Source organism: uncultured Psychroserpens sp., from assembly GCF_947494225.1.
Lineage (GTDB): Bacteria > Bacteroidota > Bacteroidia > Flavobacteriales > Flavobacteriaceae > Psychroserpens.
This window is the reverse complement of record NZ_CANLUG010000001.1, coordinates 173,015-230,685: the sequence shown is the minus strand read 5'-3', so window position 1 is coordinate 230,685 and position 57,671 is coordinate 173,015. Positions and strand designations below refer to the sequence as shown.

Here is a 57,671-nt window from a genome sequence, read left to right as displayed (position 1 = left end):
TAATTATGGGTTAAAACAAGATTAGAAGCGTTCTTTTACGAACACTTCTAAGTAAGATTTAATCTCGTTTCTTGCTTTCAAAAAAGCGGCGTGTTTTTCGGTTTCGCTCCCAGTAACTTTTGATGGATCAAAAAAATTATGATGTAACCTTTCCGCATTTTTACTCGGTATAAAAGGGCAATTTTCGTTGGCATGATCACAAACTGTAATGATATAATCAAAATCAACATGAGCATATTCATCTACATGATTAGAAGTATGACTGGTGATATCAATGCCATCTTCTCCCATAATAGCGACGGCTCCCGGATTTAAACCATGAGTTTCTATGCCAGCACTATAAATTGTTGCCTTTTCTTGAGTAAGTATATTGAGATATCCATGGGCCATTTGACTTCGGCATGAATTACCGGTACAGAGAACGAGTATGTTTTTCATTATGTTTATATTAGTTGACTTCGTCTTTCTAAAAGGACGTTATCAAACCATTTATTATTTAGTTTTCCTATTTTTTCACGGGTTCCAACAACTTGGAATCCGCAGACGTTGTGTAAATGTATACTAATTTTATTTTCTTTAAAAATGTTAGCTTGCAAGGTCCAAAAGCCGAGCCATTCACTCTCTTTTATAAGTTGCAAAAGCAGCTGCTTTCCTATGTGTTTACCTTGCATATGTGGTGCAACATAAATACTTACTTCGGCAACACCTTTATAAACCGCTCTTTGAGACACTTTTGACAGTACGGCAAATCCAACAATATTTTGATTAAAGGTTGCAACAAGTCTTGGGTGAAGATTATGTTTTTTATGCCATTCTGACCATTTGGGTAGTTTGGTTTCAAATGTAGCGATACCAGTTTTTATACCCTCATTGTAGATGTTCAAAACGGCTTTGAAATCTTCCTTTCTAAATGCTCTTAACTCAATAACCATAGCATTGTTTAGCAGCAGTTGCCATCTGGAGAACAACAAGGCTCGTCAGTTGAAGCAACTAATTCTTTTGATTGTTCTGAAATACCACATGCTTCTTTAGCTTTACAATCTGTTTTTTCAACCGATAATTTGAAAATAAGTTTTTGATTTTCGATTTGAAAATCACTAACAAACAATTGTGCTGTGTGAAATGTTGCATTACTGTATTCAAATTTAACTTCAGCGTCAACATCATATGGCTTCATTTTTCCTACTTTATTTAGAATGGCAAGCGCTTTATATACAGACATGAATTCGGTTTTTCCAATTTCACTAGGGCTTTCCCATAGCTGGATAATTGTTTCGTTCCAGTTATCGATTTGCGAGCCACAATCTACAGAGTTGATGGCCATATGTTTAACTTCAGTAATGTGATAATTAGCACCAACAAACGCATTTGGTAAGTATTCAAAAAGTAAAGATTTGTCTTGGTTTTGTTCTAGTATTGAAAATAATTCTTGTGTTTTCATCTGAGTTCTATTTATGTTTTTTAGTGAGGAGATATAATCTCTTTTATTATAAAGGTTTAGCAACAACTAGATGCTGCTTTGTTAAAAAATGAGTTTAATAGTATTTGGAATTCTTCAAAACGTTCAAGGTTGAGACAGTAGCATTTTTTCTTGCCTTCAAACCTTCCTTTTAACAGCCCAGAATCACCAATAACAGAAAGGTGCTGCGAAATCGTGGCTTGAGATAGACCAATTTCATCAACCAAATCGTTGCAAATACAGCCTTCTTGCTCGCTAATATATTTTAAAATTGCAACACGAGCAGGATGCGCAAATACTTTTGCAATATTGGCAATGTCATTAATATGGTCTGAATAAATAAAGCGTTTTGTAACTCCCATAACTTTCAATTTGGGTACAAAGATAGTAAATTATCGTAATATTGCAATATTACGATAATAAAAATATAACAAAACCGGAATATTTGATATTCCGGCTCTTATTTTATAAGGATTTAAACCAATCCTGAAATTGATCACCCAACAAAAAGACGGGCTTTTTTTCTCCGCTTAGGGCACCAATTAAACTCATAATCCACATTATTAATGGAAGTATCCAAGCTACAAAGTTGACTATAGGAATAATTGCAAGTATTAATGCCAAGAGCGCAATACCTAAAACCTGCCTGATATAAAATGAACCAAACTCCGTTTTATTGCCATTGTTCATAACTAATGCGATAATCCAACCTATAAGAGTTATGTGAGCAATTATTCCAACATTTTTTCCATCACTTAGAATTTGTTCGGCATCGTTTGCAAATTCTTTTGCAGAAGCCTTAGCTTCTTTAGCAAATTCACTTGCTTTTTCTTTAGCCTCACCGGCAAATTCTTTTGCATCTTCTGCAAATTCACTTGCTTTTTCACTTACTTTATCAGCGGCTTTTTTTGCACTGTCCTTGGCGTCACCTAACATCTCGTTGAGGTCGTCACTTAAGTTCTTATTATCGTCAGACATAATAAATAGCGTTTATGGTTATCTTATAAAGTTAATAAAAATGTGATAGATGATGTTATTTTTTACCAAACAACTTCTGAAAGAAGCCCTTAGTTTTTTCTTTTGCTTCGGTATATGTTTCCTTGGCGTCTTCGGCCAAATCTTCTAGTTTGTCTTCAGCAACATCTGCAAATTCCCCGAGTTTTTCGCCAGCATCTTCTATAAATTCTCCAGCCTTTTCTTTTGCTTCACCAGCAAATTCTTTGGCATCCTCGGCAAGATCTTTTGCTTTTTCTTTAGCGGTATCTGCAAATGCGCCAATTTTTTCGCCAGCTGCATTCGCTAATTCAGAGGCTTTTTCTTTGGCATTATTATACATCTCCTTGCCATCTCCTTGAATAAATTCAGTGGCTTTGTCTTTGGCATTTCCTAAAACCTCTTTAGCATCTTCTGCAAGTTCTGAGGCCTTTTCTTTTGCTGTATTAAAGGCGTCTACAGCATTATCTTTTAGCTCATTTGTTGTGTCTGAAACGTCATCTGCTGTGTCATTAACGGCATCTTCTGCAGCATCTACAGTGTTTTTTAAATCGTCTTCTAAGTTTTCGTTGTCTTCGGTCATTCTAATTGTTTATTTATGAGTAGTTTAAATATAAAATTTGTTACACGACTACTTAAAAGCTTGATCAACAGGTTCCCAAAGTTCAATTTTATTACCTTCATTATCTAAAATCCAACCAAATTTTCCATAATCGTATTCTTCCATGTCGCCTACTATTGTGACACCTTCTTCCTTTAAAGTCACTAAAAGTTCCTTTAAGTTTTCAACACGATAATTAAACATGAACTCTTTTTTAGACGGTTCGAAGTATTTTGTGTCATCCTTAAATGGACTCCATTGTGTAGAACAATCGTTACCGTTTTTATCTTTCCACCAAAAGGTACAGCCATAGTCATCGGTGTTAAACCCTAAGTGTTTTTGATACCAATCTTTTGATGCTTGAGGGTTTTTTGATTTAAAAAACAAACCTCCTATTCCTGTTACTCTATGTTTCATTTATTTTTTATGTATTGCGGTTTCGTAAATATCAATCCATTCGTCTACAGACATCTTGCCTAAAAGTTCAACTATCAGGTCATAAGGAATATCATCAATTTTTTTAAATCGGATACAACTTTTCCCCATATCTAGTTTGTACTTGCTATGTTTAGGGTATTCCGCAACAAACCAATCATAAAGTTCTTTTTTGGCATATAGTCCAGAATGATACAATGCAATAAAGTTCTTTTGTGATGCTAAGTTTATAAAAGGTAGGGGTGGAAAAGGTTTGCAATGGTATCCTGGTGGATATATAGATTTTGGAACATAATAGGCCAACATACCATATCCTAATCCTGCTTCTAAACCTTTTGGCATATGTTTTTTTATGAGTTGATCTAATTTTGTAATTGGTGCTTTTCTCTCTTCAGGTAATTGACTTATATAGTCTTCCGGTGACGTTGCTTTGTATTGCATAATATTTAATTTTATTTACGTTGAAGGATTAATCCAGAAATTAAAGATATGATAAATCCTATAATCATAACAGTCGCAAACATTATAAATGCAAGAGCTGTTGAGCTTCCCATCATTGCCATTGATGTTTCCAGTTGTTCTGTTTTTTCTTTCAATACTTCCGCAGAAAGATTGGCTTCTTGGAGCTGCGCCATTGAATAGTCTTTATATTCTGCGGCAAAATTTGGATTAATTGAAGTCGTGTAAATATAATCTACTATAGCAAAACCAATAGCCGCAAACAAGGAGATCAACAACCCAATCGCAATGGCCTTTCCTAAATTAATTTTTCCATCGTTAACATGATCTCTAAAATGTTTGATTCCGAAATAAACGAACAATAAGGATAATACCATTGAGGCATATCCGAAAATGGCCATGGTATTAAAATCTAAATCAATTTGTTTGCCTATTAAAAATCCTGATAAGAATAGTACAGAGGCCGTAATAAAGGCATAAATTCCGTATTTAATAATTGTGTTCTTCATAATGATGAGTTTTAAATGTTATCACATCAAAAGTAGATTTATGCTCGATTTTTTAGTTCATACTAAAGTACCAAAATGGTCATACTTTGGTTCTAATACCTTAGTATTTCAAATAATTTGAAGGTCTTTAGCAATTTGAAGGGCTTGAGTACGACGCTTAGCATTTAGCTTTGATAATAAATTTGAAACGTGTGTTTTTACAGTGCTTTCAGACACAAAAAGTTTGTCTCCAATCTCTTTATTAGATAAACCTTCTGAAATTCCTATAAGAACTTCATATTCTCGATTGCTAATTTCTAAGTCTTTTATTTTTTTATGATCAATTTCTTTAGATACTAGATTGTGTTTGTGCAAACTTTTCTTGTTTATGAAAACACCAATAGCAAAGAATACAATTGCAATAATGGCTATTATGATTTCAATTTTTAAGTTATTTGAAACCAACGCATACTTACTAAATTGAAATAACAAGAGTAGTGCTAAAATGAGCAAGCCAAAAACAAGAATGGTTTTTTTCATGTCTTAAAATTATAAATTTTAAGTTCAATAGATTACTTCAATAGAAATTCTGTTTTTATTTTATCGACTATTGTTTGAGCGAGTTTCTCTTTGCTCTCAACAGTCCATCCTGCCACATGTGGCGTAAGTATCACATTTTCTGCGGAAATGATATACTTGAATTCTTCTGGCATTTGGTTGGAAAATATATTCTCAAAAGACGACTTTTCATATTCTAACACATCAAGTCCTGCACCTAATATTTTACCAGAATTTAAAGCGACTACTAAATCTTTGGTAACAACACTTTTTCCTCTAGCTGTATTGATTAACCAGAATGGGTTTTTAAACCTGCTAATGAATTCTGAATTAATCATATTAACCGTTAATGGTGTTTCTGGAGTATGAAGACTTAGCACATGAGATTTATCTTGAAGTTCCTCCAAAGACACTTGCCTGGCGTTCTGATCCCCAACATTGGGTTTGATATCATAACAAAGCACATCAACATCGAAACCTCGCAATTTTTTAGCAAAGGCTTTTCCCATATTACCATAACCAATTAGCCCAACGGTTTTTCCGTCTAGTTCACTGCCGCGATTACCTTCGCGATCCCACTTGCCGTTGCTAACTTCATCGTTAGCCTTGTTTAATTTATTTAAAAGTGCTAATAACATGGCAAGACTATGTTCTCCTACGGCGTTACGATTACCTTCAGGAGCTGATATTAATTTGATTCCTTTTTTTGCAGCATAATTGCAATCAATATTCTCAAGTCCTGCGCCAACGCGGCCAATAAATTTTAAGTTACTAGCAGCATCAAGAAATTGTTTGTCGATTTTAAACCGACTTCGAATAACAATGCCATCGTAGACATGAATTTGATTTTCTATAGCTTCTTTTGAAGAGGTGTAGTCTTCGTTGTTGGTAAAACCTAAAGCCTTAAGTTGTGATATAAGCAAAGGATGATTGCTGTCTAGGTGAAGTATATTCATAGTGGTCATTTCGACATGAGGAACAGAGTGATGATTGATAAATCTAGTCTTGAGATGTCTCAACTTCGTTCGACATGACAATTAAATTTCGGGATATTCGGTTTGTGTTTTTTCATGTTCGACCTTACCAGTATGCGCTGTATCTAACTTTTCGAATAATAACAAATGCACTTCTTCGTCATTTTTGGTGCATGGATTATGCTCAACGCCTTTAGGAACAACGATGAGTTCTCCTTCTTTTACGATTTCCGTTCGGTCTCTAAATTGCATATAGAGTGTGCCTTTTATAACTTGGAACAACTCGTCTTCATCATCATGACTATGCCATACAAACTCGCCTTTTATTTTAGCGAGAATGACCTGCATATTATCTACTGTGGCTATACGATGCGGGTGCCATTGTTTGGAGAACATGGCGTGTTTTTCTTTAATATTTATGGGTTTCATAGGTAATAGATTTTTATGCTTTAAAGTTACAAAGTTTTGCGTTAGTGATGGAACATGTGTTGGAGCTCCTCGAAGAGAGCGACTTGTGAGAGCACGACCCGAAGGGGAACGCCCTAAATATTAAGAATCAATTTGGCAATCCAGAAATAGATGAGAATTCCGAAAATGTCATTACTTGTTGTGATAAAAGGCCCTGTAGCGATTGCAGGATCAATACCTCTTTTGTTTAAGAATAATGGAACAAAAGTTCCTATTAAACCTGCAACAATAATAACAGCGATTAAAGAAGCCGAAATAGCAAGTGCTGTATAGAATTCGCCTTTTGTTGCCCAAACAAATAAAAACAAGAAGAGCGCTAAAATAGTACCGTTAAGTGCTGCGAGGAACATTTCTTTTAGTAAACGACTATTGATGCTACCTTTAACATCATCATTAGCCAAACCTTGTACAATAATGGCACTCGATTGTACACCAACATTGCCTGCCATTGCAGCAATTAATGGTGTGAAAAAGAACAATACTGCATATTTTTCAAATGTATTTTGAAAACCCTCCATAATCAAAAAAGCACCAACACCACCAACTAATCCTAAGAACAGCCATGGCAATCGTGCTCTAGTGAGTTCAATAATACTATCATCGGCCTCGACATCTTGTGTAATACCAGCTGCTAGTTGATAATCTTTGTCTGCTTCTTCTTTTAAAACATCAACAATATCATCAATGGTAATCCTTCCCAATAAGGTTTGCTCATTGTCAACTACAGGAATAGCTTCTAAATCGTATTTAGCCATAACTTTGGCAACGTCTTCAACATCGTCTTCAACATTAACATAGTCTACGTTGTCTTTAGCAATATCAGCTATCTTTTGTTCACTTTTGGCTACAATTAAATCTTTCAAAGACAGCCGACCAATAAGTTTCTCTTCTTTATCTACAACATAAATAGAATGGACTCTGGTCACCTCTTTAGCCTGACCTCTAATACGACGTAAACATCCTGCAACTGTCCATGTTTCGTAAACTTTAACGAGTTCTTTAGCCATTAAACTACCTGCAGTATCATCGTCATAGGCAAGAAGTTCTGTGATTTCTTCTCTATGCTCATCATCTTCAATTCTGGAGATAACTTCGGCCTGACGTTCTTCTGGAAGCTCTGCAATGATATCGGCAGCATCATCTGTGTCTAGTTCTTCAACTTCTTCGGCAATTTCTTTGGCTGATAGGTTTTCGAGTACCTTTTCTCTGGTATCGTCATCAAGTTCTGTAAGAATATATGAAGTTGTTTCAGAATCTAATAATTTAATAACGTAAATCGAATCATCTAAATCTAGTTCATCTAGAATTTCGGCAATATCGGCGTAATGAAATTCATTTAACAGTAGTTTAAGTGTTTTGTCATCGCTATTTGCGACATGCATTTCTACTTGTTCAATGAGTTCATTGGTAAGCTCAAATTGATTATGTTCTTTCTCTTCGATCAAACGAGATGGTTTTACGTATTTGTATCGTCGTTTTCAATAAGTTGTGTGAGTTCCAAAAAAGAATCGACGCTTAGTTGTTCTGGACGATTGCCAAATATAACATTTGCTTTTAAATTATCGGAAAGATTGAATGTTTTTAAACTGTTACGTAGGGTTTTTCTGCGTTGTTGAAATGCCGTTTTTACCACTCTGAAAAAAAGCTTCTCATCAACAGGCAGTGTCATGTTTTCTTTTCTTTTTAAAAGTAATACTCCAGAGTCTATTTTTGGAGGTGGATTAAAAACAGTTGGTGGTACTGTAAATAGATACTCGGCATCATAAAATGCTTGGGTTAATACTGAAAGTATGCCATACACTTTAGAGCCTTCTTTAGAACAAATACGTTGCGCAACTTCCTTTTGAAACATGCCTGAAAATTCTGGAATTTGAGCCCTCATTTCTAACGTTTTGAAGACAATCTGAGTTGAAATATTATAAGGGAAATTTCCTATTATGGCGAAGGGTTCGTTGTTGAAAATTTTAGTGAGGTCGTACTTTAAGAAATCTTGTTCGTATACACGATCTGCCAAATTGAGATAATTGGCTTTTAAATAATCTACAGATTCGGTATCGATTTCAATAACATGAGTTTTGATGGGTTTGTCTAGCAAGTATTTGGTTAAAACACCCATACCTGGACCAATTTCTAATATATGTTTGTAGCCTTCTAGACTTAAAGTGTCTGCAATATCTTGAGCTACAGATTCGTCTGTCAAGAAATGTTGACCTAAGTGTTTTTTTGCTTTAACTTGATAGTTGTTTGCCACGTTATTTAAAGTTTACGGTGTATTCATCTACGATTTGAAGCTCAGTTCTAAAGGCTAACATTTTATCTGCAAATTTTTTAAGACCGTCTGTTCTTAGTCTTTCAGCATCTTCTCTATAATAGGCATCTAGAGCTTCTCTAGAATAAGAACGATACTGTACAGAATATGTTTGTCCGCCCATCTCTTCTTCAACAAGTACTTTGGTTAAAGTAGCTTTATCAAATTTTCCAGTTCCTAATACCTGAGGGATATGTTCTTTTATCCATACTAACCATTCATCATGAACGCTATCATCAATATTGATAGTGACGTTATATATAATCATATGTTTTTATTTAATGATCCTGCGATTGACGCAAACTATTGAATTTTATAAATTTTTTACAAATAACAGAAGTTCTTCGCCGTTGTCAAAGGGTTTTATCCTTTTTTGGTAAGATAAGCCTAATTTTTCCAAAAGATGAATTGAAGCTTGGTTTTCTGGAAGTGTAATGGCACATACTGTTTTTATGTTGAATGTGTCTTTTGCAAGAACCATAAGTTGGGAAGCACCTTCGAAACCATAGCCTAAGCCTTCATAACCTGGAAGTAATGAAAACCCAATGTCAACATGGTCAAGGGTATCTCGTTTTAATAATCCAAAGGAACCAATAGGCTTTAGGTTTTCAGATTTTAGTTGCACTTTGTAATATCCAAAGTCAAAATCTTCATAACATTTGAGTTGATTGTTTTGTATATAACTTTTGGCTTGCTCAACAGTTTTCACGTTGCGATCTCCAATATATTTTATCCAACCAGGAGAGTTCATTAATTCTAGAATAAAAGGCGCATCATCTACAGTGATTTTAGAGAATATAAGTCTGTTGGTTTCTGCGATTTGCATTGGTTAGTTAAGGTTTTTAATGTTCTTTTTTATGGTTTCAACCCAGTTTTTATCAGATGGCTTTATTATAAGCGTTTCAAAATTATATTTTTTTGCTTCAATAGCGACTCCTTTCGAATCATCAATGTGCAGATCAAAATTAAATGCTTTTGGATATTTTGAGGCATCTATATTTTTAGATCTTAAAACGTATTGATTTTCTTTCTGATTGATAATCGTGTTAACCTTAATTCCATAGTATTTTAAGGTTTTCCGAATTTTATTCTTTGTTCTAAAAGATGTTGTGTAAATATGAATAGTATGTCCACGCTTCTGTAACTGGAAAATCAACTCTTTAGTGCCTTTTCGTAGTTCTTCTACGCCCAATAACTTAGCTATTACACTTCTATATTCTGTTTCAAATTCGTTTCCACATGGAATTAATGTGCTATCAAGATCAAAGCTAATATTCATCTCAACTAGTCATATCTAATTTATCGCATCACCACGCAGTCGTCTAAAGCGTTTTCTGGCTTCTATAAAATAGATACTGTCTTCATGGTCAAAAATAATCTTCTCATAAAGTTCTTTAGCTTTTTCTGGCTGATCTAGCTTGTTTTGGTAGAGTTCTGCTAAAAAATAATGAGCGTCATCGGCTAAAATTTCATCTCTATAGTTAGCAATGATGTATTCATAATTATCCACAGCTTTGTCAATTTGATTGGTTTTTTCAAACAACTTTGCTTGCATAAACAAGGCTTGATCTTCAATGGTTTCACCTTTATGCTCGGTTAATATGGTCTCTAAAAGCCCAATAGCTTCTTCATTTTTATTTTGAAAAGACATCAGGTCTGCTTTGGAGTAGAGTTTTAATCCTGTTTGTAACGAGTCTTCATCTTTGTTATCTGAAATCAACAACTTAAGATCTAGGGCGTCATTAGCTATAAGCTGTGATGTAGATGATTTCAATATTTTTAATTGGGATTCTGCCCATTGAAAATCACCTTTATAGTAACTTGTTTTTGCTACTTTAAATCTAGCTTCTTGAGAAATGGTACTGTTTTTAAGGTTAGCCTGAATTTGAGTATAGTAAATTAAGGCTTCGTTAAATCGTTCTTGAAAGACAAGGATATCTCCCAACTTCAGCTTAACTTTTGCCTCTTGAAATACAGATAACTGTAACTCTAGACTCTTTTTCAAAAAGTCACTAGCACGTTTAGGTTGATGTTTATTGAACGCGAGAAAATTTCCGTAGGCAATTTGAAGCGCAATCGTTTGTTCGTATTTACCATATTGGTCAAACAATTGGTTGAATTTCTCATCTATGTCATCTAACTCTTGTTTTTCGGCATTTTCAATTTCTATATCGAGCATGTATTGGTGAGCCGTTAGTCTCGTGTCAATATCTTGAGAATTATCTAATATAAATTGGAAAATTGAATTGGCAATATCATTTTCTTTCTCTTTAACTGTGGCCATTGCCAAATCTAGTATGCGACTTAAACTTTCCTGACTTCTTCGGTACAGCGCTTTTTCTTGTATGAAGGCCTTGTTGTATTCTTTTTGTTGAATGTATAACCAACTCAACATATCGTACCAGTATGGCTCGGGATTAGATTGTAATTTTTTAAGTAGTAGTTTTCTTAAAATTAGGTTGTTTTCGCTGTCCTTATTTTCTGAAACAAAATCGCTAAAGGCACGTTTGGCATTACTTAGAAAATTAGGTTTTACTTCAATGTAATCGATATAATTTGAAAAAAGTAATTCAATATTACCCTGTTCTCCATAAATACGAGCCATTTGCATATTGAAGTTAAAATCTGGGTTTGTTTCCATTCCTTTTTTATAGGCTTCTAAGGCCTGGTCTAAAAGTGAATGATCTTCAAATTTTCTAGCGATACCGTAGGTGTAGCTTGGTTTTTCTGTAACTTTTGAAATAGCTTCTTTATAGTACTTATTGGCTAAGTTAGTACTGTCCATAAGTTGATAGTTATACCCTAGCTCAACTAATAAAGCAGGATAATTAATTTCCTGCATTCGTTGTAAAATAATCTCTTTGGCTTCATTATAACGTTCTAACTGTTGAAGTGTAGCAACAATTTTATAGATGTATTTTGAGCTTTTTTTCTTGGCGTTGAGTTTTTCGTAGGTAAGCAATGCTTTTTCGAATTCGCCACGCTTAAAGTAGTCGTCGGCTAATTGCTCGCTTTGTGCGAATATAAGTCCGCAACTGCAAAGAGTAAGTATGATTAAAAGACGACGCATATTTATTATTTTATGTAAATATAACAAATGCAATTACGAGATATTGTGAATGTTTTTATAATTAATTCGTTAAAGTGCAAAAAAATGCCTAAACACAAGTTTAGGCATTCACAACAAAATAAATGTGCTATTAATCTATTCTTTACAAAATGATTCAGTTATTCTGCTATGGCTTTTGTAAGGTCAGGTTGGTGGTCTTTATGTTTAGAAAAAGACTTTGCTAGCCATTACAACAAGTGTCACTAGCAGTACGATACGTTTAATATTTTTCATAATAAGTAGGTTAGTTCTTATTTGGAATACTAACATCACAAATATTAATTGAAAAACAAAGAAAAATGCTAAAAAATCGTTGAACAACGTTATTTTTTAGCATTTAAACGATATTAAATAATAAAATTCTTACAAATTTAAATTTTATCAAATCCTGTATATGGAATTAAAACTTCAGGAATTTTAATGCCGTCTTCGGTTTGATAGTTCTCTAGAATACCAGCTAAAACTCTTGGTAATGCTAAAGAACTTCCATTAAGTGTATGACACAATTGTGTTTTGCCATCTTGATTTTTAAATCGCAATTTTAATCTGTTTGCTTGAAAAGTCTCAAAGTTTGACACACTAGAAATTTCTAACCATCTGTCCTGAGCTGTCGAGAACACTTCAAAATCATAGGTTAACGCAGAAGCAAAAGTCACATCTCCGCCACATAATCTTAATATTCTATATGGTAATTTTAACTCTCTTAGTATCATTTTCACGTGTTCTATCATTCCTTCAAATGCCTTATATGAGTTGTCTGGATGTTCAACACGAATAATTTCAACTTTATCAAATTGATGCAATCGATTAAGTCCTCTTACATGAGCACCATAACTTCCAGCTTCTCTTCTAAAACATGGTGTATAACCTGTTATACCGATCGGTAAGTCGTTTTGAGATAATAATTCATCTCTAAATAAATTGGTACCAGGAACTTCAGCTGTTGGGATGAGGTATAAGTTGTCTTCCCCAACATGATACATTTGCCCTTCTTTGTCTGGGAGTTGTCCAGTACCAAAACCAGAGGCTTCATTAACCAAATGTGGTAGTTGATATTCGGTATAACCAGCTGCTGTATTCTTATCTAGGAAATAAGCAATTAAGGCACGTTGTAACCTCGCTCCTTTTCCTTTATATACAGGGAAACCAGCGCCAGTAATTTTAGTTCCTAATTCGAAATCGATAATATCATATTTCTTAGCAAGCTCCCAATGCGGAAGCGCACCATCATGAAGTTTTGGAATATCACCTTCAGTGTATATCTCTTCATTGTCTTCATCAGAATTACCATTTGGAACACTCTCATGAGGTACATTAGGTATTTTATAAAGTAAATTATTTAAACTGTCGGCTGTGGTGTTCAGTTGTTCACCGAGTGTTTTAGAGCGCTCTTTAAGTAGCGTTGTTTTTTCTTTAAGTTCATTTGCTTCTGCAGCTTTGCCAGATTTAAAGAGGTTACCTATTTCTTTTGAAAGGCTATTAGATTCGGCTAAAGTGTTATCTAATTGCGTTTGTAATTGTCGGCGTTCTTCATCTAGTGTAATGACCTCGTCAATCATTTGTGATGCATCTAAGTTTCGTTTGGCTAACCGTTTGATGACATCGTCTCTGTTCTCTCTAATAAATGCTACTTGTAACATGGTGTTGTTATATTTTTTGAAACGCCAAATTTAATGAATTGTCAGTTATTCTCGTCTTGATTTGATGGTAAAATCCAATCGTGATGTTTAAAATGGTTCCATTTCACACTTGCTAGGTCAACTTCAGGATCAATAAGTCGCTTTAGAGGTTTGCCGTTTACACCAACAAATGCTCTAACATATACAGCAACATCAATCCCATTTTCAGCATACATTGCTTTTAAGCGTTGCGCAAATTGCCACATTACATCAGGCTTAGAACTTACTGCTCTTATTTGTTTTGAAGACAAAAAGTCTTTAAGATTTATAGGGATTACAGTTTTAGATGCTTTGTCAACAACCCTAAAACTTGTGCTGGCACTTTTTGAACGTAACATCATTCGCCATGATAATCTGTGGCCTTCTTCTGTCCAAAGAACGTTATCTTGAATAAAATGATGTCTTATTGGAAGCGCAATTTGAATACTAAAATAAAATATAAAAACTGCTTTAAAAATGGAGGCATATGCTGGAGTTGTTACAGCGTTTTCAGTATATATAGGTTTGTGTTTCAAAAATATCTTTTGAATAACCTTTGGTTCAAAAAAGAATACTGCAAACGACAACGATAGATATGGAAAAATACCAACTTGAAAAATAAACGAATTAAAGAGGTGAAAAAATATCGAAGCAAAGAATGCTATTTTACGCGTGCGTTTCCATAACAGCAAAGGAATAATAAGTCCGTCAAATAAAATACCACCATAGGCAATACCATAGTGCACAAATTTTTCTTGTAATAGATTTCCAACAAGAGGATAATGTTTTTTATTATTCATTAACAATTCAGGAACACTTAAGTCCAGCCAATCAGGATACATTTTAGCAATTGATGCATAGGTGTATAGAATAAACAGTTGGATGATAAATATCCATCTACACCAGTTAGGCATTGATATACTTTTTATATGAGGATGATGTTTGGCATCGATTGATGCATATTTATGAGCAGGTAAAAACACCATTATAAAACTTAATAACATCAAAAAATAATAGTGATTATTATAAGATGATTTTTGCATTAAATACGTCCCTGACCAAAGTAGAGCAAATGTGAGCATGCTCCACCTGTATTTGTAACCTATCATCACAAATATGCCACAAAGTCCCATAATTATGTAATAGACATACATCCATTGTCCGGGAAGCGGTTGAAGCCATTCAAAACCAATAAAATTAAAAGTAAATTCAGGATCTATGAGAGTTTTCTTAAGCCAGCCTGTGAAAATAGCACCAACACTTTCGAGAAAAATTAGGGCTCCAAAGATCATTCTGAAAACAATAAGTGAAGTGTTATCTATATGTTTAAACAAGAATTTATTCATGTAATCCTTTTATAAAATCTTCTGAATGCTTTTTATCTTTATTAAGTTGGAGTATTAGTTGGTCTTTAGACTCAAACTTTTGCTCATTTCTAAGACGATGTAATAGTTCTACTTTTAATGTTCTATTATAGAGATTTTCTTCCGTATTAAAAAAGTGAACCTCAATGGATTGTTTTTTATCATTAAAAGTTGGGTTTAATCCAATATTCATCATGCCATAAACAGGTTGGTTATGCAATGTTGAACGCACAACATAAACACCTTGTTTAGGAATGAGTTTGTAATCTTTTTCTATAGCTAAGTTGGCTGTTGGAAAGTTTAGTGTTTTACCAATTCCTTTTCCTTTTATAACTTGTCCTGTTATAAAATAAGGGTATCCTAAATAAGCATTAGCGGTTTTTATATCGCCTTCCATTAAGGCATGTCTGATTTTTGTAGAACTAACTGCAACATTTTTGATGTCTTGGGCAGAAATTTCTTCTACCGTAAACCCATATGCTTTGCCGTAAGTTCTAAGATCGTCAATGTTGGCAGTTCTGTTTTTTCCAAAATGATGATCGTAACCAATAATGATATGCTTAACCTTAAGTTCATCTACAAGAATAGTTTTGACATAATCATGTGCAGAGAGATTAGCGAAATCTTTCGTAAATTCTTTAACAATTAGGTTATCAATTCCGAAGATTTTTAGAATCTCCTGACGTTCATTTATTGTGTGCAGAAGCTGCATTTTAAAATCAGGTTGTAGTACCATTCTTGGATGTGGAAAGAACGTAAGCACGACCGATTTTAAATTTTTGTCTTGTCCTGTTTTCACTAGGTGTTCAATTATCTTTTGATGACCTATGTGAACACCATCAAAAGTGCCTATAGTGATAATTGAAGAGGTATTAATTTCTGTATTTTGATTTGGCATTGATTTTCGATCAATTTTTTGATAAAAATAACCATAAACAACAAGGGAATGAAAAAAAAGAAAAAATTAGAGATTTATTTTATTTTAAGTGATTTTTATCAAGATTCTGACTTTGAACACCTTTTTTGTGTTAAAATCATAAAATTTTGTTAATCAACACAATAATATTATGATTGATTTTCATTAGATTTGATGTCATTAATCAAAATTTTACTTTTTTTAACTAAAAAACAACTGAATGAAAAAGAACTTTACTTTAAAATCAATTTTTGTAATATTCTTTCTTTTGTGTGCTGTTAATATGCAAGCCCAAGATCAAGATCGTACTTGTGGAATGCTTGAGTATATGGAAGAACAAATGCAAGATCCTGCATTTGCTAAAGAGTATGAAAAGAACCAAGCCTTATTTAAAGCTAGATTAGCTGAAGTATTGGCTCAAGGAGAATTTGCTCAGCGTGGGGCAACTATTACTATCCCAGTCGCTGTGCACTTTCCAACTGCAAATGAAGCTGATAGAGCTTGTTTAGAAGCATTGGCACAGAATCAAATAGATATTTTAAATGCCGATTACACAGCAACCAATGCCGATAATGCGCAATGGGCCGCTGCAAGTGCATTTTATCCAGGACTAAATCTTGGATCTGCTAATATCTCTTTTTGTATTGCTGTATCTAATCATCCAGTTGGTTTAGACCCAGAGCTAATAGAAGGTAATCCAGCTGTAACAATTGGATATGATTTTGGAGGTGGAAATAATGCCGATGCAAATTGGGCTGGATATATGAACTTCGTTATAAGACCAATTGGAGCTTTAGGATTTTCTCCATTAGGAGGAAGTATTACTGCTGGTCAAGCTGTTACTATGGATGATAATGCTTTTGGATCAGGAGCAGGTTGTCCAGGTTCTGGAGTTGTACCACAAACTCCTTATAACTTAGGAAGAACAGTAACTCATGAGCTAGGACACTTCTATAATTTAAATCATACGTTTATTTCTGATGGAGCACCAGGCAATTGTGCAAATCCTGATGCTGATGGTATTGCAGATACTCCAAAAATTCCGAACAGTACCTATGGTTGCCCAGCTAATGGTAGTGTTGCTGGATGTGTTCCTGGTACCAGTTCTTTGACAATGAATTATATGGATTATGTTAATGACGCCTGTATGTACATGTTTACCCCGCAGCAAATGACAGTTGTAGATACTTATGTTGCTGGTATAGCAGCAGACTTTAAACCAGGTGTTTGTACGCCTGCAACGCCTTCGTTTGTCATTGCAGCAGATAATAGCGAAATACTTAGTTGTCCAACTACAGACACCGAAGCTGTGTTTACATTCTCATATACAACAATATTAGATTTTAACGAAACTGCTACATTCTCTGCTGTAGGTAATCCGGCAGGTACCACAGTTACGTTTAACCCTACGACTCGAAATACTGATGGTAATTTTACAATGACTATCGGAAATTTACAAGCTAGTGCGCAAGGAGAATATACAATTACAGTAACAGGAACTTCTGCTTCTGAGACTAAAAATGTAGATGTTCTGTTGAAAAACACTTGTACAACAATAGTTTGTGAGTCTTACGATTCACCTCAAAACCTTGCTATCGCTATAACTGATGGTTCTGGAGGTTCTCCAGGAACACCTGTTGCTAATCATGTTATTAATATACCAGATATGGCGACAATTGAAAGTATGACTGTAAATGTAGATGTGACACATACTTATGTTTCAGATTTAGTACTTCAGTTAGTTCATCCAGATGGTACAACATTCATCAACTTATGGGAAGTAGAATGTGGTAGTGAAAATGATTTAGATATTACGTTTGATGATGCTGCTGGCGCAATAGCATGTGCAGAGCCAACAGTGGGAACATTTGCGCCATCAGGTTCATTAAGTACATTCAATGGGTTAGAAGCTCAAGGAGATTGGACGCTTTTTGTTGCAGATTTCTTTGCTGGAGATACAGGTACACTTAATGATTGGTCAATTACAATATGTTCTGAACAAGCATTAAGCACTGAAGAGTTTGCTTTTGAAGATTTTACAATCTTCCCTAATCCTAATAAAGGTGAATTCACTGTGAAGCTAAATTCTTCTTCGGATAGCGACATCAATATTGATGTGTTTGATATAAGAGGACGAAGAATCTTTAATAATTCTTATGCAAACAATGCCGATTTTAATGAGGTTGTTAGATTGAACAATGTTCAGTCTGGAATGTATCTTGTTACTGTGAGCGATGGAAATAAGACAACAACTAAAAAAATAATTATTGAATAATTCATAAGAAAAGAGAGGTCATGTTTTGGCCTCTCTTTTTTTATACTTCTAAAACCACAATAGTCGAATAGTCGACTCAAACAAACAAAAAAAATCTACCACCTATGAAAAAATTATCAAAACAAGTTTTGGTGACTTGTCTATTATTTTTGGTCACCGTAATCAGCACGCAAGCTCAAGATTGGCAATTGTTAAACAATAAAAGAGGTATTGATGATGTATCTTTTGCCAACTTAGATGAGAATAATTTTAGCGTTTTTCAATTTAATATTGAAAGTTTTAAATCAAAACTCCTTAATGCTCCTTTGAGAAATCAATCAAATGGTGTATCTAATGTTGTTATTGATTTTCCAAGTTTAGATGGCTCCTTACAACAGTATCGTGTTGTGGAGACCTCAATTTTCTCGTCTGAAGACAATGCAGCAATGCATGAAAACATTAAAACCTATTTGGGCTCAAAAGTTGATGACCCAACTGTTAGAGTGAGGTTTAGTGTAACGCAGTTAGGTTTAAATGCTATGATTTCAAAACCTGACGAAAGCACATTTTTTATTCAACCTGCAACGAAGGTATCTAACGGACAGTACCTTTTGTATAATAAAAGCGCTAGAAAGAATTCTTCAGAAACATTTGAGTGTTTAACTGAAGAATTAGAAAGTTCAAATAGAACAAATGGCACTACACTTAATAGAGATGCTAATGATCAATTGTTAAGAACTTATAGAATAGCAATTTCAGTAACTCAGGAATATACCAATTTTTGGGATGATGGAAATAATGCTAATGGAAATAACAGAGCCGATGCACTAGCTCAAGTCGTATCAACACTTAATAGAACAAATGAGGTTTATGAAGTAGATATGGCAATTACTTTTGTTCTTGTAGATACAGCAGATGATCCAGCATTAGATCTAATTTATTCTCCATCGTTTCCTGATCCATATGGAGGGGATTTAAATGGTGGTTTGCAAACTAACTTAACAGCAACTGTAGGATCAGCAGATTATGATATTGGTCATTTATTTGCTTTTGCTGGAAATAATGGTAATGCAGGTTGTATTGGTTGTGTATGCGAAAGTAACAAGGGAAGTGCTTTTTCTTCTCATTCGTTCCAAGATAATGATGGAGGACCTTACATGGCCGACTTCTTTGATATTGATTATGTTCCTCATGAAATAGGACATCAAATGGGAGCTTTGCATACACATGCAGCGGCTGATAATAATTCTGTAAATTTCGAACCTGGAAGTGGTACTACAATTATGGGCTACGCTGGAATAACAGGAGCCAATGATGTTCAAAGTCATAGTGATCCATATTTCCATTATGGAAGTATCAATCAAATTTTAAATAACGTTGCTACAGCACCTAACAATTGTGCGGTTACAACTGGTATTTCAAATGCACCTCCTGTATCAAATGCAGGACCAAATTATACTATTCCTAATGGTACAGCATTTATTTTGAAAGGTGATGCTACAGACCCAAATGGAAGTGATGCTTTGACCTATACTTGGGAACAAATAAATGATGGGTACACAACTCGAAATGATTTTACACCAACTCTTACGACTGGACCACTATGGAGATCTAGACCTCCAAGTACTTCTCCAGATAGATATATGCCAGTTTTCTCACGTGTTTTAAACGGACAATTGACAGAATCAAATCCATTATTGTCTGCAAATAATACAACATGGGAAACAGTCTCAACAGTAGGAAGAAGTTTAACTTTTGCCTTAACTGTAAGAGACCGATCTGAAGCAGGAGGAGTGAACCAAATGCCTCAAAGTGATTTTGATACCATGACAGTAAATGTAAGCGGTACTTCAGGTCCTTTTGAAGTAACATCTCAAGACAGTGGGGCGTTATGGACTAGTGGAACTGCCGAAATGGTTACTTGGGATGTTGCTGGAACAAATGCCAATGGTATTAATACAGCCAACGTAAACATATTATTGTCAACTGATGGTGGACAAAATTTTGATACCGTATTAGCGTCAAATACACCTAATGACGGTTCTGAAATGATTACAGTGCCAAATATACCAGCGCCTTACTGCCGAATTATGATCGAAGCAGTTGGTAATATTTACTACGCATTAAACAGTTCTGAATTCCCATTAGATTATGAAGTAACAACAACATGTACACAATACGCTTCAGGTGCACTTGGGACGGCAATACCTGATGGAACTGGAGCTAACCAACCTGGAGCAGCAATAAGTAACATAATCAATATTCCAGATACTGGATCTATTGGAGAGGTTAAAGTAAACGTTGATGTTGCTCATACTTGGATTGGTGATTTAGTTGTTGGTGTTACTCATCCAAATGGAACTGCGTTAAGTACAGTTTGGAACAGAACATGTAACGGCGGAAGGGAAACAGATTTTGATGTCATTTTTGAAGACGGAGCGCCTGGTGTAGCATGTGCTTCTCCTACAACAGGAACTTATAGCCCTGCGTCTCCATTGGATGTTTTTTCTGGATTAGATAGTTCGGGTGACTGGACCATAGAGATTCAAGATTTTTTCAATGCTGATACAGGAACACTTAACGATTGGTATATTGAAATTTGCTCTACAACAGAAACACCTTTAAGTGTTGATGAGTTTGGTGTTAATGACTTTGCTATTTATCCTAATCCAAACAATGGTGAGTTTACAATTAAATTAAATTCAACTTCAAATAAGGATATAACGGTCAACGTTGTGGACATTAGAGGAAGAAGAATTTTTAATAATTCATACGGTAGCAATTCAGAATTCAATCAAATTATAAATCTGAATAACGTTCAATCTGGAATGTATTTAGTAACTGTAAATGATGGAGATAGAAAAGCAACTAAGAAAATAGTTATCGAATAGTAATTATTGAATTTAAATAAAAAAAGAGAGCTTTTAAGCTCTCTTTTTTATTTTCCGTTAAATGTATTCATTGTGTTACTGATTCCAGCCGTTCCAAACGACTTTATGAGTTCAATAGATTTGTCAAGACGTTCTGTAATCTTTTCGTTTTCATCATCTGTCCATTCGCCTAAAACATAGTCTACTTGGCGACCTTTGCTAAAAGTATCGCTTATTCCAAACCTAAATCTATTGTATTTGGTAGTCTGTAATACATTCTGAATGTCTTTTAGTCCATTATGGCCGCCATCACTTCCTTTAGTTTTTAGCCTTAAACTACCAAAGGGAAGATTGAGATCATCGGTAACAACCAATAGGTTTTCTAATGGAATTTTCTCCTTTGTTAACCAATACTTTACAGCCTTACCACTTAGGTTCATATATGTACTAGGTTTAAGTAGGATAAAGGTTCTGCCTTTAAATTTATATGTGGTTAAGTCTCCAAGTTTTTGAGTTTCAAATTTAAGTGCTTCTTTTTCTGCAAGTGCATCTAAAATTTTAAAACCGATATTATGCCTTGTATTGGTGTATTTATCGCCAATATTACCAAGTCCAGCGATGAGAAATTTTTTCATAGGATCTATGTCTTCAATAGTTTCTGGTATTGAATTCCAATTAAATAAATTACGTATAAACTTCCAGATAATTAAGTAGTGTTTTTTGTAAAAATAAAAAAGCATTCTAAATAAATAGAATGCTTTTAATAATTATAGAATAATATGTGTTCTATTCTTGAGCTGGTGCTTCAGCTGCTGGAGCATCTCCTCCTTCAGTTGCCGCTGCAGTTCCTTCTGCTCCTTCTTCCAACTCATCATCTTCATCTTCATCATCAATAACAGCAGTTCTAGCTGTCTTGATTTGAACAACAACTGTGTTGTCTGAGTGTAATAAAGAATACCCTTCACCTGCTAAAGCTGTTACATATAGCTTGTTACCAATTTTAAGAGGAGTGATATCTGCCTCTAAGAAATCTGGTAAATTTTTAGGTAAAGCTTTTACTCTTAATTTACGTCTGTTTCTACGAAGAACACCTCCATTTAAAACACCTCTAGATGTTCCAATAATATGAACTGGAATATCCATAGCAATTTCTTTGTCTTCGAATAAACGGTAGAAATCTACGTGTAAAATTTTATCTGTTACTGGGTGAAACTGGATGTCCTGTAAAACAGCATCGAAAGTTTCGCCATTGTTTAAGGCAATCACAACTGTATGCGCATTAGGCGTGTATACAAGTTTAGAAAAAGCCAATTCTGGTGCAGAGAAATGCACGTTTTGGTCTCCTCCGTATAATACGCAAGGAACCTGACCAGCATTACGTAAGGCTTTCGTTGCCTTCTTGCCTACGCTTTCTCTTTGAGATCCATTGATTGTAATTGATTTCATTGTTTGTGTTTATATTAATATTAAATTACATTAAAAATTTAGAACTAATTGATTTGTTGTAATGTACGTTTTGCATTACTTCAGCAAATAAATTAGCACAGCTCAATACTCTAATCTTGTCGCTTTGTTGTTTCAAAGGAATTGTATCTGTGACAATTAATTCCTGCAATTTTGAGTTTTCAAGTCTGTTATAGGCATCTCCAGATAAAATAGGATGTGTACAAATAGCTCTTACGCTAAGTGCTCCTTTTTCTATCATTAAATCTGCCGCTTTCGTTAATGTTCCAGCCGTATCTACCATATCATCTACTAGCACAACATTTTTTCCAGTGACATCGCCAATAAGTTCCATATGAGAAATAACATTGGCTTTTGCACGTTGCTTATAACAAATTACAACATCACTTTCTAAAGCCTTAGAATAAGCATAAGCTCTTTTAGATCCTCCCATGTCTGGAGAAGCAATGGTTAAATTGTCTAAAGCAAGTGATTTTAAGTAAGGTAAAAATATTGTAGAAGCGAATAAATGATCTACAGGTTTTTCAAAAAACCCTTGAATTTGATCGGCATGCAAATCCATTGTGATAATACGTGTAGCACCAGCAACTTCAAGCATTTTTGCTACTAATTTTGCAGCAATTGGAACTCTTGGTTTGTCTTTACGATCTTGTCGAGCCCAACCAAAATAAGGTAAAACAGCAGTAATGTGTCTTGCTGATGCGCGTTTTGCGGCATCAATCATCAATAACATTTCCATTAAGTTTTCTGGTCCTGGGTGAGTAGAACCAATAATAAAAATTCGAGTACCTCTTATAGATTCTTCATAAGAAGGTTGGAATTCACCATCACTATATGTTGATGTAATAACATTACCAAGAGGTACACCGAAAGTCACTGCAATTTTTTCAGCAAGTTCTTTACTTTGTCCACATGCAAAAATTTTTGCTTCTGTCGCTATATTTGACATTGGTAATGAATTATTTATATTAATTAAGGCGCTTTATTTTAACGAGGTGCAAATTTAGGAATTTATTTGGACTGAAAAAGCATAAAACCTACTATTTTTGATTGATTGTAATAAATTATTTTATAGTTTTGCAGTCCAAAATTGCTCAAGTGGCGGAATTGGTAGACGCGCTGGATTCAAAATCCAGTGACTTCGGTCGTGTGGGTTCGATTCCCACCTTGAGTACAAAAGGCTTTAACAGAAACGTTGAAGCCTTTTCTTTTACCGCATTTTTGAGTTTACAAATTAGGGATTACAGACTATTAGACTTCTAATATGTCATTAAAAGAAATTCCCTTTCAGAGCACAGGGACAATTTCAGAAATGCCAGTTATTCCATATCATATTTTTTGCATAACTTTAGGAGTGATATTCTATTATCATACCTCCCTATTTGTAGTTTTTTAATGTAGATATGTATTAATACCTAATATTGGGTATTTATTTACGTGTAGCACTTATTATATTTATTGATGTTTTTGGAAAAAGAACAAACGCCCTTAAATCAATGAAATTAAAAGTAAACCCAGTTGTTCAAATGGTATCAACTATGGCGTTTTTTAGAATGCACAAGGAAATGTGAACATAAAACGCATTATCCCTTAAAATTAAATTGAATGGCAAAAACGATTTTATTTCTAGCGACTAACCCAATAGATACACCTTATTTAAGATTACAAGATGAAGTCAAACTAATAGAAAACGCTCTGGCAAAGAGTAATTCTAAAGATGATTTCGTGTTTATTGATAGAGGTGCAGTAACTCGAAGAGATTTGGTGCATTATTTAAATAAACACAAACCTAATATTCTACATATTGCTGGCCATGGAGATGAAAACGGAAATCTTATGTTTGAAGGAGATGACAAGTATAGCCAACCTTTAAGTATACAGGGCCTGTCAAAGTTTTTGGGTAATTACTCTCCTGATTTGGAATGCCTAGTTTTAAATGCTTGTCGCAGCTCGGTATCGTTAAAAAATTTCAAACCAGAAATCGCTTATGTGATTGGGATGTCAAAACCAGTATCTAATAAATCGGCAGAATACTTTTCTGAAGCGTTCTATGATAGTCTTTTTTCAGGAAAACCAGTGCCAGTAGCCTTTAAAATAGGAAGAGATGTTTTAGGATTTAAAGATGAAAATGACCCTGAGATTCCTACTTTAATAGTCAATGATAAGGTTTTAAGTGATCTCGATTCAAAAGACCAACCTGAAAGCCCTATAGTTCCCTCGTCTAAAATCTCTAGTATTAAGGATGTAAAAGTTAGATATGACTTATTTAAAGATGAATACTTTGCCTTGCTTGATAGACTTAGAGAATTGAGAGCAATAAATGATCTTATGGAAACCTTAGACCCATCCAAAAAAGGAAGACATTATGGTGCCGTAAGTTCTAGTTTAAAAGTTGAAATTGATAGTATTTCAAAATTATACCGAACTAATATAGAGAGTTTAGAAGAAGACTTAATTTCTGAAGATGAATATCATGATAATCAGGAAAAAATAATTGAAAAAATAGGCTTATTTATAGTACAGTTAAAGAGCACAATTGAGAATATAGAGAATCAATCCAACGAAACATCACATCAAATACCAGAATCGACGTTAACGCAGTTAGGCGATTTATATGGAGACGATTTTAAGAAAGTAATCGAAGTTGCTGCTGATGTTATAGACGAAAAAAACGGGATTAGTGTTATTAATCAAAAAACAGCAATAGCTGTAACCTTTACAAGTTTAATTTTTGTTGGCGCTTTTGCTATTAAAGACTCTACAAAAGGCACACCACCTATGCTTCTTATCAATCTTATTCTACAGCTAGGTCTTATTTTTTATATGATCTTTTATAAAATCGTACCCACCATTGGATTTGTTCAGTTTGAAGCCATTAGAAAATCTGATGATTATTTGAAAAAAGTGTTTCAATCTAATGTTTTCGATATGTATAAGTACTACTTAAGGGCTACAAGTGCTATTAAGCAATTTGCAAAATGGTGGAAGTTATTAGGTATTTCATTTTTGTCGTTATACCTTTTCTATTACATATCCGAAATATCCAGTTTAATAGACCCAGATGGGGATTTTTTAAAGAAATATGTACATCTCATAGATATTTCTTTAAATGGTATAGAGGCCTTTTTTCTATACATCTTGTATAAGTTATTGACTGATAAAACCTTAAAAGAGAACTATGACATTAAAAATGGCCTGCATTATGTGAATACCGTAAAGTATCAAAAACCACTATTTATTTTAATTGGTACCATTTTAATTTTATCAACTATTGGAATATATATTTATAACACAAACCATAACACTTTATTTGGTTATGATCTAGACATAATAAAGGGAATGTTTCATTTAATCACGAGATCTATTAGCGGTATTGTTGTAGCCGTTAGTCTTTGCTTGGTTATAGGTAGGTTGGATAGTAAATTTATTGCCGCAAAGAATTATGTATTAGGCCTTCTGTATTTGTATGCAGCGATGCAAGTGTTTTTTATTCTTTTTGACCAAAGTATAGTGACCAATTTACTCTTGTCAAAAAAAGAAATTATAGACGAGGCTTATGTCAGTAATCAATTTAGAACAATAAAAATCATTGTCCTCTTTGCGATACTCTTGTTAAAAGCGGTCTTTATCTTTTTTGTACATAGCATTTATAAAAAGAACTTTTTGTTCTACTATTTTTTAATTGGCTCAAGATTAAATGATAATATCACATCTGGAAAAATAGGAAATGAGTATGTGAAATTTGAAGGGCAAGACAGGAGACTAAAAATCAGGAACACATCAAATGAACATGCAGAATAATAAATGAAGAGCTTTATTTAAATTAAATAACAATTGACGCTCAAATACAATGATTAAAAAATGAAAGAACCTTAGAAAGCAATGTGTTTATAAATACCAAAACCGAAATGTCATATAACAAAAATTTTATACCGAATTTTGAGATAGAAGTGCCAAGCATTTCTAAAAAGCAGCGTCATCAATATGAGCAGGCAGGACTTAATTTAGATCGTTACTATTTAAATTATATTAATTACTCTGTTTTACAAAATCCATTTAGAAAATTTCCTTATTTCTCAGCAACCAATATTGATGGATCTCAATTTATAGAAAAATTAGATCGAAAAGATGATTTTGATAAAGATGACAGAATTCCGCTTTCACATCAATTTGGGAAAGAGTTATATAGTGCATACCACAGTGATTTTGATCGAGGTCACATGACAAAAAGGGAAGACACACAATGGGGAACTAGCCCATCTGTGGCTAAGGAAGCTGCAGATTCTACGTTTTATTATACCAATGCTGTCCCTCAACATGCCAGATTAAACAGGAGTATATGGAGACGAATAGAAAATTATATTCTTCATACGCAAGGGGTTAAGCACAAAAAGAAATTAATCGTTTTTACTGGGCCTATTCTCAATCAAAATGATCCCGTTTTTGTAACTAGAATTGATGGTGATGAAGTTAAAATTCCTAGGATTTTTTGGAAAGTAATTTATTATTTAAATAAAAGTAATGACTTATCGAGAGTCGCCTTTATAACTAATCAGTCCAATCTTTTACTTAATAATGGCATTGTTGAACCTACAATGGAAATTACCAGAAGCACTGATGGTGAGGATGATTATTTTCTTGATTTTAAAGATGCAGATACGTACCAAACAGGAGTGCCAGTAATTGAGGCCTTAACTGGATTCTCTTTTCAAAAAGCTACAGATGTTTATGAAGACGATAGAATAGTAAGACTCATATTAGAAGAAGTTAACTATAGAAGCTCAGGAGAAGATGAATCGGATACAGGTGACATAACAAATTTAAAACTTTAAGATATGAGAATCTTGTTTATTGGGGTTAATCCTAAAGATACTGGCCAACTTAGGCTTCAAGACGAGATTAATGTTATTAAAGATATTGTAGACCCAACGAATAACAGGCTCTATGTAAGAAATGCGTCTACAAAAAGAGCTATGCGAAGATATTTAAATAAATATAAACCTAATGTTTTGCATATATCTGGACATGGTAATGATGATCAAACACTACTTTTTGAGGATGAAAATGGCCATACCGAGATTGTATATATTGATCAACTCGGAACTTTTTTAGACCATTATAGTAAGTATTTAAAATGTGTAGTCTTATCGGCATGTTACAGTCTAAACAACGTTGAAATCTTTTCCAGTAAAATTCATTGCGTTATTGGTATGAAAATGGCTGTTGCAAATACAATGGCTATAGATTTTTCAAGAGCTTTTTACGATTCGTTATGTTCAGGCGAAACGTTTGAATCGGCTTTTGGTATTGCTAAAGCAGAACTCAATTTATCCAGCGCCGAAGATCATGATGTATTAAAAATTATTGTCAATAAAAACATAGATTCAGTACCACCAGATTTACCAAAAATTAAGTGGGTAATCGTCGGTTTTGTTTTGGCAACTATAGTTGTATTAGGATATCTTCTCTATTCCTAGTACTGAAACATAAAAACCAATAGCATGGACGAATTCGCAACAAATATTTATAAAGACAGAATAAAATACCTAAGGCATAGGATTGTTAATGTTGGCGCGCTACTTTTAATTTTTATTATCACGTTAATCTTAATCTTTTTAAAACAAAATAATAAACTTAAAAATTATAAGGAACGTCATAGTCAACTGATAGAAGTCACAAATGATTCGTTATGGGGTAAGTTTGAAATATTATACAATAGTTATGCGCCATTTATTAAAGATTATAACGAGACTGAAGCAGGGCCTTACAGTTTAATGTGTATGGTTAATAGTTTTAATATGCTCACTTTAACGATGGTCAATAAAGAAAAGTTTGATAACCCAACATTCAATAACACTAGGGCTTATGTGGATTATGCTGCTATAAAATTATCAGATTATTTAAACGCATTACGCCAAATCGAATTTACACATAACCGTATTAAAAATTTCAACGAACTTAATAAAGAAGAGCTTAAGCATTTATTGTTTGCTCAATCTTTTGAAAACAGAATTGATATGGATAGCCTACGAGAAGGGATTAAATATTCTTGGATGAATTCTATACTGATGTTACATTTTGATAAAAATGGCGGTCTAAAAATTGATAGTGATTACATTAAGGAACGATTAGATTGGTCGGTTAAAAACCTGGACACAACCTCCTTTACACTTTTAACATCAGTTACTAGATTCAACCATTTAAGAGCATCATCGGTAAGTAAAGAAGATATAGCAGCCTTTACAGAAATTATAAATAATAATCCTAGCCAAACTTTTAAGGAAGCCAAGTCAAATGAAGATGTATTGAAAAGAGAAATTCAGGACATATCCAAAGGTGAAAACATAAAAATCCCTATCATTAATTTTAACATAATGCTAAGTCAAATTGTATTATTTGGTGGTCTAATAAACTTGGGGATTTTACTTTATTTCTACTTTATGTCAACAAATCTTAAAATACTATCTCATAAACTAGAAAATGCTATGAACGGCTCACTCTCATTAGCAGATAAACAAGCTTTGTTTTTTGGTCTTGATTACCAAATAAAAAACAAATGGCTTTATGTTGTTTTAAATGTTTTGTTTTTTTCTGCATTACCCATATTTTCTATTATTCTGAGTAATTTGATTTTTAAAAATGATTTTGGTGGTAAAATGGTGTTGATTACAATTGTGTGTGTCATAAATATTTATGTTTCGGTAATTATCTCTAAAATTTTATTTCTCCTTAACAAAGATTAGTCACTTTTTTTCACTATATTTAAAAAGAGCATTTACGGCTCATATCTCCCTAAAGAATTAAGAATAGAATCATTTATACCCAATATTGGGTATGGTATGATGTACACATTTTTCTTAATTATGTAACCAACTTTAATTTCACTATAGAAATGCACAAGAATATTTTGAGCTACTGGCGCTCACTAGAAAATTTGCCAAACGGACATAGGGATAAACCTTCATCAAGAAATTGCATCTTACTTCAGGAAATGTTTGAAAAGTGGCATTCCAAACCCGCTTGGATTGAACAAGATCAATTGGGTCATTTGTTTGATTATTTCAAAGGAAATAGTAAACGAAAAGTTAAAGGCTTGCCCATAATGGAACGTAAAGGCTTAGCGATTCAGAAAACATTAGAATTAATAACTAGAAAAGAGTTTTGGTTTAATGGGCAAACCATGCATGTACATCCTTTAGAAACTGTAGTAGGAGCCTTACCTCCTTACTCGGTAGGTCAAGGTAAAGAGTTGATGCGGTATCTAACCGATGAAGAAACCATCCAATGGGAAATTCAATATCTAAATGAATGGTCTCCTTTTGGTCATACTGTTCCTGATCATACCGTTATTTTAGAACATGGTACTTCTGGAGTTATAACAATGTGTCAAAGCTATATGGCGAATACTAAAGATAAACGTAAAATATCATTTTATAAGTCGATTATCAATGTCATGGAAGGTGTTAATCACTATGCTAATGCTTATGCAGATCATTGTGGACGTATTAAAGACTTGTATACTTCAGACACTATTGAATATAAAAACATGGAGTCTATTTCTAATAGATTAAGACGCATTCCAGCAGAACCAGCAACCTCTTTTATTGATGCACTTCAATGTATTTATTTTATGCATTGTGCGCTACATTTTACGGGTGAAATTGTCCCAATAGGAAGGTTAGATCAACTGCTCATAAACTATTATAGAGAAGATGTAAAGAATAAGGTGATAACAAAAGAAGAGGCTCAAGATGCTATAGATGCTTTTTGGATCAAATTAGATGAGAAAGTGATTCTTAAAAGACGATTTGCCGAAGACAGGTTTACCTCTTCAGATGGCGCCTTACTTGGGTCTGGAGCAGCTAGTAATTTTGATCAAGGTGCATTGCTCAATCAATGGATGCAGCAGATTACTATTGGAGGCACAATTGCCAATAATGATAGGACAGCCAAAGATGCAGCAAACGAAATCACAGAAATGTGCCTTAATTCGGCTAGAAGATTACCACTAAATAGCCCAACATTAGATTTGCGAGTTCATAGCAAAACCAAGCCAAAAATTCTCAAATTAGCCGCAGAAGCATTAAAGAGTGGAGGCGCTCACCCAGTCTTGCTAAATGATGATAGAATAATACCAGCCTTGCATAAAAAAACAGGAGGTAATGTTGATCTTGCCAGCGCCAGAAATTATGCTTGTGATGGATGTTATGAAACCCTATTCGCCGGAGAAACAGAGTTTAGTTTTGGCTTTGTAGGTGCTCTAGATGTTCTTGAAAAAGCACTTAACAGTGGTGCGGGATTTGCATTTTCGGGAGGAACGTATTTACGAGGAAGCAAGGGGAGTTATCGAACAAAACCTGCAAGGGAGATAACATCTTTTAAGCAATTCTATGACATATTTCTTCAGCATATGGAAATTGGATGTCACAAGTTTTATAATGGCATTTTAAATCAATATGGTATAAAAGAAAACGTAAGTCCTTCTCCTTTGCTGTCTGCAATGATTGCGGGTTGTATGGAAACTGGAAGAGATATTTCAGGAGGAGGAGCGAAATACAAACTATTTTCTCCCTTAATGACAGGTATCAGTACCACAACAGATTCGCTATATGTGATTAAAAAACTCGTATTTCAGGATAAGTTTATGACGCTCGAAGAACTTGTAAGTGCACTAAGAACGAATTGGGGTAAAGAATCAGAGCTCGTTGGAAAATATATCACTAAAGAACGAATTAATGAGATAAGAGAAGCCTGTATAAGTCAACCTAAATTTGGTCATAATAATAAAGCTGTCGATGAAATTGCTTGGCAACTTATTGAAGACTTTTACGAAAAATTAGTTAAAACGAAAGCATCCAAAATTCATAAAGAGCAATGGGAAAAACTAGAAGATAAATATGGTTTGGAAGATAAGCCTTTCGAGATATTAATTGCTCCTGGTGTTGGAACTTTTGAACAATATGTTTTTGGAGGGTCTTTTGTTGGAGCAACTCCAGATGGGCGATTTAAATTTCAATCGATTGCCTCTGATATGTCTCCAGCTCCTTTAAATACTGAAATGGGTAATATTGATCAAGATTTTAGTGCGCCTTCTACAACACTTATGGAGGGGTTAAACTCCTATAAAGATTCTAGAATTGATTTATTATCAGATGGAGCACCAGCCGATTTAAATATTAGAGAAGATTTTCCATTAAACGAATTGGTAGATGTTATAGATAAATTTGCTAAAGGTAATGGTGGAAATATTCTGACATTAACAGTAGCTAACCCAGAAACCTTTGAAGAAGCTCAGAAAAATCCGGAAGACTATAATTTATTAAGAGTTAGAATGGGTGGTTGGACTGAGTTTTTTATAACCTTATTTCCAGACCATAAGGAGCAACACCGTAGAAGACCATTGTATAAATCTTTAAAATAATCACTGATGGAAAATAAAAAATCACCAATACCATTGCCAATACCATTACCATTGCCATTTTATGAAGGCTATTTTCAAAGTGGAATAAGCGATCCAAAATATCCTCTAAGCCCTCCAGAATATATCAAGGAACCTAAAAAATACAGTAGGTATAAAGGTATTATTGATAAACAAAAATGTTGTACGATAATAAGAGGCGATGTGTATTGCTCTAATCGAGAAGAGTTAAAAACTCTTTTAGAAGTCATTACAAGGTATAGTTATGAGTCGATGGAAAAAGAACCATCAAAGAATAATTTATTGCCTTTAGATCGTCCTAAGATTCCGAAAAGTTACAGAGTTACTGTTACTGTCGGGTTTGGTTATGGCCTTTTTGTTGATGAACATGAAAATGATCGATATGGTTTAAGAGGGCAGAAACCAAGGTATCTTAAACGAATGCCATCATTTCCAGGCGATGATTTTAATCCAAAAGAAACGCAATCCGATATCATTATTATTGTAGCCAGCGATAGTCAATATGTAAATGTTAGTATCGCTCGATATTTCTCAGAAAAGATAAATAAAACTTGCTCAGATAAGTTGGAACTGGATACAGTTAAGACATTATTTAAAGTAGATTCTGTTGAGCATGGTTTTGGTAGACCAGATGAAAGAGAGTTCTTGAGATTTAATGATGGTATAGATAACTTAAGATCCGAAGTTGATTTAGAAGAATTGGTTTTTGTAGATAAACGTTCCCATGAACCTTCTTGGTGTGTTAATGGATCGTATATGGTCTATCGAAAAATTCGAGAAATGATGCCTGTATGGGAAGCATTTACAGATAAAACTCAAAGTCACATGATAGGAAGAGACAAAGGATCGAGCAAGCCATTGTCACGAAAAAAAACAGGTGATGATAAATTAACACCTGTTTATCCTAACCCTAAAGATAAAAGAGACGGGAAATTAAATTCTCATATTAGAAAAGTACAACCAAGACGACCAGACCCAGATTTGTTTGGAATTAATGATTTAGACAGGCGTTTTTTGAGACGACCGTATCCTTTCTTTGATGGCGTTGATGAAAACGGAAAAGGCGTCAATGGCTTACAGTTTGTTGCCTATATGAAAAATATTCAGCAGCAATTTGAACATGTAACAAACATGTGGCAAATGAACGAAGATTTCCCTGTACCAGGAACTGGAATTGATGCGCTTTATGCTAAGGAGGTTTTAAAAACTGTTGATGGTGGTTACTATTTTTGCCCACCAGCACCGCAAAATAGAAGAGACTTTTTAGGTTCTGGAATGTTTCAAGAGTTTGGACCTAAAACCTATAAAATTCCAGATTACATTTATGGGGAAGGCGTGACGTTTATTGATATAGACGAAACTGTGTTTAGGACCTTTGCAATGGTAAAAGTAATCAAAGATGGCAAGGTTGAAAAATTGTTGAACAATCAAGAATTTAATACATACGAACTTCAGGAAGGTGAATCTTATGATTTTGGAGAGTTTAAAAACGCCAAAATATTTAAAGAAACATCAAAACCTATCAACGCAATGTTATCAAGAGTTAAAGAGATTATTCATAGAGTTACAACTAGGTCTGAAGGGAGCATGGTAGTCTTCCTAACGGCTAGAAGCGATTTTGATAACAAAGACATATTTCTAAATACCTTTAGAAGGTATGGAATAGATATGGATTCTGATCGTGTTTACGTTGAAAGATCTGGAAACGACACGTCAAATATTTCAGTTGCTGAAAAAAAGAAAAAGGTGATTCTAAAATATTTAAAAGAAGAACGGTTTAGAAGGGTTAGACTTATTGATGATGATAAAAAAAATCTAACAGAGTTTTTAGAACTGTCTAAGTCCGTTCCAAAGCCGATTATAGACGCCGTTATAAAAAAACATCATCTAACAGATGACATGATTCCAATTAAATTTAGCGCTTTTATTGTAGATCATGGTGAAATGAAGCCATTTACAGAAGAAGACTAACTAAACAAGAAATACAATGAGAGTTAAAGTTAAAAATGACAGTCTATCGGTTAAGGCCATAGCAGGCACAGAAGTTATTCTATTTGGTTTAAATGTTCCTGACGACGAAATCAATGAACTTTTAGGGTTTAAAATTGAAAAAAAAATAAAAAATTCTTGGTATTCACTACATGACGGAAGAACGTTTATTGATTCAGATAAATCTTTAATACAAAGGTTTATGTGGAGTGATTACCAAGTGGACTCAGCAACGGCGTACACATACAGAATTGCTGCCGCTTATGGCACTCTAGATGACCTGAGATTTTCTGAAACCATTACTATCGATATAACGACAGAAAACCCAGATGATGACAAGCATGGTGTGTTTTTTAACAGAGGAGTCGCGGGAAGTCAAGCCTACTCAAGGCGTTTTGAGAAGTATCAAAAATGGTACAAGGACGATCCTACAGAACAAGACCCTACGAAAGTAAGATATACACGATTTCTTAAACCTGCAGATATTCCGAAAAGAGAAGCCTATAAATGGTTGTCTCGAGGCTTGGAAGAAGCGTTATTAGATTTTATTGGTCAGGCTAAAAATAGTAAGTATTCAATACGCGCTTCCATATATGAATTGTCACATTTCCCAGCTGCACAAGCATTTGTTGATGCCTTAGAACGTGGTGCTGATGTTAAAGTTATTCATCATGCAAAAAAACAAACAGCATACAGGAGGTATTCAAATAAACAAGCGGTTACAACAGTAGCTGTTGATGGTTCTAAAGAAGTCGTTTTCAAAGGGTCTGAAATTAAAAAAGATAGAATTCCAGATGGGATTAGTCAAGTCGCAATGCGAACCATGGGTTCTGTTGGAATCTCAAAATCGAAGTATTTAGACGCTTTTAAAACCATACTGTTACCGCGTACCGAAGCTAATATTTCACATAATAAATTTATCATTTTGTTGGAGAATGATATCCCGATTCAAGTATGGACAGGCTCTACAAATTTAACTGGTGGAGGGCTGTTTGGGCAATCTAATGTTGGGCAAATTATTAGGGATAATGACATTGCTTTAGAGTACTTTAAATATTGGGAAAAATTGTCTGAAAACCCTAAAAAATCAAGTAGCAAAAAAACAGGTCAGGGTATTAGAGATTGGCTTAAAGAAAAAAATCCAAATCTTGATGGTAATGTTCCCGAAGATAGTGTGAATGCTATTTTCAGTCCAAGATCAGATGAAAAGATGCTGCAATGGTATGCAGATAGAATAGACCAAGCTAAGAATTCTGTGTTTCTAACTTTAGCCTTTTCAATTGACGATAGTTTTTTTAATGTTGTAAAGAAAAAAGCACAACATGCAGAGACCTCTGCCTTTTTAAGATATCTATTAGTTGAGAGTAAAAATGCTCAATACATCAAACCTAAATATCCAGATATGGTTAAATGTGAGCAAAATAGAGTTGCTCATGGTGATAAATTAAGAGCTAGAAGAGGAGCTAATAAAACAGAAGAATTAATAGAATCTCTTACAGGTTTAAATCACAACGTAAATTATTTACACACCAAATATATGATTATTGACGCTTTAACTGAAGATCCAATTGTGATATCTGGATCAGCAAATTTCAGTAAAGCGTCTACATGTGATAATGATGAAAACATGTTAATCATTAGAGGGAATACTAGAATTACAGATATTTATTTAACCGAGTTTATGCGCATGTTTAACCATTTCCGCAATCGAAATGTTGAGAATGCCCTCAACAACGCCGATTATCAGAAGACACTCCATCTAACTTCAGATGACTCATGGGTGAAACCTTATTTTAAAACGGGAAGCCCAATGTCAAACGAACGCATACTCTTTAGCGTAGAAGGAGAATAATACTAAAATCAATTTAGAACCGAATGGGCTTTAACACGAACGTTAAAGCCTTTTTCATTATCAATTATAAAATGTAACTTTGATTCCACCCAAATAAAATTATTATGATTGACAATTTCGTGTCAAATTTTCAAGATGGCGTTTTCCACGTACTCCATTTAAAAGCCTACGATCACATTTTATTTTTAATAGTACTTGCTATACCATATTTGTTTAAAGATTGGAAGCGCGTGTTACTCTTAGTTACCGTGTTCACACTTGGGCATTGTGTATCTCTTGGCTTAACTACTTATAACATTATTAGTGTAAATGTAAGATTGATTGAGCTTTTAATTCCAATTACCATATTAATTGTAGCCCTTTTTAACGTATTTACTTCAGGGAAGAAATCTCATGGAAAGACCATCGGACTTCTGTTTTTTGTAAGTTTATTTTTTGGATTGATTCACGGATTAGGTTTTGTAGGTACGTTTGAAAAACTCATTTCTAGTTCAGAGAATAAATTACTCGCACTTCTTGAAATAGGTTTAGGAATCGAAGTTGGTCAGCTTATTATCGTGTTTATTGTAATCTTTTTAAGTTTTTTATGTCAGACTATATTTAGATTTTCAAAACGAGATTGGGTTATGGTCATCTCGGCAATTGTTGTTGGTTTCGTTTTACCAATGATAATTAATAGCGAAATGTTGTCCTAAAACTGACTAACAACATAAGTTTTGATAAAACTTTAACGTTATCAAAGTCTTAAAACCCTAGAAACATTTTTAATAATTATTACATTTGACTTATAACGTGTTTGTTGTTCTTCGGAAAATAGCCAACACTAAAACTAAATAATGCCAGAGAATAAACAATTACGATACGATAAAGCTTACCTTAGAATTGCTAAAGAATGGGGAAAACTATCACATTGCAAACGCAAGCAAGTAGGTGCTTTGATTGTTAAAGATAGAATGATAATATCCGATGGCTATAACGGAACACCAACGGGGTTTGAGAACTATTGTGAGGATGATGATGGCTACACAAAATGGTATGTTTTGCACGCCGAGGCAAATGCTATTCTAAAAGTTGCGGCTTCCACACAGTCTTGTAAAGGTTCAACATTATACATTACATTGTCTCCGTGTAAAGAGTGTAGTAAACTTATTCACCAGGCAGGAATTGTAAGAGTTGTTTATAGTGAAGCCTATAAAGATTGCTCAGGAATTGCGTTTTTAGAAAAAGCAGGCATAGAATTAACATTAATAGAAGACGTCAAAGTATAAATGACAATCGATAAAAAATACATACCACTTATTGTAGGTGTCGCAATTGCGGCTGGTGTCTTTATTGGCGGACAATTGAATTTTGAAGATACTTCCGATCGATTATTTACTTCTAATAGCAAAAAAGACAAACTTAATAGACTTATAGATTATATAGATTATGAGTACGTCGATGATGTTAACACAGATAGCATTGTTGATGTAACTGTTAATGGAATTTTAGATAATCTAGATCCACATTCTACCTATATTCCAAAAAGCGAATTAGAGCGGGTTACCAATAATATGAAAGGGGACTTTGTAGGGCTAGGTGTTAATTTTTATACTTACAACGATACCATTACTGTTATTAGAACCGTCGAAGGAGGACCAAGTGAAAAAGCAGGAATTAAAGCTGGTGACCGAATTCTTATGGCAGATGGTGATTCTATCTTCGGAAAAGAATGGAGTAATGCCGATATCATCCAGAAATTAAAAGGCGAAAAAGGTTCAAAAGTTAAACTTTCAGTATATAGAAAAGGAGAAGATAAATTACTTGAATTTAAGGTAAAACGTGATGTCGTGCCTATTAAAAGTGTTGATGCAGCTTATATGCTTACCGATAATTTAGGTTATATAAAAATTAATCGTTTTGCCGAATCAACCTATAAAGAATTTAAAAGAGCACTCGATAGGTTACAAGATCAAGGGGCTACGCAGTTGGCTTTAGATTTACGAGATAATCCTGGAGGTTTTTTAGGAATTGCCGAACAGATTGTAGATGAGTTTTTGGAAGATGACAAACTTATTCTGTTTACTAAAAATAAAAAAGGAAAAAAAGAATACAGCTATGCTACTCGCGACGGTGATTTTGAAGAAGGCGAAATCTATATTATGATTAATGAAAGCTCTGCATCGGCAAGCGAAATTGTAGCAGGTGCTTTACAGGATAATGATAAAGGTACAATTGTAGGAAGACGAAGTTATGGGAAAGGTCTTGTGCAGCGCGAAATGTCTCTTGGTGATGGAAGTGCAGTTAGATTAACCGTGTCTAGATACTATACGCCAACGGGTCGTTCTATTCAAAGACCTTATGATAGTGGTAAAAATAATGATTATTATAACGACTATTACAAACGCTTAAGTAATGGTGAATTTGAAGATGCAGAAAGCATTAAAATTGCAGACTCTTTAAAGTTTAAAACACCAGAAGGTAAGATTGTTTATGGAGGTGGAGGTATTATTCCAGATATTTTTGTGCCCTTAAATACTTCTGTACAAAACGAAACATTGAATTACTTAAAAAGACGCGAGTATATCAGCAATTTTGTGTTTACAGAGCTTGATAAAGATCGAAGTGTTTACGAAGGTGTTGAAGCAAATGATTTTATCAATAATTTTGAAGTTAGTGATGACATTGTGGTTAAATTTCAAGATTTTGTTAACTTGAAAGAACGCACAAATATCACTTTTGTGGCTTATCATGATCAAATGCGCCGACTTATAAAATCTGAGCTAGCCGAACAGCTTTTTGGTAGCAATGAAGCCGAAAAAATCCTTAACGAAAATGACGATATGATTGAAGAGGTTGTCTTACTGAGTCAAAGAATTGACGAGCAAGAAGACAACTAAAATCACAACCTTGTATATACGTATATCAAATAGAATATGCAGCCTAAAAAGAAACACCCCAAAATTAAGCCTACAAAATTATTCGACTCTATGTCTTCTTTTAATTTAATTGGATCTATATAATTTGTTTGAGCTTTGGTAATTTGATATATAGACTTCCCTCCGTCAAGTTCTAATGTTAAAGAATCACCGGGTTTAACTTCATTTAGGAACGATTTTTTATTCAATGCACTAATGTATATCCTGGGAATATTATATTTTGTTCCATCTAAAAAAACGAAATAATGAGTTTTAGTTGATTTATTTGAGCGTCGTTTTTTCTCCTGATAGGCATTAAAAATGCCACTTACACTAGATTTTTCTGAATTATCTTCGGAAAAGTAACCATAGAATATCCCAGAAACCATCAAAACACATACTACAATAAGTATGAGTATTTCTTTCTTACTTGGCTTCTTTTTTTTCTTTTTCTTTCCCATTACAACTTGTCATGAATTTTTGTGTGTTTCCCATTATTCCATAGGGTTAAAATATCTGTAGCAACCTGTGCTCCACTTCCTGAAGCAATAGCAAATTGACTTCTCCATCCTGCTAGAGTTCCGGCAACATACAAACCATGATCCACCAAATGATCGTCATTTTTTAACCAAATACGCTCTTTTTCCAAATTTGCTCTTGGATGAGGTTCAATATAATTTTCAAGACCTTTAATGGTTAACAGCTTAGTATATCCAACGGTAATTACGACTACTTTAGATGTATAAACAGACTTATTTGTAGTGATAACAAAATAATCCGAAGATTTTATAATTGAGCTTACTTTTTCGTTTTCAATCAAATCAACATGAGGATACAAATGCTCAAGTTGAGCCCTACCACTTTCTAAAATATCTGAGCCCAAAGTTCCAGGAGTCAATCCTAATACGTTATTGAATAAGGCGCTTTGTAAATGAGATGTTCGTTGATGCATCACAATACCAATATGCTTATCCTCAGCAAAAGGTTTAGATTTTGCTGAGCCTAATACTAAAGCGCATGACATGCCAGCGGCACCACCACCAATAATTAAAACATCATACATTAACGGCGTCCCTTTAATTTTTGATCCACGCGTTTCGAAAACCGTAAAATTTGTAATAATACTATGGCACAAAGTGAGGCCAAAATAGTAATAAGTGCTATAACGCTTTGGCCCTCAAAGAGGTTATTAAAGTCAAGTTTTGTAGCATTATAAATAATAAGGGCGGTAGCAACAATGGTCGCTAAAATTGTGAAAAATTTCATGTGTCTAGTACATTTAATTAAGCCAGCTCAAAAAGCGCTTTTATGTTATGGGCAAATAATTTTACAGCAATAGCTAATAGAATAACACCAAATATTTTACGTATGATATTGATTCCGTTTTGTCCAATTAGGCGTTCAATTTTTGCCGAAGTTTTCAATACAATAAAGATAATGATAACATTTAGTATTACGGCAATAATTATATTTTCAATGCGATATTCAGCTCTTAGTGATAATAATGTGGTTAAACTTCCAGGTCCTGCAATTAAAGGAAAAGCTAAAGGGAAAACCGAAGCGGTCATCTCGGAGCCTTCTTCTTGTTTGTATAAAGTGATTCCTAAAATCATTTCTAAAGCGATGAAAAATAAGATGAAGGCACCTGCAACCGCAAATGAATTAACACCAACACCTAAAAAAGACAAAATTGTTTTTCCTAGAAACAAAAAGAAAACCATAATTACACCTGCAATAATGGATGCCTTTTCACTTTGTATATGTCCTGCTTTTTTACGTAAATCAATAATTATCGGAATGTTTCCAATAATATCTATAACGGCAAATAATATCATAAATGCCGTAAATATTTCTTTAAAACTTAATTGAATATCCATAAGATCTAATTTTTCCGCAAAAGTACCTCTTTAACTCATATATATAACATTAAATAATCGTAAAGTTTGACTATTTTTGCCACGAAGGTTTTGATTGTAAAAATTATGTTTCAGTTAGGAAAAACAATAGTTTCAGAGGCTATTATCGAAAAGGATTTTGTCTGTAATTTATCGGCGTGCAAAGGTGCTTGTTGCATTGATGGTGATGCTGGCGCTCCCTTAGATGTACAAGAAGCACAAATTCTTGAAACTATTTATCCTAAGGTAAAACCTTTTTTACGACAAGAAGGGATTGATGCAATTGAAAAGCAGGGCACTCACATTACTACAGATTTTGGAGACTTAGAAACACCGTTGATTAATGGTGCCGATTGTGCCTATGTGATTTTTGATGATAAGAAAACAGCTCTTTGCGGAATTGAGGAGGCCTACAATCAAGGTGAAATTGAATGGAAAAAGCCAGTGTCTTGCCATTTATATCCCATTCGTGTAAAGGATTACTCTGAGTTTTCTGCCGTAAATTATGATAAATGGGAAATATGCGATGATGCTTGCACGCTTGGAAAAGAATTGCAAGTTCCTGTTTACAAATTTGTAAAAGAAGCACTAATAAGAAAGTTTGGTGAAGATTGGTACACCGAATTAGAGAAAGTTGCAGAGAACTACAGATAGTTTCTTAACTTAGTGTGAATCTAAATTTTATAAATTGAAAACATTTTTTTCAATTCTCTTTTTACTCATAACAACTTTGGGCTATGGCGCAATTAATGAGGTGTCATATACATTTCAGACAGATAGTTTAAGTAAAAAAGAAGCGGATAGCCTTTTTAAACGAGCCCAGCATTTAACTCTGGTAGAAAAAAACTATGAAGAGTCAAAACATTTGTTTATAAAAACAGATTCGTTGTATCAAGCATTAAAAATTTATAAAAAAGTCATCGCCTCAAAGGTGAATACGACCTTTTGTTTGCAAATGCTTTGGCAACCTCCCGATGTTTATAAAGTACCAATAGAGCAAGCTTTTGAATATGTGCAGTTTTTAGATCCTAATCATTTTGACTTAGCGAGACTATATGACCACTATTCTAGATATAAATATAGAGTTCAAGAATATGAAGACGCTAAGTTTTATTTGGAAAAAGCACTAAATATTTTCAATAATCCACATCATAATGATGCATCTAATATAGAAATGGAGCGGTTTAATAATTTAATGAACTTAGCGTCTATAGAAAGAGCGCTTTATAATTATGATAAAGCTGAAGAGCTTTATCTTGAAGGACTCGAAATGTCTAAAGCATTTTCTGGAAAAACAATAACTGTTTATGCAAACCTTATAAATTTTTATTCTGTTAGTGATAGAAATGACAAACTAGAACAATTACTCCAAAAAGATGAAGTTAAGTTTTATGACAAAGAAAATACACCTCTCTTTTATGTTTTTGGAATTGAAACAACCAAAGCTTCATATTACCTAGAAATCAAACAACATGATTTAGCCTTGAAAACGCTATTAGATTTTCAAGAGTTTGTTTCCACTTCAAACTATGACAAGCATGTTTCTGAAGCGCTAATAAAGCGACGATTAAGTCATATTTATTTTGATATGGGAGATTATGAAAAGGCTATAGACATTTTGATTTCAATAGTTGATAGCGATAAGAAGAGTTATGATACAAGTTTCAGGTCTGAAAGGTTAAAATTATTATCTCAATCCTATTACCATATAGGAAAGATAGAGGCTTCAAAAGAGGCTATAAATGGAGCTATAGCTTTAAATTTTAACACACAGAATGCTCCTAATGGGTTTCATGAAAAAATAGCACTTGAAAAAACCAAAACTAAAAATTTAGCACTAATAAAAGCGCTAACAATCAAAGGAGATTTGTCAAAACAAATTTACGAATCTACAAATGACGACAACTACTTAAATACAGCACTTCATTCTTATCAAGGTGTTCATGAGTTAATTAAATTTATTGGCTCCATGAGCGATGAAGATAAGTTTATAAGTAATGATGAGTTTAAAAGTTTTTACGAAAGCCTGTTAAGTATTTACCATCTCAATTGGCAAAACACTAAAGATTTAGATACGTTTTATAAGGCCTTAAGTGTATGTGATGAAAGTAAAAATGTTACGATTTTAAGTGAGATAAAATCAATTAAGCAAAGCCAACTCCAAAAATCGATTCCTAAATCAATATTAGAACAAGAAGAAGCACTGCTTAAAGTTTTAGACTCGGTTCAATCTGTGTTTTACTCAAATAATCCTCAAAAATCTAAAATAATTAAAGATAGTATTGAGCAAAAGTTTAGCCAATTCAAAAAGAAGCTAAAAAAATCTGCACCAAACTATTATGATGTTAAATATGGTAATGGAAAACCAATAAAGCAACATATAAAGACTAAGTTTAAAGATGATAATATCATAGAGTTCTTTTTTGGAAATGAGGCTGTTTATGTTTTCAACGTCAATGGAGAGCAACGACTATTTGATAAAGTTGTAATAACCGATGATTTAAAACACAGCATAAATACACTTATTAAATCACTTCAAAACAGAGATACTAAAGCGTTTAAAAAATCGAGTTCAGTGGTTTATAAGCTACTTTTTGAAACATATATTGACCGCAATAAAAAGAACAAAATTATATTGGATGGAGAATTGCATCTTCTGCCTATTGAGTCGCTGTGGGTACCATCTAAAGAAAATCCACATTTTTTAATTGAGGATATAGGAGTGATTAGATTAAATTCTATAACTCAAAATTTCATATCCCAAATAGGACAATCAAAGACACTGTTATTTGCGCCGTTTGCAACTCAAAATGGTTTTGATAAAACAAAACTTTCAAGCAGTGCATACGAAGTAAATCGTATAAATGAGATTTTAAATGGCAACGTTTATCTAGATGAAAAAGCTAATAAAGATAAGTTTATTCAGCAAGCATCAAATGCTTCGTTAATACATCTTGCAACACATTCCACAATTAGTAAAGAAGAACCATTAAACAGCAAAATTTATTTTTATGACAATTCAAAATTAGAACCTTCTCAAAAGTATCTTAAATTAGAAGAATTGTATGCATTAAAGCTAAATTCCGATTTGGTTACCTTAAGTGCTTGCGAAACAGGAATAGGAAAAGAGGTTAAAGGAAAAGGTGTTATTAGCCTCTCCAATGCATTTGCCTTTTCTGGCGTAAAAAGTACAGTAATGAGCCTTTGGAAAATTCCTGATCAAGAAACCTCTACTTTGATGGTGTCGTTTTATGAGAACCTAAATAAAGGTTTAGATAAGGATGAGGCTTTACGTAATGCCAAATTGGAGTACTTGAAAACAACAGACGATGAGGTGCTTAGACATCCTTTTTACTGGTCTGGCTTTGTTATTTCGGGAGACGTTTCGAGTTTAAATCAAAGTTATAATTCTTGGTGGTGGATTGTTTTCGTAATGGCAGCGCTGATTATTTTATTTTTAACAAGAAAGAAATTAATCCAGTTGTTTAAGTAATGTCTTAACGTCTTCCCTTTTATAGTTAGAATCGTCATTCAATTTAATTAAAATCCTTTTCGCTTTATCGGTGTTATTTTGCTGTAAATGTGCTAAAACTAAGTACCAGCTATTCTTATCATTAAGGCTATCGCTGGTTTTTAGATTCTGTTCCAAAATGGTAATAGCATTTTCAGTTTTATTAAGCTCTAAAAGAACATTAGCTTTATAAAAAGCTATGGTTTCATCATATTGTTCGTCTAATAACATATTAAAATAATCTAAGGCCCTGTTGTAATCTTTTGTTTCATAAGCCTGGAATGCTTTCGATTTAATATCATTTTGAGCTTCACCTCTTAAAATAGGTTGTACGGTATTGCGATAAGGTTCGAAGTATTCGGCAAAGAGTTTCTCAGCTGGAGTTGTATTGTTAATGTACATGATACCAAACCACCCTAAAAACATAACAATACCAGCCGCCACAAACCACTTTTTATAATTAACTCTGGTCTTTTCTTCGGATTCAAAACCTTGTAATTGAGCTTTTATATTGGATTGCTCTTCCTTAGTAATAACAGTTTTTAAATTTTTTTGAAATGCCACTTCTTTGGCAAACTCTTCATCTGAAGCCATTAAATGATCAAACTCTTTCTGAGCTTCAGGGGAAAGTTCTTTAGTAAAATACAATGCTATTAATTCGTCTTTATCCATTTTTTACATTTTAAAAATCAATGCTTTAAGAGATTTTAAACATCTAGATTTCTGACTTTTCACGACATCTTTACTATTGTAATTTAATTCGTTCATAATATCTTCAAGATTAAAACCACGATAATAAAATAATGTTAATACATCTTTACATTTCTGCCCTAAAGTTTGAAACGCTGCATGCAATTGTTCTTGCTCTTTAGTGAGCTCTTGGTTAAAAAAATCAATCATTTCAATAGACTCGTTTTTGTTAAAATCGAAATGATCTTCTACTAAATGAACTTTACGTTGCTGCTTTAGTTTGGCGTAGATTATATATTTACCAATACTAAACAAATAAGTTTTTAATTCACTTTTAATAGTATCAACATGCCCTTTAATTGCACTGTCTCGTAGTGCAATAATAGCGTCTTGATATACGTCTATAATGTCTTCCTCAACAATAGGGTATTTCTTGGCAAAATTTATAAAGTCTAAGCGATGTGCCGAATAGACAAATTTTAATCCACCTTGTTCTCCTTTCTTCAAGGATTCAATAACAGCTTTATCTGTCATATTAGTGCTGGCTTCTATTTAAAGTAAACATGTTTAGTAAAAATATAAAAAACTTATTAAGTCATGTTTACCTTTTAAAAAACAATTCACTAATAGTTAAACTGTTAAACATAATTAGATATGAAAACTTTAAAAATCATCATACTGCTTTACCTCGTATTTCTTTTTCCAAAAGAGGTTTTGGCACAAGAAGGACATTCAAAAAAGAACACATTGCCAAATTCCTATGACTTTGAATGGGCCATAACAATGGAAATGAAAACAAAACAAGGCAGTTTTATTATGGATTATTATTTAAAAAAGGATGAACCGTATTTCGGGTTTAAAAATGATCAATTAGCTAAAGCACATAAAGATGCCAGTATGTTCATGGTTATGGATAAAGAACGACATATTAATGTTGTTTTTATGAGTGCTATGGGGCAAAATATTGTACAAACAACCAAAATGGATGATTTCGATGTTGATAACGATGCCAATAGCGATTATAAAATTACTGAAATAGGAACCAAGACCATTCAAGGCTACAAGTGCACGGGGTTTAAAACCGAAAATGCAGAGCACGAAGTGATCTTTTATGTGACTAACGAAGTGCCTGTAAGTTTTACCCAGATTTGGGGGTTTGATGAAAAATCTAAACCAAAAGGGTTTAAGTCTGGTTGGATGAAATATGCTGAAAACGGGTTAGTAATGGAGATGGATTTTAAGCACAAAAAGAAATCGAAATTCAATGTTTCAATGATTTGTAAAGGAATAAAAAAGTCTGAATTTTCAATAGATACTACCCAGTATAAAAGTATGTTTTAAACTTAAAAGCAATGAGAATACCTTTGATAATATTTGTATTTATGACAGCGATCTTTTTAAAATGTAAAGGTCAGGAAACACCGCAAACTTTAAAATCTGTTGCTAATTGTGAAACCATAGTCCGGCAGCAACAAGATACATTATGGCAACAGTTAGGGCGCTTTCAAGACACTTATTTTCCAGATGAAAACGCTCATAGCTATAACTGGAAATATGATTTTGAAAATAACACCATCGAGGTATTCAAAAATGGAAACACTTACCTGCACATTGAATTTATACCTGTTGGACATATCAACGTCTTAAAAAAAACATGGACGTGGTCTTGGGCTAATACGCTTGGACAAACACATCAATTAGACGATGTTAGAGTGTTTGGAGAAAACAATAACTGTGAAAAACTAAAGACAAGGAGTTGGAGTGGTTCAGATAGGGACGCTTGGAATATGGTGGCTGTGGCCAACTATATTCTTAAAACTAATGGAGGCGCACGGCATTATACATCAACAGAATACAATTATGTGGTATTCACATCAATAGAACTTAAAACAAAATAATATTATGAAAACAATGAAGATTATAACTGCAACATTATTACTAATAGCACTTAGCACAAGCTCTGTAGTTGCACAAAAGCTAACTGTAGACAGTAAAACTATGCAGTCATTAAAGAAGATAGGAATCAACTTTTCAGAAGGAAAACATTTTAAGATATACCTAAAAAAGGGCACTACCGAGCAAATTGAAATGGAGTGTAACCTAAAATTAGAAATCCTTAAAGGCCTAGAAGCTAAATTTATTGATGACGAATTACCAGAGGGAGGTGCAGATTTTGAATATATAAACCGCAATACAGATACTGTTTGGGAGTGCAATTCAAATGGAGTTTTTAAGATTAGTAAAGGATTGTTTGTTCTTAGTTCAAATGGTTTGTGTGACGCTATTGATCGTGAAATTATCCCAGGAGGTGATATGTTTATTCCAGGCGGTGATATGTTCATTCCAGGAGGCGATATGTTTATCCCAGGGGGTGATATGTTCTCTAGCGATGAAGGGGACTACTACTACTTCTTTAAAATATCATTTGGATGTGATGAAGAGGTTGAACCTGCTATTATTCCATTAAAAATCAAATAGTACCAATAAAAACCACGGCATTATGAAAATAAAACTACTCACTTTTGCATTACTCTGTTATACTCTGGCAAACGCTCAAATAACAAAAGCTGAAACTTTTTTAATAGGAACTAAAGTGTCATTTTATCCTAATCAATGTGGCAATGCCATACCTGAAGCTACTGGAAAATTAACATTTTGTGATGGACAAAATAATCTTGGTGTCGTAGAACGCAGTTATGGTCTTAACAACAGAGGTGTAACTCGAATGTTTCCTAACCATTTTAATAGCGATGAAGTTTATGCGACAGAGAAAGGCTTATCTATAAGAAACGAAAACGGAACTTGGGAAAACATTCCAAACATTGCTGTTCCCTCGTTTAATACACAAGGAGATTGGACGAATCTTGCATCCATTCAAAATGGATTGGTGCTACCGGATGGAAGAATTATGATACGATCAATTACGGGTCTAGGTCCTATAGTTCATGTTTATGATAGAACATTAAAAACATTTGAGCCATTAAGTTTTCCAAATAATAGATTTCCTCAATTAGTTGTATATGATGAGGATCGAAATTTAACTTGGATTATAGCATTTGATTCTTCAAATAGATTCTTATTTACTTACGACGGTACTAATCTAAACTTAGTTGAGCAACTAACCGATATACAAAATGTTGATGTTACGATTAGTTTAGCAACATTGATTTACCATGATGATTATTTGTATTTGGCTGGCTTTGATGGTTTACATAAAATTGATGTGTCAAATTATACACAGCCACCTTTAGCAGTGACATCTTATGATAGTACGACAACACCAGGCTTACCATTTGATCAGGTTAGCGGTTTACAGTTTGATGCTAATGACGATTTATGGCTTTCGCAAGGCTCAGTAAATTCAGATGGAGGCATTGTGAAATTTAATATTACCAGCGAAACATATGATCTATATCAATTAGAATCTATCATTCCTGGCATAAATGAGGCATTTCAAAGTATTGCATTAGATGAGAATAGTGTCATTTGGACAACCTCTTCCTATTTTTCAGGTATTATAGAACTCAAGTTTGTAGGTAATACGCCGCAATGGAATTTACAATCACCTACAGATTTAGAAGCACTAGGAGTACCTATGACATATACTCCAAATAATATCTATTTCAGAAACAACAAATTCTATTTTACAACAAATGATTTTTCTTCAGGAAGCAATTCAAATTTTGAAGTAGTAATCAATAATGATGGGGTGTGGTCTGGACGTAATGATAATGAATTAGGCAATCTATCTGAAAGAATGCACAGTAGATTTCACAATAGTATGCCAGATGCCAATGGAGGTGTATGGTGGTTTAATACTGATGATGAGATTGTCGTGTATCGAGATGTTAATGATAATCATCAATCCATTCTCATTGAAAATTTAGGAAATGCGTCGGCAATAGATGACGATGAACAAGCTATTATTAAAGGTGGTCCGCTTTACGAAATACAAAAAGTAGATTTCCCTAATGTCAATACGATTCAAGTGAATTCCAATGAAGCCAATGACATGAAACGTGTTTTAGATCAAGTTTGGATTTATAGTCGGGGTGATAAAAAAATAGAAGCGTACAAAGATGATGTGCTTATTCATACTTATAATTTGGATGAAGATTGGTATTTGAGTGCTTATCATTTTGCCGTAGATGATAATGGAGATGCTTGGTTTGTTAGAAATAATAGTGGTATAGAAATAAAGAAATTCGATACGTCGGCTCAAGCATCTACAACGTATGATATGTCTTCTGTTGGAAGTTTAGGTGCATTGCGCAAAGTAGTTGCTGCACCAAATGGAAGTGTTTGGTTCTTGGGAAATTCTGGTGCTGTATACCAAGAAAACGAAACCTTCTATTCATTTTTATTTGAAGATTATCCAAATCTATTCGGTATCCAAGACATGGTAGTTGATGTTAATGGAAAAGCCTATTTGTTAAATGATTCTTCAACAATTATTAGTATTGAAAATCCATCAGATGTTAATCCAACTTTAAGCAATATACACATTGGTGGTAATAATAGTATTTTACCAGCACTAGAGCATTTTTTGCCAAGGACAATTACTATTGACAGTGAGGGTAATATTTGGACACATGCTTCGCAAAATGCATTTAAACTTATAGATGGTGATTTTGCGATAGAATATATACCACAGCCAGAAATATTAAACATTTCTGAAAATAGTTTAAACGCTGAAATAAACGTGTTTCCTAATCCATCCAATGGTTTGATTACCATTAATTCTACAGTCCCAATAGATAAAGTTGAAGTGTACTCTGTTTTGGGAGAGCTGATAATGGTAATAGAAAATAGTAATACACTGAAATTGCAAAATCAATCTACGGGCATGTACATTTTAAAAATAACAAGTAGTGACCGTGTTGCTCATAAAAAAATACTAGTACGATAGGCTTTTTAAACCACCTAATAAACCAATATCAATGAAAAATTTAATAGAGAAATTAACTATAATATGCATTTTAGTCTTTGGCTATAGTTTATCTGCACAGTCTAATGATGGAATTAACTATAAAGCGATTGTAAAAAATGATTTAGGTAATGTTGTGGCGAATCAACTCATACAAGTGGAAGTTCAAATTATGAAAGGCCAAGGCATGGAACTTACTTACCATGAAGAACATGCAATTACTACAAATACTAACGGATTAATAGTGCTAATAATTGGCGAAGGAACTTCATTAGATGGAGAAGTTGAAAGCCTATCTGATGTAGAATGGGATGATGATGTTTACTTTTATAAGGTTTTAATTAATATAGGTAACGGGCTTGTAGATATGGGGACCGATTTGTTTAGATCTGTACCTTACGCTATTCATTCTGAAAAGGCTGATATCGCAGAAACAGCGTTAAATGTTACGGGTTTAGAAGCAATAGATGAAGGTAATGGTTTAGGGTGGCGTCTAAAAGGTAAGGACTCAAATAATTATGGAACTATTGGATTGGATGCGGTTGATTTAAGCTCAAGTCCGAGCGCATCTATAAGTATAGGTGCTACAGGGGAAAATGCTACAGCAATGGGGTTTCGTACTACAGCCTCAGGATATGCTTCAACTGCAATGGGTTTTAACACAACAGCCTCAAGAGAGTTTTCTTTTGCATTGGGCGATAATGCTACCGCATCAGGATATGGTTCGATTGCTATGGGCGGAAGCTCAATCGCTTCTGCAGATTTTTCAACAGCAATTGGAGTAAGCGCAGACGCCTTAGGAAATTATTCTTTTGCAATAGGGAATTCTACAACGGCTTCAGGAGAATCTTCTATCGCAATGGGAGGTTTTACAATAGCGCCTTCTTATCTTGAGACTACTCTTGGAAGTTTTAATACAGAATATGTGCCAAATGACACTCAAAATTGGAATGAAAATGATCGTCTATTTGTTATTGGTAATGGAACGTCATTTGGTAGAAGCAACGCATTGGCCATTTTTAAAAATGGGATCATAACAGCACCAAGTTTTGATTTAGCAGAAATCACTGATGACAAATCATTAGTGACAAAGGAATATGTAGATCTTAACATTGAGTCTCATAACCACTTAGGAGAGACATGGTCTGGGTATGATAACTTAACTATTAATACAGATTTGAGTTCTGACGGCGCATTAAATGTAATTAATACAAGTCCTTCTGGATCAGGTATTATTGTTACCGCAGATATTTACGGGATTATTGTTCATGATACTGAGAATAATGGAATAGATGTAGGTGCATCAGAGCGAAATGGCGGTTCGTTTAAAGGCGCTTTATCTGGGGTTTATGCAGAGTCTACCAATAACGCCAATCCTGATGTAATATTGGGAGGAAGATCAAATACTTCGGCAGGAGATGATGGCATTATAGCTTCAGATCCAGAGTATTTAGGTAGCGATATCTTTATTAGAAGTAACGACGCTGTTGTTGTACAATTAGATTTTGATAATGATGAAACTGGTCAGTTTGAAATTAAAGCAGGAGATGGTTCAGAAATTTTTGAAGTAGATGAAACAGGAACTATTAGACAGAATGGAGCGACAATTCACAGTAGTGATAGGCGTCTTAAAAAAGAAATCGAAACCCTAAAATATGGATTGAAAGAAGTTTTGAAATTAGAACCCAAAGCATATTTCTGGAAAGATAGGAAGGGGCAGTTTAAATCGCTCGGACTTATCGCTCAGGATGTACAGTCAATCATTAAGGAGATTGTTACTGCTCAGGATAATGAAGAGAAAATCCTAGGTATTAGTTATACCGAATTGATTCCAATACTCATTAATGCGATTAAAGAACAGCAGGACATTATAAATAATCAAAACTTAAAGATTAATGACTTGTCTGCTGAATTGGATTCTACAAAATCACTTGAACTAAGAGTGCAAAAAATTGAAGTCTTACTAAACACACCAAAACAATGAGACTAATCTTGCTAATTTTAATAAGTGTTTTTTTTATAAAACCGAGTAAGGCTCAAACTATTGAGAAGTTTAGCATGGATAGTGGAGGTGCATCAACTTTAGTTGGAGGTATTGAGATATTGTATACACTTGGTGAAGTTGCTGTTCAAGAATTAAATACAGGTGCGGTAGCTGTGTCAGAGGGTTTTATTAATGCCGATTTTAAGATATTTGCAAACCTTAAAATGTTCTTACAAGGACCACTAACCCAAGCAGATACTCCTGGGTTAATGAATGATAATTTACGTGCTTCAGGGTACCTTCCTATTATAAGTCCATATAGAGATAACGCTACTTGCGATGCTTCAATTTTTACCATAACTGGAGCCGATGCAATAGTAGACTGGGTTTGGATTGAGCTAAGGGGATCTAATGATAACACAATACTCGTTAATGGGCGTTCTGCTTTGTTGCAACGTGATGGAGATGTTGTTGAAACTGATGGGATTTCAAATATTGTACTACAGGCATCTCCAAAAGATTATTATGTAATTGTAAACCACCGAAATCATTTAGGAGCAATGAGCTTATCAACTATAGGGCTGTCTGAGAGCACTACTACATTAATAGATTTCAGGGATAATCTGTTTTTAACGTTTGGGACAAATGCTCAAACCTTATTGGCTTCAGGACATACAGGACTCTGGTCTGGGGATACTAATAATACAAGAAGCATTACATTTTCAGGTGCCAATAATGATGTTAATGGAATCAAAGACGATGTCTTACTTGACCCTGTTAATGTTTTAAACTTAATTACGTTCTCTTCGAATGGGTATCTGCTCACAGATTTAGATCTGAATGGGGTTGCAAGATTTTCTGGCTCTCCAAATGACAGTAATATTATTAAGGACAACATATTAAATCATCCCGCGAATTTTTTAAGTCTACCAACATTTACAATAAGTTCAACAATACCAAATGATAACTAATCACAATTGCTATAAAACAATACTAAATTATGAAAAAAATATACCTATTTACTGGATTCTTATTGATAACCACATTCTGTTTTTCTCAAGGCTATGAGTTTGGCATTATTCATAATGGAGGCTATAGTTTTTCTATAGTAGCAACCCCAGATTTTGATGCTTCCGACACAGATGTATCTGACCTTGGATTAACGATAATGCTACCAGCAGGGAACACTGATATCACAAACCTATCAATGTTTAACGGACGAACATGGACAGCTACTGAAGTTACTGCTGAACAATTAAATTCCTTTGGCTTGGGAGATGGATCCCGAGATGGATTTGTTTTAAACTTACCACCAGGACAAAGTATAATATCTCATACTGTTGGTGAACAAATAACCTTGGTGATGTTCGAAGTTAGTAATACTCCAACTAGCGGCGAGATAAGAATTTTGAGTAATTCTGATGACATTGCATTGGGACTATCAGGTACATTGGATAGTTTTTACAATGCAAATATAGATGGTACATTAACTCAAAACTATTTTACAGCGTTATCTGATGGACTGGAGAATTTTGTGTTTTCAACTTTAAGTTTAGACGACGCAAACCTTACAGAGCAAGCCATTATAGTTTATCCAAACCCAGCAAAGGATTATATTAGAATAGTTACATCTCATGTGATAAATGCAATTGAATTATATAATGTGTTTGGAAAACAAGTGTTGACAGATAATCAAAATACGACTACATTGGATATACGGCGTTTTCAGTCGGGTATTTATTTTTTAAAGATCTGTACTGATAAAGGTGAATACTTAAAAAAAGTTATAGTTAAATAATAGAGAGTTAGGCTGTTTGCAAGACACTTGATCGCGTTGGAATTTCTACAATAACCTTAGTGCCTTTAGCCTTTCTATTATCGTCATATAAGTCTTCAATAGCAATGCGATAATCATTGGTGTAGCCTTTAGAAAAATTGGCTAATCGGGCTTTAGTAATGGCGATACCAACAGATTTCCGCTTGAGAAGTTTATCTCTATTAATTTTTTCGGCCTCCTGTCTTCCAATACCATTATCTGTAATTGAGATGCTAACAAAGTCATCTTGTTTACGATACACGCGCAGCGTTATGCGTTTGTCATCTTTTTTTGATGATAAACCATGCCACAACGCATTTTCAAGAAAGGGTTGTAATACTAGAGAAGGTACTTTTATATTGGCAGTATTTATATTATCATCTATTTTGATTTCGAAATCAATTTCATTAGAAAATCTGATGTTTTCAATATTCATATAAAGCTGCATAGTATCTAATTCATCTTCTAAAGAAATCTCTTTTTCCGAAGAAGCCACCAAAATTTTCCGTATCAGTTTAGAGAATTTATTTAAATAGTATACGGCATTCTCTTTTTCATTATTTATGATATATAATTTGATAGAATTAAGAGAATTAAAAATAAAATGCGGATTCATTTGACTGCGAAGCATATCCTGTTCTAAGGTCAGTATTTGTTTTTCCTGTTGTAACTGGCGATGTCTATAAAGAGATACTAAAATACCTACGATAATAGCTAAGGCTAACATGGAGTACCAAAAAATCTTTTGGTTACGCTCTAGCTTTGATTTTACAATGAGGTTTTCATCTGCTAGAGCCTTAATTTCTTTATTTTTAGCCTCATTTTCGTATTGAATAATAACATCGTTAACATAGCGCAAGTTACGATCGTTATTGATTGTTTTTTCAATAGTTACAGAGGCTTTATAATGGTCTAATGATAATTGATAATCTTTCGTTTTATAATATAATTCTGAAAGATGTTTGTCGGCTTCAACAATAGATGAGTTGAGGTTATATTGTTTAGCCACTTTGAGTCCTTCTTTAAGATTGTCCTCAGAAGCAGACAAGTCTCCAAGTTCTTTCTGTACCCAACCAAGATTAATGTATGATGCTGCGATATAGAATTGATCATTAATATGTAATGCTTTGTCTAGAGCCTTTTCAATAATCACTTTGGCATCTAAATACTTGAGTTGCTTGATATAAACTTGTCCGATGCTGTTGTAACAAATCACTCGACCCAAATTAGAGTTTATCTGTTCGTTGTATTCTAAGGATAGTTTATAGTTGCGAAGTGCGTTTCCAAACTCACCTTGAGCTTCGTATGCATATCCAATATTTTGATAATTAATGGCTAATCCTAACCTGTTTCCCGCTTTTTTTTCGATTTCTAGTGATTTTTCAAACTGTTTTAGGGCCAAATCGTATTGCTCTAAAATAAGATAGATATTACCAATGCTATTTTGTGATACTGCAATATTATAGGATATCGTTGCCGATGGATGGTCAACAGATCTCGAAATATCTAAGGCCTTAGTATGAAAATCTAAAGCAGGTTTTACTAAGTCCATTCTACGATAAGCAACACCAATATTATTTAAGCTCACCACTTTTAACTCTGTGTTATCTGAAATATCAGCTAATGTTTTTGCTTTTTTGTGCGCTTCAATAGACTGTTGATAGTGTGATATGTTTCTGTAAAGAGCGCCTAAGGCATTTAAACCGTAGCTTTCGGCTTCTGGGTAATTAATGCTACTGGCTTTATTGATTAAGGTCTTAATTTTTACACTGTCTCTCAAATACGGTTTAAAAATAGAATCAATGCGTGTATATTGTTTGGGTTTTGAAGATATTAAACTAGCAATATCCTGTTCAAATTTTGATTGTTGATTTTGACTAAAAGAATCGTTTGAGCTAAAAAGACACAACATTAGTATAGCTATCAATAATCGATGGCTAAGTTGATACGTTGTATTTGAATTAAGGCGTTTCAAATGATAATTATAACTTTTCTAAAAAGTCAGATTTACGTTGTCTTGCAACGGGGATTTTATGATTAGACTCCATAACAACATAACCTTCATTTTTAATAAACTCTTTAATTTTATTCAAGTTAATAATAAATGAGTTATGTATTCTGAAAAAATAATGATCTGGCAGAATAGCGTTAACTTCTTTAAGTTTTTTCGTAATAACAATGTTTTGTTGCTTTGTAGTTACAATAGTGCTGTAATTACCATCAGATTCAACATATAAAATATCGTCAATATCTAAGAAAATTAACTTGCCATCTGTATTAATGGTAATTTTTTTCTTGTCGAAACGCTCGTTAAAACTTAGAAGTACGTCTTCAATCTTTGAAGAATTAACCAACCTAGAATTAAACTTTTTGATTTTTTGAATGGTGTCTTCTAAATCGTCGGAGTCTATTGGTTTTAATAAATAATCTATAGCCTCATGCTTCAAAGCTTTAATGGCATATTCGTCATAGGCTGTTGTGATGACAACGGCAAAGTCTTTATTAGATAATTTTTCAAGAAACTGAAACCCATCCATAGTTGGCATTTGTATGTCCAAAAACAGGCAATCTGGCGTATTGTTGTTTAGATACCCAATAGCTTCTTCGGGATTAGAAAACGTTTCTATAATTTCAATGTCTTCACTAAAATTGGTGAGTTCCCATGACAATCCTTGAATTGCTTTTGGTTCGTCATCGACTATAACTGCTTTAATCATAGTATCAAATATAAAATATAATACAATAACATGTTCGTATTATGTATAGTTAGCACTATTTCCTGTGTAATGTGTTTTAAAGTTTGTATTTGCTCTTGGTAAGTACCAATTATACACTTTTTATAACCAACCATACAAATGGAAACTTTAGGTCTTAAAATATTTATCATATTTGAAATGAAATTAAGATGACCAATCAACTTAATCGAAAAATATAGAGTGATCGTGGGGATTCACTTTTTGATTAAATGCTATTAATCATTAAAAAAGTCAGGCTCACACCTGACTTTTTTTAATCTTAATTTCGATTAACACGACTTCACATTAGTAAATAGTTTTAGTTAGTTTAGTTAATTATTAGGGATAAAGAGAGCATTTCAATGCTCTCTTTTTTTGTTTGGTTTTAATTCGATTTTTCAGATTATAAACTTATAGTAAACATCACTTGTGACTGCGTATTTAATAGGATAATACTTACGTTTTCGTGATAACGAAATATTTTGTAACTTATTGATAATCAATTAAATAAAATTATTTTTAACAATTCTTTGATTTTTTTGCTAATTCTCTAATTGTTAAAAACTTGTTGAAAAGCTTTCCGAAAAAACACTGAAATATCTCATACATTTTTGAATCTTTGTTAGTCCCAAATCACACTAAAATTTTCAGCTTTTTTTTTAATTTAAAAAACCAATTTAATATGTCTCAAGTTGTAGAACCAATTTTACAAGAAAACAAAGATCGATTCGTGATTTTTCCAATTCAGCACCATGATTTGTGGGAATGGTATAAAAAATCTGAAGCTAGTATGTGGACTGCCGAGGAAATTGATCTGCACCAAGATATTACAGATTGGACAGACAAATTAACAGACGACGAGCGCTACTTTATTAAACACGTTTTGGCCTTTTTTGCAGCAAGTGATGGTATCGTAAACGAGAATTTAGCTGAAAATTTCGTGAATGAAGTACAATATAGCGAAGCCAAATTTTTCTACGGTTTTCAAATTATGATGGAAAACATTCACAGTGAAACCTACTCATTACTAATTGACACGTATGTAAAAGACGAAAAAGAAAAAGCTAAACTATTTAATGCCATTGAAACTTTCCCTGCTATTAAAAAGAAAGCAGATTGGGCCTTAAAATGGATTGAATCTCCAAGTTTTGCTGAACGTTTAATTGCTTTTGCAGCAGTTGAGGGTATTTTCTTTTCAGGATCTTTTTGTTCTATATTTTGGTTGAAAAAACGTGGTTTAATGCCAGGTTTGACGTTTTCTAATGAGTTAATTTCTCGTGATGAAGGTATGCATTGTGATTTTGCTGTGCACTTACACGAACATCACTTAGTAAACAAAGTATCAAAAGAACGTATTAAAGACATTATTGTAGATGCTTTAAATATAGAAAGAGAGTTTATCACAGAATCACTTCCTGTTAGTTTAATAGGAATGAATGCTAAACTTATGTCACAATATTTAGAGTTCGTAACCGATGGACTATTAGCAGATTTAGGTTGTGAGAAAGTTTACAATACAGCAAATCCTTTCGACTTCATGGATATGATTTCGCTTCAA

Annotated in this window: 54 protein-coding genes and 1 tRNA gene (2 of these 55 running past the window's edge); 24 read left to right on the top strand and 31 right to left on the bottom strand. The window is 33.6% G+C overall.

Features of this window, described 5'->3' with window-relative positions:
• Positions 1-25 carry the final stretch of a carboxypeptidase-like regulatory domain-containing protein gene (locus Q0893_RS00955; RefSeq protein WP_299271909.1) on the top strand. It extends 992 nt beyond the left edge of the window, so the window shows 25 of its 1,017 coding nt (coding positions 993-1,017); its start codon lies off the left edge, out of view; it ends in the stop codon at positions 23-25.
• Here the strand turns inward: Q0893_RS00955 and Q0893_RS00950 are convergent.
• The 21 genes from Q0893_RS00950 to Q0893_RS00850 all read right to left on the bottom strand — a co-directional run bounded on the left by Q0893_RS00950 (position 22) and on the right by Q0893_RS00850 (position 15,772).
• Positions 22-438, bottom strand: coding sequence for an arsenate reductase ArsC (locus tag Q0893_RS00950; RefSeq protein WP_298901428.1), 417 nt, complete (start codon positions 436-438; stop codon positions 22-24). The two genes, Q0893_RS00955 and Q0893_RS00950, sit on opposite strands and share 4 nt — an antisense overlap.
• A 5-nt stretch (positions 439-443) precedes the next feature.
• Positions 444-932, bottom strand: a complete 489-nt coding sequence (locus tag Q0893_RS00945) for a GNAT family N-acetyltransferase (RefSeq protein WP_299271907.1) — start codon at positions 930-932, stop codon at positions 444-446.
• 8 nt (positions 933-940) lie between these two features.
• Positions 941-1,441 carry a DUF6428 family protein gene (locus tag Q0893_RS00940; protein WP_299271905.1) on the bottom strand — a complete coding sequence of 167 codons (501 nt, stop codon included), beginning with the start codon at positions 1,439-1,441 and terminating at the stop codon, positions 941-943.
• Positions 1,442-1,497: 56 nt separating this feature from the next.
• Positions 1,498-1,821, bottom strand: a complete 324-nt coding sequence (locus Q0893_RS00935) for a helix-turn-helix transcriptional regulator (RefSeq protein ID WP_298901431.1) — start codon at positions 1,819-1,821, stop codon at positions 1,498-1,500.
• A 103-nt stretch (positions 1,822-1,924) separates the two neighbouring features.
• A complete protein-coding gene (locus Q0893_RS00930; RefSeq protein WP_298901432.1) occupies positions 1,925-2,437 on the bottom strand; it encodes a YtxH domain-containing protein in 513 nt (170 codons plus the stop codon).
• A gap of 55 nt (positions 2,438-2,492) precedes the next feature.
• Positions 2,493-3,035 carry a hypothetical protein gene (locus tag Q0893_RS00925; protein ID WP_298901433.1) on the bottom strand — a complete coding sequence of 181 codons (543 nt, stop codon included), beginning with the start codon at positions 3,033-3,035 and terminating at the stop codon, positions 2,493-2,495.
• 48 nt (positions 3,036-3,083) lie between these two features.
• Positions 3,084-3,470, bottom strand: a complete 387-nt coding sequence (locus tag Q0893_RS00920) for a VOC family protein (RefSeq protein ID WP_299271902.1) — start codon at positions 3,468-3,470, stop codon at positions 3,084-3,086.
• Complete coding sequence (locus tag Q0893_RS00915; protein WP_299271901.1) at positions 3,471-3,929, bottom strand: DUF1801 domain-containing protein; 459 nt, start codon at positions 3,927-3,929, stop codon at positions 3,471-3,473.
• 11 nt (positions 3,930-3,940) lie between these two features.
• Positions 3,941-4,456, bottom strand: coding sequence for a DUF4199 domain-containing protein (locus Q0893_RS00910; RefSeq protein ID WP_298901436.1), 516 nt, complete (start codon positions 4,454-4,456; stop codon positions 3,941-3,943).
• A gap of 108 nt (positions 4,457-4,564) precedes the next feature.
• Entirely contained in the window at positions 4,565-4,975 is a 411-nt protein-coding gene (locus Q0893_RS00905; RefSeq protein ID WP_298901437.1) for a response regulator transcription factor, read from the bottom strand.
• 32 nt (positions 4,976-5,007) lie between these two features.
• The gene (locus Q0893_RS00900; protein WP_298901438.1) at positions 5,008-5,949 is read right to left on the bottom strand and encodes a 2-hydroxyacid dehydrogenase; all 942 of its coding nucleotides are present in this window, start codon (positions 5,947-5,949) and stop codon (positions 5,008-5,010) included.
• Positions 5,950-6,030: 81 nt separating this feature from the next.
• Positions 6,031-6,396: a cupin domain-containing protein gene (locus tag Q0893_RS00895; protein ID WP_299271897.1), complete on the bottom strand. Its 366-nt coding sequence runs from the start codon at positions 6,394-6,396 to the stop codon at positions 6,031-6,033.
• A gap of 113 nt (positions 6,397-6,509) precedes the next feature.
• Positions 6,510-7,880 carry a magnesium transporter gene (gene mgtE / locus Q0893_RS00890; RefSeq protein ID WP_298901440.1) on the bottom strand — a complete coding sequence of 457 codons (1,371 nt, stop codon included), beginning with the start codon at positions 7,878-7,880 and terminating at the stop codon, positions 6,510-6,512.
• 11 nt (positions 7,881-7,891) lie between these two features.
• Positions 7,892-8,686, bottom strand: coding sequence for a 16S rRNA (adenine(1518)-N(6)/adenine(1519)-N(6))-dimethyltransferase RsmA (gene rsmA, locus Q0893_RS00885; RefSeq protein ID WP_298901441.1), 795 nt, complete (start codon positions 8,684-8,686; stop codon positions 7,892-7,894).
• Position 8,687: 1 nt separating this feature from the next.
• Positions 8,688-9,011, bottom strand: a complete 324-nt coding sequence (locus Q0893_RS00880) for a DUF4286 family protein (protein ID WP_298901442.1) — start codon at positions 9,009-9,011, stop codon at positions 8,688-8,690.
• A gap of 45 nt (positions 9,012-9,056) precedes the next feature.
• Complete coding sequence (locus Q0893_RS00875; RefSeq protein ID WP_299271895.1) at positions 9,057-9,569, bottom strand: GNAT family N-acetyltransferase; 513 nt, start codon at positions 9,567-9,569, stop codon at positions 9,057-9,059.
• A gap of 3 nt (positions 9,570-9,572) precedes the next feature.
• Positions 9,573-10,022 carry an HAD family hydrolase gene (locus Q0893_RS00870; protein WP_298901444.1) on the bottom strand — a complete coding sequence of 150 codons (450 nt, stop codon included), beginning with the start codon at positions 10,020-10,022 and terminating at the stop codon, positions 9,573-9,575.
• A gap of 15 nt (positions 10,023-10,037) precedes the next feature.
• Positions 10,038-11,813: a tetratricopeptide repeat protein gene (locus tag Q0893_RS00865; RefSeq protein WP_299271892.1), complete on the bottom strand. Its 1,776-nt coding sequence runs from the start codon at positions 11,811-11,813 to the stop codon at positions 10,038-10,040.
• A 410-nt stretch (positions 11,814-12,223) separates the two neighbouring features.
• Positions 12,224-13,492, bottom strand: coding sequence for a serine--tRNA ligase (gene serS / locus Q0893_RS00860; RefSeq protein ID WP_298901446.1), 1,269 nt, complete (start codon positions 13,490-13,492; stop codon positions 12,224-12,226).
• A 41-nt stretch (positions 13,493-13,533) separates the two neighbouring features.
• Positions 13,534-14,856 carry an HTTM domain-containing protein gene (locus tag Q0893_RS00855; RefSeq protein ID WP_298901447.1) on the bottom strand — a complete coding sequence of 441 codons (1,323 nt, stop codon included), beginning with the start codon at positions 14,854-14,856 and terminating at the stop codon, positions 13,534-13,536.
• Entirely contained in the window at positions 14,849-15,772 is a 924-nt protein-coding gene (locus Q0893_RS00850; RefSeq protein ID WP_299271889.1) for a bifunctional riboflavin kinase/FAD synthetase, read from the bottom strand. The genes Q0893_RS00855 and Q0893_RS00850 overlap by 8 nt, the downstream gene beginning before the upstream one ends.
• Positions 15,773-16,010: 238 nt before the next feature.
• Here Q0893_RS00850 and Q0893_RS00845 point away from each other — a divergent pair, with 238 nt between their 5' ends.
• Positions 16,011-18,065, top strand: a complete 2,055-nt coding sequence (locus tag Q0893_RS00845) for a T9SS type A sorting domain-containing protein (RefSeq protein ID WP_298901449.1) — start codon at positions 16,011-16,013, stop codon at positions 18,063-18,065.
• Between the two features lie 104 nt (positions 18,066-18,169).
• Positions 18,170-20,935 (top strand): reprolysin-like metallopeptidase, encoded by a 2,766-nt coding sequence (locus Q0893_RS00840; RefSeq protein ID WP_298901450.1) that lies wholly within the window; start codon positions 18,170-18,172, stop codon positions 20,933-20,935.
• 47 nt (positions 20,936-20,982) lie between these two features.
• On the opposite strand, the gene pth is transcribed toward Q0893_RS00840, so the two are convergent.
• The 3 genes from pth to Q0893_RS00825 all read right to left on the bottom strand — a co-directional run bounded on the left by pth (position 20,983) and on the right by Q0893_RS00825 (position 23,327).
• Entirely contained in the window at positions 20,983-21,549 is a 567-nt protein-coding gene (pth, locus tag Q0893_RS00835; protein ID WP_299271886.1) for an aminoacyl-tRNA hydrolase, read from the bottom strand.
• A 151-nt stretch (positions 21,550-21,700) separates the two neighbouring features.
• Positions 21,701-22,360 (bottom strand): 50S ribosomal protein L25/general stress protein Ctc, encoded by a 660-nt coding sequence (locus Q0893_RS00830; RefSeq protein WP_298901452.1) that lies wholly within the window; start codon positions 22,358-22,360, stop codon positions 21,701-21,703.
• Positions 22,361-22,385: 25 nt separating this feature from the next.
• Positions 22,386-23,327 (bottom strand): ribose-phosphate pyrophosphokinase, encoded by a 942-nt coding sequence (locus Q0893_RS00825; RefSeq protein WP_298901453.1) that lies wholly within the window; start codon positions 23,325-23,327, stop codon positions 22,386-22,388.
• Between the two features lie 143 nt (positions 23,328-23,470).
• On the opposite strand from Q0893_RS00825, the gene Q0893_RS00820 reads away from it, so the two are divergent.
• From Q0893_RS00820 to Q0893_RS00770, 11 genes are all read left to right on the top strand, one after another.
• A tRNA-Leu gene (locus Q0893_RS00820) sits at positions 23,471-23,552 on the top strand.
• A gap of 431 nt (positions 23,553-23,983) precedes the next feature.
• Positions 23,984-26,179: a CHAT domain-containing protein gene (locus tag Q0893_RS00815; RefSeq protein ID WP_299271884.1), complete on the top strand. Its 2,196-nt coding sequence runs from the start codon at positions 23,984-23,986 to the stop codon at positions 26,177-26,179.
• A 107-nt stretch (positions 26,180-26,286) separates the two neighbouring features.
• Positions 26,287-27,210, top strand: coding sequence for a DNA/RNA non-specific endonuclease (locus Q0893_RS00810; protein WP_299271882.1), 924 nt, complete (start codon positions 26,287-26,289; stop codon positions 27,208-27,210).
• A 3-nt stretch (positions 27,211-27,213) separates the two neighbouring features.
• Positions 27,214-27,855, top strand: a complete 642-nt coding sequence (locus Q0893_RS00805) for a CHAT domain-containing protein (RefSeq protein WP_298901459.1) — start codon at positions 27,214-27,216, stop codon at positions 27,853-27,855.
• Positions 27,856-27,879: 24 nt separating this feature from the next.
• The gene (locus Q0893_RS00800) at positions 27,880-29,121 is read left to right on the top strand and encodes a hypothetical protein (protein WP_299271880.1); all 1,242 of its coding nucleotides are present in this window, start codon (positions 27,880-27,882) and stop codon (positions 29,119-29,121) included.
• A 149-nt stretch (positions 29,122-29,270) separates the two neighbouring features.
• Entirely contained in the window at positions 29,271-31,799 is a 2,529-nt protein-coding gene (locus tag Q0893_RS00795; protein WP_299271878.1) for a pyruvate formate lyase family protein, read from the top strand.
• 6 nt (positions 31,800-31,805) lie between these two features.
• Positions 31,806-33,788: a Dyp-type peroxidase gene (locus Q0893_RS00790; RefSeq protein WP_298901462.1), complete on the top strand. Its 1,983-nt coding sequence runs from the start codon at positions 31,806-31,808 to the stop codon at positions 33,786-33,788.
• 16 nt (positions 33,789-33,804) lie between these two features.
• Entirely contained in the window at positions 33,805-35,658 is a 1,854-nt protein-coding gene (locus Q0893_RS00785) for a phospholipase D-like domain-containing protein (protein WP_298901463.1), read from the top strand.
• 104 nt (positions 35,659-35,762) lie between these two features.
• Positions 35,763-36,353, top strand: a complete 591-nt coding sequence (locus Q0893_RS00780; protein WP_299271875.1) for a HupE/UreJ family protein — start codon at positions 35,763-35,765, stop codon at positions 36,351-36,353.
• A gap of 141 nt (positions 36,354-36,494) precedes the next feature.
• Positions 36,495-36,926 (top strand): dCMP deaminase family protein, encoded by a 432-nt coding sequence (locus tag Q0893_RS00775; RefSeq protein WP_298901465.1) that lies wholly within the window; start codon positions 36,495-36,497, stop codon positions 36,924-36,926.
• Complete coding sequence (locus tag Q0893_RS00770) at positions 36,927-38,537, top strand: S41 family peptidase (protein ID WP_298901466.1); 1,611 nt, start codon at positions 36,927-36,929, stop codon at positions 38,535-38,537.
• Positions 38,538-38,539: 2 nt separating this feature from the next.
• Here Q0893_RS00770 and Q0893_RS00765 read toward each other — a convergent pair whose 3' ends face one another.
• From Q0893_RS00765 to Q0893_RS00750, 3 genes are all read right to left on the bottom strand, one after another.
• A complete protein-coding gene (locus Q0893_RS00765; RefSeq protein WP_298901467.1) occupies positions 38,540-39,016 on the bottom strand; it encodes a hypothetical protein in 477 nt (158 codons plus the stop codon).
• Positions 39,016-39,618, bottom strand: coding sequence for an NAD(P)/FAD-dependent oxidoreductase (locus Q0893_RS00760; RefSeq protein ID WP_299271873.1), 603 nt, complete (start codon positions 39,616-39,618; stop codon positions 39,016-39,018). The genes Q0893_RS00765 and Q0893_RS00760 overlap by 1 nt, the downstream gene beginning before the upstream one ends.
• A gap of 220 nt (positions 39,619-39,838) precedes the next feature.
• Positions 39,839-40,426: a MarC family protein gene (locus tag Q0893_RS00750; protein WP_298901537.1), complete on the bottom strand. Its 588-nt coding sequence runs from the start codon at positions 40,424-40,426 to the stop codon at positions 39,839-39,841.
• Positions 40,427-40,537: 111 nt separating this feature from the next.
• Here Q0893_RS00750 and Q0893_RS00745 point away from each other — a divergent pair, with 111 nt between their 5' ends.
• Both Q0893_RS00745 and Q0893_RS00740 read left to right on the top strand, forming a co-directional pair.
• A complete protein-coding gene (locus tag Q0893_RS00745; protein ID WP_299271872.1) occupies positions 40,538-41,104 on the top strand; it encodes a DUF3109 family protein in 567 nt (188 codons plus the stop codon).
• A 34-nt stretch (positions 41,105-41,138) separates the two neighbouring features.
• A complete protein-coding gene (locus tag Q0893_RS00740) occupies positions 41,139-43,943 on the top strand; it encodes a CHAT domain-containing tetratricopeptide repeat protein (RefSeq protein ID WP_299271871.1) in 2,805 nt (934 codons plus the stop codon).
• Here Q0893_RS00740 and Q0893_RS00735 read toward each other — a convergent pair.
• Both Q0893_RS00735 and Q0893_RS00730 read right to left on the bottom strand, forming a co-directional pair.
• Entirely contained in the window at positions 43,923-44,633 is a 711-nt protein-coding gene (locus Q0893_RS00735) for a hypothetical protein (RefSeq protein WP_299271870.1), read from the bottom strand. The genes Q0893_RS00740 and Q0893_RS00735 overlap by 21 nt on opposite strands.
• Positions 44,634-44,636: 3 nt before the next feature.
• On the bottom strand, positions 44,637-45,185 hold the full coding sequence (locus tag Q0893_RS00730) for a sigma-70 family RNA polymerase sigma factor (protein WP_299271869.1): 549 nt from the start codon (positions 45,183-45,185) through the stop codon (positions 44,637-44,639).
• A 120-nt stretch (positions 45,186-45,305) separates the two neighbouring features.
• Between Q0893_RS00730 and Q0893_RS00725 the strand changes: the two genes are divergently transcribed.
• From Q0893_RS00725 to Q0893_RS00695, 7 genes are read left to right on the top strand one after another with little or no spacing between them, the layout of a single operon-like run.
• Positions 45,306-45,992, top strand: a complete 687-nt coding sequence (locus Q0893_RS00725) for a DUF4412 domain-containing protein (RefSeq protein WP_299271868.1) — start codon at positions 45,306-45,308, stop codon at positions 45,990-45,992.
• A gap of 41 nt (positions 45,993-46,033) precedes the next feature.
• Positions 46,034-46,549: a DUF6882 domain-containing protein gene (locus Q0893_RS00720; protein WP_299271867.1), complete on the top strand. Its 516-nt coding sequence runs from the start codon at positions 46,034-46,036 to the stop codon at positions 46,547-46,549.
• Between the two features lie 4 nt (positions 46,550-46,553).
• The gene (locus Q0893_RS00715) at positions 46,554-47,129 is read left to right on the top strand and encodes a hypothetical protein (protein WP_299271866.1); all 576 of its coding nucleotides are present in this window, start codon (positions 46,554-46,556) and stop codon (positions 47,127-47,129) included.
• Positions 47,130-47,151: 22 nt separating this feature from the next.
• Positions 47,152-49,560, top strand: coding sequence for a T9SS type A sorting domain-containing protein (locus tag Q0893_RS00710; RefSeq protein WP_299271865.1), 2,409 nt, complete (start codon positions 47,152-47,154; stop codon positions 49,558-49,560).
• A 31-nt stretch (positions 49,561-49,591) separates the two neighbouring features.
• Complete coding sequence (locus Q0893_RS00705; protein WP_299271864.1) at positions 49,592-51,562, top strand: tail fiber domain-containing protein; 1,971 nt, start codon at positions 49,592-49,594, stop codon at positions 51,560-51,562.
• Positions 51,559-52,533, top strand: a complete 975-nt coding sequence (locus tag Q0893_RS00700; RefSeq protein WP_299271863.1) for a hemagglutinin protein — start codon at positions 51,559-51,561, stop codon at positions 52,531-52,533. The genes Q0893_RS00705 and Q0893_RS00700 overlap by 4 nt, the downstream gene beginning before the upstream one ends.
• A 29-nt stretch (positions 52,534-52,562) precedes the next feature.
• On the top strand, positions 52,563-53,360 hold the full coding sequence (locus Q0893_RS00695) for a T9SS type A sorting domain-containing protein (RefSeq protein WP_299271862.1): 798 nt from the start codon (positions 52,563-52,565) through the stop codon (positions 53,358-53,360).
• Between the two features lie 7 nt (positions 53,361-53,367).
• On the opposite strand, the gene Q0893_RS00690 is transcribed toward Q0893_RS00695, so the two are convergent.
• Positions 53,368-55,305 carry a tetratricopeptide repeat protein gene (locus Q0893_RS00690; protein WP_299271861.1) on the bottom strand — a complete coding sequence of 646 codons (1,938 nt, stop codon included), beginning with the start codon at positions 55,303-55,305 and terminating at the stop codon, positions 53,368-53,370.
• 55 nt (positions 55,306-55,360) lie between these two features.
• Complete coding sequence (locus tag Q0893_RS00685; protein WP_298901472.1) at positions 55,361-56,095, bottom strand: LytTR family DNA-binding domain-containing protein; 735 nt, start codon at positions 56,093-56,095, stop codon at positions 55,361-55,363.
• A gap of 700 nt (positions 56,096-56,795) precedes the next feature.
• Here Q0893_RS00685 and Q0893_RS00680 point away from each other — a divergent pair.
• Positions 56,796-57,671: the 5' portion of a ribonucleotide-diphosphate reductase subunit beta gene (locus Q0893_RS00680; RefSeq protein ID WP_298901473.1), read on the top strand. It continues 114 nt past the right edge of the window; 876 of the gene's 990 nt are visible here — the first part of the coding sequence; the start codon lies at positions 56,796-56,798; its stop codon lies beyond the right edge, outside the window.

Coding starts and splice junctions, on each gene's coding strand:
- Q0893_RS00920 (WP_299271902.1), bottom strand. CDS start 3,470: ATGAAACATAGAGTAACAGGAATAGGAGGTTTGTTTTTTAAATCAAAA.
- Q0893_RS00900 (WP_298901438.1), bottom strand. CDS start 5,949: ATGAATATACTTCACCTAGACAGCAATCATCCTTTGCTTATATCACAA.
- Q0893_RS00930 (WP_298901432.1), bottom strand. CDS start 2,437: ATGTCTGACGATAATAAGAACTTAAGTGACGACCTCAACGAGATGTTA.
- Q0893_RS00915 (WP_299271901.1), bottom strand. CDS start 3,929: ATGCAATACAAAGCAACGTCACCGGAAGACTATATAAGTCAATTACCT.
- Q0893_RS00830 (WP_298901452.1), bottom strand. CDS start 22,360: ATGAAATCAATTACAATCAATGGATCTCAAAGAGAAAGCGTAGGCAAG.
- Q0893_RS00815 (WP_299271884.1), top strand. CDS start 23,984: ATGGCAAAAACGATTTTATTTCTAGCGACTAACCCAATAGATACACCT.
- Q0893_RS00895 (WP_299271897.1), bottom strand. CDS start 6,396: ATGAAACCCATAAATATTAAAGAAAAACACGCCATGTTCTCCAAACAA.
- Q0893_RS00715 (WP_299271866.1), top strand. CDS start 46,554: ATGAAAACAATGAAGATTATAACTGCAACATTATTACTAATAGCACTT.
- Q0893_RS00880 (WP_298901442.1), bottom strand. CDS start 9,011: ATGATTATATATAACGTCACTATCAATATTGATGATAGCGTTCATGAT.
- Q0893_RS00765 (WP_298901467.1), bottom strand. CDS start 39,016: ATGGGAAAGAAAAAGAAAAAAAAGAAGCCAAGTAAGAAAGAAATACTC.
- Q0893_RS00725 (WP_299271868.1), top strand. CDS start 45,306: ATGAAAACTTTAAAAATCATCATACTGCTTTACCTCGTATTTCTTTTT.
- Q0893_RS00840 (WP_298901450.1), top strand. CDS start 18,170: ATGAAAAAATTATCAAAACAAGTTTTGGTGACTTGTCTATTATTTTTG.
- Q0893_RS00775 (WP_298901465.1), top strand. CDS start 36,495: ATGCCAGAGAATAAACAATTACGATACGATAAAGCTTACCTTAGAATT.
- Q0893_RS00810 (WP_299271882.1), top strand. CDS start 26,287: ATGTCATATAACAAAAATTTTATACCGAATTTTGAGATAGAAGTGCCA.
- Q0893_RS00950 (WP_298901428.1), bottom strand. CDS start 438: ATGAAAAACATACTCGTTCTCTGTACCGGTAATTCATGCCGAAGTCAA.
- Q0893_RS00735 (WP_299271870.1), bottom strand. CDS start 44,633: ATGGATAAAGACGAATTAATAGCATTGTATTTTACTAAAGAACTTTCC.
- Q0893_RS00685 (WP_298901472.1), bottom strand. CDS start 56,095: ATGATTAAAGCAGTTATAGTCGATGACGAACCAAAAGCAATTCAAGGA.
- Q0893_RS00865 (WP_299271892.1), bottom strand. CDS start 11,813: ATGCGTCGTCTTTTAATCATACTTACTCTTTGCAGTTGCGGACTTATA.
- Q0893_RS00700 (WP_299271863.1), top strand. CDS start 51,559: ATGAGACTAATCTTGCTAATTTTAATAAGTGTTTTTTTTATAAAACCG.
- Q0893_RS00720 (WP_299271867.1), top strand. CDS start 46,034: ATGACAGCGATCTTTTTAAAATGTAAAGGTCAGGAAACACCGCAAACT.
- Q0893_RS00705 (WP_299271864.1), top strand. CDS start 49,592: ATGAAAAATTTAATAGAGAAATTAACTATAATATGCATTTTAGTCTTT.
- Q0893_RS00770 (WP_298901466.1), top strand. CDS start 36,927: ATGACAATCGATAAAAAATACATACCACTTATTGTAGGTGTCGCAATT.
- Q0893_RS00785 (WP_298901463.1), top strand. CDS start 33,805: ATGAGAGTTAAAGTTAAAAATGACAGTCTATCGGTTAAGGCCATAGCA.
- Q0893_RS00730 (WP_299271869.1), bottom strand. CDS start 45,185: ATGACAGATAAAGCTGTTATTGAATCCTTGAAGAAAGGAGAACAAGGT.
- Q0893_RS00800 (WP_299271880.1), top strand. CDS start 27,880: ATGGACGAATTCGCAACAAATATTTATAAAGACAGAATAAAATACCTA.
- Q0893_RS00695 (WP_299271862.1), top strand. CDS start 52,563: ATGAAAAAAATATACCTATTTACTGGATTCTTATTGATAACCACATTC.
- Q0893_RS00935 (WP_298901431.1), bottom strand. CDS start 1,821: ATGGGAGTTACAAAACGCTTTATTTATTCAGACCATATTAATGACATT.
- Q0893_RS00710 (WP_299271865.1), top strand. CDS start 47,152: ATGAAAATAAAACTACTCACTTTTGCATTACTCTGTTATACTCTGGCA.
- Q0893_RS00855 (WP_298901447.1), bottom strand. CDS start 14,856: ATGAATAAATTCTTGTTTAAACATATAGATAACACTTCACTTATTGTT.
- Q0893_RS00925 (WP_298901433.1), bottom strand. CDS start 3,035: ATGACCGAAGACAACGAAAACTTAGAAGACGATTTAAAAAACACTGTA.
- Q0893_RS00745 (WP_299271872.1), top strand. CDS start 40,538: ATGTTTCAGTTAGGAAAAACAATAGTTTCAGAGGCTATTATCGAAAAG.
- Q0893_RS00845 (WP_298901449.1), top strand. CDS start 16,011: ATGAAAAAGAACTTTACTTTAAAATCAATTTTTGTAATATTCTTTCTT.
- Q0893_RS00945 (WP_299271907.1), bottom strand. CDS start 932: ATGGTTATTGAGTTAAGAGCATTTAGAAAGGAAGATTTCAAAGCCGTT.
- Q0893_RS00850 (WP_299271889.1), bottom strand. CDS start 15,772: ATGCCAAATCAAAATACAGAAATTAATACCTCTTCAATTATCACTATA.
- Q0893_RS00875 (WP_299271895.1), bottom strand. CDS start 9,569: ATGCAAATCGCAGAAACCAACAGACTTATATTCTCTAAAATCACTGTA.
- pth (WP_299271886.1), bottom strand. CDS start 21,549: ATGAAAAAATTTCTCATCGCTGGACTTGGTAATATTGGCGATAAATAC.
- Q0893_RS00910 (WP_298901436.1), bottom strand. CDS start 4,456: ATGAAGAACACAATTATTAAATACGGAATTTATGCCTTTATTACGGCC.
- Q0893_RS00795 (WP_299271878.1), top strand. CDS start 29,271: ATGCACAAGAATATTTTGAGCTACTGGCGCTCACTAGAAAATTTGCCA.
- Q0893_RS00825 (WP_298901453.1), bottom strand. CDS start 23,327: ATGTCAAATATAGCGACAGAAGCAAAAATTTTTGCATGTGGACAAAGT.
- Q0893_RS00870 (WP_298901444.1), bottom strand. CDS start 10,022: ATGAATATTAGCTTTGATCTTGATAGCACATTAATTCCATGTGGAAAC.
- Q0893_RS00790 (WP_298901462.1), top strand. CDS start 31,806: ATGGAAAATAAAAAATCACCAATACCATTGCCAATACCATTACCATTG.
- Q0893_RS00805 (WP_298901459.1), top strand. CDS start 27,214: ATGAGAATCTTGTTTATTGGGGTTAATCCTAAAGATACTGGCCAACTT.
- Q0893_RS00905 (WP_298901437.1), bottom strand. CDS start 4,975: ATGAAAAAAACCATTCTTGTTTTTGGCTTGCTCATTTTAGCACTACTC.
- Q0893_RS00780 (WP_299271875.1), top strand. CDS start 35,763: ATGATTGACAATTTCGTGTCAAATTTTCAAGATGGCGTTTTCCACGTA.
- serS (WP_298901446.1), bottom strand. CDS start 13,492: ATGTTACAAGTAGCATTTATTAGAGAGAACAGAGACGATGTCATCAAA.
- Q0893_RS00760 (WP_299271873.1), bottom strand. CDS start 39,618: ATGTATGATGTTTTAATTATTGGTGGTGGTGCCGCTGGCATGTCATGC.
- Q0893_RS00940 (WP_299271905.1), bottom strand. CDS start 1,441: ATGAAAACACAAGAATTATTTTCAATACTAGAACAAAACCAAGACAAA.